Origin of the sequence: Actinacidiphila paucisporea, from assembly GCF_900142575.1 — a bacterium.
Classification (GTDB): domain Bacteria; phylum Actinomycetota; class Actinomycetes; order Streptomycetales; family Streptomycetaceae; genus Actinacidiphila; species Actinacidiphila paucisporea.
This window is the reverse complement of the sequence record NZ_FRBI01000011.1, coordinates 196,912-240,013: the sequence shown is the minus strand read 5'-3', so window position 1 is coordinate 240,013 and position 43,102 is coordinate 196,912. Positions and strand designations below refer to the sequence as shown.

Here is a 43,102-nt window from a genome sequence, read left to right as displayed (position 1 = left end):
AGTACGGGTTCTCGGTGGTGGCCGCGATCAGGGTGACCCAGCGGTTCTCCACCGCGGGCAGCAGCGAGTCCTGCTGGGCCTTGCTGAAGCGGTGGATCTCGTCCAGGAAGAGCACGGTCTCGCGCTGGAAGCCGCCGGACTGGCGCTTGGCGCTCTCGATGACCGTGCGGACCTCCTTGACGCCCGCGGTGATCGCGGACAGCTCCACGAAGCGCTTGTTGGTGGCCTTGCTGACCACGTAGGCCAGGGTGGTCTTGCCGGTGCCGGGCGGGCCCCACAGGATCACCGACGAGGGCCCGGCGGGACCGCCGCCGCTCTCCCCCACCAGCCGCCGCAGCGGCGATCCGGGCCGCAGCAGGTGCTGCTGCCCGACGACCTCCTCCAGGACGCGCGGGCGCATCCGTACGGCGAGCGGGCTGGCCCCGGGGTCGCGCTCCCTGCGCTCCTCGGCGGCGGCGGTGAAGAGGTCTGGTTCCACGTCTTGCAGCGTAGGTCACCGCTACGACAGTCGCGCCGGCCGCCCACCTGTGGGCGGCCGGCGCGGGTGGCCGGACGATCGGGTGACGGTCAGATGACCGTCTTCCAGTAGTACCAGAAGTGCACCAGGATCAGCATGGCGATCACGCCGTACCACAGCACCGGGACGACCCAGTGGAATTCCAGCACCAGGGCGCGGGCCTTGGCGGGGACCTTGATCAGGCCGTGCTTGATGTTGTGCACCGCCGTGTACCAGAACGTGGCGATGGTGACGACCCAGGCCAGGCAGCACCACAGGCAGACCGCGTTGATGTTGTAGATCGTCTGGTACTGGAGCCAGGAGATGAAGCACACGCCGAACAGGCCGCCGGCCTGCAGGCCGTACCAGAACCAGGCTTTGTAGCGGGCGCCCGCGAACATGCCCATGGCCAGGGTCATCACCACCGGGAAGGCGACCAGGCCGATGATCGGGTTCTGGAAGCCGAAGACGTGTGCCTGGTGGCTCTGCATGACGTCGCCGCAGGAGATGACCGGGTTGAGGCTGCACGACAGGTGCAGCGTCTTGCCCTCGACCTTCGCCTGGAGCAGCCGGAATTTGTCATCCGTGATGATGAACGAGGCGAGCAGGCCCAGCGCACCGCAGATCAGCAGCAGCCAGCTGAAGGGCTTGCCCGCCGCGATGCCGTCGGCCGGGCGCCGCTGCTCGCTCTCGCCGTCCGCTCGCGTCTCGTCCAGGGCGGAAGTCGTCATGATGGCCGATCTCTAGGTCCGTGGTGGGCGGGCACCCATTCATTGTGCACGAGGGCGGTCAGGTTGGAATAAGCCTGCAGCGCCCTCGTACACGGATGAGGGGTTTACCCGAGCCGCTCCTTGACGGCCGCCACGATCCCGTCGAGCGGCACCGGTGACTGGTCGCCGCTTTCCAGGTCCTTGAGCTGCACGACGCCCTCGGCCAGGTCCCGCTCGCCGGCGACCAGCGCGAGGCGGGCTCCGGAGCGGTTGGCCGACTTCATCGCGTTCTTCATGCCCTTGCCGCCGTAGGCGAAGTCCGCCGCGACGCCGGCCCTGCGCAGCCCGGTCACGGCGGTGAACAGCGCCCGCCGCGCCTCCTCGCCGAGCGGCACCGCGTAGACGTCGGTGACCGGCGGCAGTGCCAGGTCCACGCCCTCGGCCTTGAGCGCCAGCACGGTGCGGTCCACGCCGAGCGCCCAGCCGACCGACGGCAGCGACGGGCCGCCGATCATCTCCGACAGGCCGTCGTAGCGCCCGCCGCCGCCGATCGCGGACTGCGAGCCGAGCCCGCCGTGGACGAACTCGAAGGTGGTGCGGGTGTAGTAGTCCAGGCCGCGCACCAGCCGCGGGTCGTCCTCGTACGCCACCCCTGCCGCGGCCAGCAGCTCGCGCACCTGCTCGTGGTAGGCCTTGCAGGCCTCGCACAGGTGGTCCGCGATCAGCGGCGCCCCGGCGAGCTGGCGCTGGACGGACTCGCGCTTGTCGTCGAGCACCCGCAGCGGGTTGATGTCGATCCGGCGGCGGGTGTCCTCGTCCAGGTCCAGGCCGCGCAGGAAGTCCTGCAGCGCGGTCCGGTAGGCGGGGCGGCACTCCCGGTCGCCCAGCGAGTTCAGCAGCAGCCGGTAGCCGCTCAGGCCCAGCGAGCGGTACGCCTCGTCGGCCAGGATGATCAGCTCGGCGTCCAGCAGCGGGTCCTCGGCGCCGATCGCCTCGGCGCCGACCTGCGAGAAGTGCCGGTAGCGGCCGGCCTGCGGGCGCTCGTAGCGGTAGTAGGAGCCCGAGTACCAGAGCTTGACCGGCAGGTTGCCGGCCTTGTGCAGGTTGGCCTCAAGGGCCGCGCGCAGCACCGAGGCGGTGCCCTCGGGGCGCAGCGCGAGCTGCGTGCCGCCCTTGGTGGTGAGGGTGTACATCTCCTTGGTCACGATGTCGGTCGACTCACCGACCCCGCGGGAGAACAGCTCGACGGTCTCGAAACCGGGGGTCTCGACATAGCCGTAGCCCGCGCGGCGGGCGGGTGCGGCGATCGCCTCGCGCACCGCGAGATAGGTCGCGGAGTCGGGCGGCAGCAGGTCGTAGGTGCCCTTGGGGGCCTGGAACGTGCTCACGTCAGCAGTCGTCACAATCCTCGTCGCGGAGCCGCCGGGTGCGGGGCTCCTGAGCCGCGGGCCGCCTCGCCCAGGTAGGGGTTGGCGGCGCGCTCGCGGCCGATGGTCGTCTGGGGGCCGTGTCCCGGCAGCACCACGGTGGAGTCGTCGAGCGGCAGGCACACGCGGGCCAGCGACTCGTACAGCTCGGCCGTGGAGCCGCCGGGCAGGTCGGTGCGTCCGACGGAGCCGGCGAACAGCAGGTCGCCGGAGAACATCACGGACGGGATGTCCGCGGCCTCCGGCAGCCGGAAGGTCACCGACCCCCTGGTATGGCCGGGCGCGTGCGCGACGGCGAATTCCAGGCCGGCCAGCGGCAGGACGCCGCCGTCGGTCAGCTCCCGCAGGTCGTCGGGCTCGCCGACGGTCAGCTCGCCGAGCAGCTGCTGACCGATGGTCCCGCCGAGCGCCCTGTCGGGGTCGCTGAGCATGTAGCGGTCCTCGGGGTGGATCCAGGCGGGCACGTTCCGCGCGCCGCACACCGGGATCACCGAGGCGACATGGTCGATGTGGCCGTGACTGAGCACGACCGCGACGGGCTTGAGGCGGTGCTTGGCGATGATGTCCTCGACGCCCTGGGTCGCGAGGTGGCCCGGGTCGATGATCACGCACTCCTCACCGGCGGCGGGGGCGACCAGGTAGCAATTGGTCCCCCAGGCCCCGGCGGGGAACCCGGCAATGAGCACGTTCGTCCTTCTGTCGTCCGCGAGCGGTCGGTGTGGCGGTTTCCGAGCCTACCGGCGAGCACATCGCGGTCGCGAACACGTATCGGGCGGGTATCGGCGCGTTGGCGGACTGGACTGGACCGGCCGCAGGACGCCAAGATTTGCGCACACACCGTGCCGCGACTCGCGACCACATCGTGTGCGCACAGCAAACGCACAGCTCACACGGCCTGCGGCACAATACGCCACGGGGCGATGGAGACACCGCACCACGCATCTACACGGCAGACGACACGAGCGACCGGGAGACGGCGAAGTGGTCACCAAGGATCAGCGGCGGCGGCAGCTCGCCCGGGAGAAGTTCGAGCGGCAGCAGGCGCGCAGGGTGGATCACACCCGAAGGTCGCGGCGGCGCAACGCGGTGGTCGCCGCGGTCGTCGCGGTGGTGGTCGCCGCGGTCGGCACCGCGTGGGCGGCCGGCGCCTTCGACAGCAGCAAGAAGAAGGACGACGCCGCCGGCGCCACCCCCAGCGCGTCCGCTCCCACGACGCCCGCGGCGACGCACGTGGCCGACCCGTGCGAGAAGGCCGCCCCGGGCAGCCCGGGTACGGCGACGTGGAAGAAAGCGCCGGCGATGGCGATCGACCAGAGCGCGAAGTACACCTTCACGCTCAAGACGACGTGCGGCGACATCCCGATCGCGCTGGACGCGGCGAAGGCGCCGGCGACGGTGAACTCGTTCAAGTTCCTCGCCGACAAGGGCTTCTTCGACCACACGCGGTGCCACCGGCTGACCAGCAAGGGCATTTACGTGCTGCAGTGCGGCGACCCGACCGCGTCGGGCAGCGGCGGCCCCGGCTACACCCTGCCGGACGAGAACCTGACGGCCTTCGGCAAGGCCGACGCGCAGGGCTCGGTGACCTACCCGGCCGGCACCGTCGCGATGGCCAACAGCGGCCCGAAGACCGGCGGAAGCCAGTTCTTCCTGGTCTACAAGGACAGCCCGCTGCAGCCCAACTACACTCCGTTCGGCACGATGAGCGCCGACGGCCTGAAGGTGCTGGACAAGATCGCCGCCGCGGGTGAGAACAGCGGCGGGCAGGGCGACGGTGCCCCGAACGCCACCGCCGTGATCAACAAGGCGACCGTCACCAAATCCTGATTGCCCCCGCATCGGATGCGGACAGCCGGGGCGATGGTCGCCTATGTTGGCGTTGGACCGGCCAGGGCGTACAGCCCGGGCCGGAGAGACACTGTGGACGATGCCCGTCAGCCACCGGCCGGGAGGGCATCACGTGGAGGAGGCGCTGTGAGCAGCGACCCGTGGGGCCGCGTCGATGAGACGGGGACCGTGTACGTGCGTACGGCCGACGGGGAGAAGGAGGTCGGTTCGTGGCAGGCGGGCTCCCCCGCGGAGGCGTTGGCCTACTTCGAGCGCAAGTACGAGGGGCTCGTCGTGGAGATCGGCCTCCTGGAACGGCGGGTGCAGACCACCGACCTCGCCCCCAAGGAGGCGCTGGCGGCCATCGAGCACCTGCGGACCTCGGTGACCGAGGCCCACGCGGTGGGCGATCTCGCGGCGCTGGGCGTCCGGCTCGACGCGCTGGTGGCGCTGGTGGACTCCCGGCGCGAGGAGCGCCGGGTCGCCAAGGCCAAGCAGAGCGAGGAGGCCAAGGCGGCCAAGGAGCAACTGGTCGCTGAGGCTGAGCAGTTGGCTGAGAGCGAGCAGTGGCGGACCGCCGGCGAGCGGCTGCGGGCGCTGGTGGACACCTGGAAGGGCCTGCCGCGTCTGGACCGCAAGGCCGACGACGAGTTGTGGCACCGCTTCAGCCACGCCCGTTCGGTCTTCTCCAAGCGCCGCAAGGCGCACTTCGCGTCGCTCGACGCGCAGCGCGAGGAGGCGCGGCGGGCCAAGGAGAAGCTGGTCACCGAGGCGCAGGCGCTGTCGGACTCGACGGACTGGGGGCCGACCGCGGCCCGCTACCGGGAGTTGATGACGGAGTGGAAGGCGGCCGGGCGCGCGCAGCGCGAGGCCGAGGACGATCTGTGGAATCGTTTCCGCGGCGCGCAGGACGTCTTCTTCGCCGCCCGCTCCGAGGCCTTCGCCGAGCGCGACGGTGAGCAGCGCGACAACCTCGCGGCCAAGGAGCAACTGGTCGTCGAGGCTGAGAAGTTGCTGCCGGTGACGGACCTCAAGGCGGCGCGTGCCGCCTTCCGGACCATCAACGAGCGCTGGGAGGCCATCGGCCACGTGCCGCGGGACGCCCGGCCGCGTATCGAGGGCCGGATGCACACCGTGGAGCGGGCGCTGGCGGACTCCGAGGCGGCCGAGTGGCGGCGCACCAACCCAGAGGTGCGGGCCAGGGCGGCGGGCCTGACCGGTCAGCTCCAGGCCGCCGTGGACAAGCTGCGCGACCAGGTCGACGCGGCGCGCTCCGCGGGCAACACCGCGAAGGCCGACAAGCTGGCGGCCGAACTCGAAGGACGCCAGGCGCTGCTGGACCAGGCGCTCAAGGGCTTGCAGGAGTTCGGCGGCTAGACCCCTCGCACCCCCGTAAGGCGAGCGGCCCCGGCACTCACGTGCCGGGGCCGCTCGCCTTACGCGCGGCCCGACCGCGCCGGGCTGCCGCCGCCCTACCGCTGGCGGCCCGAGGTGACGCGGTAGACGTCATAGACGCCCTCGACGCCCCGGACGGCCTTCAGGACGTGGCCCAGGTGCTTGGGGTCGCCCATCTCGAAGGTGAAGCGGGAGGTGGCGACCCGGTCGCGGGAGGTCTGGACGGCCGCGGACAGGATGTTGACGTGCTGGTCGGACAGCACCCGGGTGACGTCGGACAGCAGCCGGGAGCGGTCGAGCGCCTCGACCTGGATGGCGACCAGGAAGACCGACGACTGGGTGGGCGCCCACTCGACGTCGATGATCCGCTCGGGCTGCTGGGACAGCGAGTCGACGTTGACGCAGTCCGCCCGGTGCACCGACACCCCGCTGCCCCGGGTGACGAACCCGATGATCGGGTCGCCGGGAACGGGCGTGCAGCAGCGCGACAGCTTGACCCACACGTCACTCGTGCCCTTGACCACGACCCCGGGGTCGGCGTTGGCGCGGCGCTTGCTGCGGCCCGGCGACGGGGCGGTGATCTCCTCGACGTCCTCGGTCGCGCCCTCCTCGCCGCCGAGCGCGTCGACCAGCTTCTGCACCACGGACTGCGCGGTGATGTGGCCCTCGCCGATCGCCGCGTACAGCGCGGAGATGTCGGGATAGCGCATCTCGTGCGCCAGGGTGACCAGCGAGTCGCCGGTCAGCACCCGCTGGATCGGCAGGTTCTGCTTGCGCATGGCCCGCGCGATGGCGTCCTTGCCGTGCTCGACGGCCTCCTCGCGGCGCTCCTTGGAGAACCAGGCGCGGATCTTGTTGCGGGCCCGCGGCGACTTGACGAAGCCGAGCCAGTCGCGGGACGGTCCGGCGCCGGCCGCCTTGGAGGTGAAGACCTCGACCAGGTCGCCGTTGTCCAGGGTGGACTCCAGCGGCACCAGCCGGCCGTTGACCCGGGCGCCTATGGTGCGGTGGCCGACCTCGGTGTGCACCGCGTAGGCGAAGTCCACCGGGGTCGCCCCGGCCGGCAGCGCTATGACGTCGCCCTTGGGGGTGAAGACGAAGACCTCGCTCTGCGACAGGTCGAAGCGCAGCGACTCCAGGAACTCGCCCGGGTCCTCGGTCTCCTTCTGCCAGTCGAGCAGCTGGCGCAGCCACGCCATGTCGTTGACCGCGTCGTCCTTCTTGTCGGAACGCGGGCTGTCGGTGCGCACCTTGGACGCCCCGGCGACGGCCTCCTGCTTGTACTTCCAGTGCGCGGCGATGCCGTACTCGGCGCGGCGGTGCATGTCGAACGTGCGGATCTGCAGCTCGACGGGCTTGCCGCTGGGGCCGATCACCGTGGTGTGCAGCGACTGGTACATGTTGAACTTCGGCATCGCGATGTAGTCCTTGAACCGGCCCGGGACCGGATTCCATCGCGCGTGGATCGTGCCGAGCGCCGCGTAGCAGTCCCTCACCGTGTCGACCAGCACCCGGATGCCGACCAGGTCGTAGATCTCCGCGAAGTCCCGGCCGCGGACGATCATCTTCTGGTACACGCTGTAGTAGTGCTTGGGCCGGCCGGTGACGGTGGCCTTGATACGGGCGGCGCGCAGGTCCTGCTGGACCTGGTCGGTGACGACGGCCAGATACTCGTCCCGCTTGGGGGCGCGCTCGGCGACCAGCCGGACGATCTCGTCGTACATCTTGGGGTAGAGGATGGCGAAGGCCAGGTCCTCCAGCTCCCACTTGATGGTGTTCATGCCCAGCCGATGGGCCAGCGGGGCGTAGATCTCCAGGGTCTCGCGGGCCTTCTTCTCCTGCTTGTCCCGCTTCAGGTAGCGCATCGTGCGCATGTTGTGCAGCCGGTCGGCGAGCTTGATGACCAGCACCCGGGGGTCCTTGGCCATCGCGACGACCATCTTGCGGACCGTCTCGGCCTGCGCGGCCTCGCCGAACTTGACCTTGTCCAGCTTGGTGACGCCGTCCACCAGCAGCGCGACCTGGTCGCCGAAGTCCCTCCGCAGCTGGTCGAGGCCGTACTCGGTGTCCTCGACGGTGTCGTGCAGCAGCCCGGCCATCAGGGTGGCCGGGTCCATGCCCAGCTCGGCCAGGATGGTGGTGACGGCCAGCGGGTGGGTGATGTACGGATCGCCGCTCTTGCGCTTCTGGCCGCGGTGCCAGCGCTCGGCGACCTGGTAGGCGCTCTCGATCTGCCGCAGCTGCGCGCTGTCGCCCTTGGGGTCGTTGCCCCGCACGACCCGCAGCAGCGGTTCGAGCACCGGGTTGTACGGGCTGGAGCGCTGCACGCCGAGCCGGGCCAGCCGGGCGCGGACGCGGCTGGAGGAGGCGCCGGGGCGGGTCGGCGCGACACTGCCCGGGGTGCGCACCGGCCGGACGGCGGGGGCGCCGGGTTTGGGCTCGGCCTCCGCGGTGGCGGCCTCAGCGGGCGTGTCGGTGCCGCGCGCGGCCGGTTCCGTACCGCCCGCGGCGTCGAGTGGCTGAGGCTTGTCTGGCAAGAGCGCTCCTCACGCGGGTAGAACCCCCATGGTATCGACCTGCGGCGACACCGGGGCGCGCGGAGCCCCCGGGCGCCCCCGGAGCGAGTCCGGCGGGGCCGCTGGGACGCCTGCGCCGCCCGCAGCGGCCGCGGAGGCAGGCCGGCCGCCCAGGGACGCCCGAGCGCCGCCACAGTGGCCCACACGCCCCTACGGCGCCGCGGTGGACCCGGTCAGATCGTGACGAGCGCGTCCAGCGGGGCGTTGCCCAGGGCCGGCACCAGCCGCTCGCGGCCGCCGAGGAAAGTCAGCTCCATCAGCACCGCCACTCCGGCGAGGGCGGCGCCGGTGCGGCGCACCAGTTCCAGGCTGGCCTCCGCGGTGCCGCCGGTGGCCAGCACGTCGTCGATCACCAGCACCCGGTCGTCGGGGTCGAAGGCGTCGGCGTGCACCTCGATCTCCGCGGTGCCGTACTCCAGCTGGTAGGCCTGCCCGTGGGTGTCGCCTGGCAGCTTGCCGGCCTTGCGGACCGGGACGAAGCCCAGGCCGGCGCGGGCGGCGGCCGGCGCGGCCAGGATGAAGCCGCGCGCTTCGAGGCCGACGACCTTGGTGGCGCCGCGCTCGACGCACAGCGCGGCGAGCGCGTCCACCAGGGCGCCGAAGGCCTTCGCGTCGGCCAGCAGCGGGGTGATGTCCTTGAACACCACCCCGGGCTCCGGGTAGTCCGGTACGTCCCTGATGTGGGCGAGCAGCAGCTCGCGCAGTTCGGCGGACGCGGTCTGCGTGGTGGTCATCGCGGTCTTTCCCTCGGCTTCCTGATGGACGTCTCCCCCGCATTGTCCCCCGTACGGAACGCACGAGCCGCCCGGCCGTGACGGCCGGGCGGCTCGGGTGCGTGCCCGTGGTGCTCAGCCCGTGCTCAGCGCCGCTTGCCCGAGGGGCGGTTCCGGCCGCGGGTGCCGCGGCCTGACGGCTGGGTGCGCGGGCTGCGCGTGGAGCCCTGGCCGCGGGGGGCGACCACGCCGGCCGCCGCTGACGCGGTGGCCTCGTCGCCGTCCTGCGGGCCGTCGGCTTCGTCGTCGACCGCGTCCCGCGGGTCCTCGCCGCGCGCCTCGGCCTCCTTGGCCTTCTGCGCGTCCGACGCCCGCTTGGCCAGCACCCGCTTGTGCAGGGCGCGCAACTGCGGCTCGCGCTCCTTGAGGTCCGCCACGATCGGGGTCGCGATGAAGATCGAGGAGTAGGCGCCGGCGGTGAGGCCGACGAACAGCGCGAGCGCGATGTCGTTGAGCACGCCGGCGCCGAGCAGGCCGCCGCCGATGAACAGCAGCGCGGCGACCGGCAGCAGCGCCACCACGGTGGTGTTGATCGACCGCACCAGGGTGCCGTTGAGGCTGCGGTTGGCGAGCTCGCTGTACGTCCGCTGGTTCTGCTTGGTGATCCCCCTGGTGGCTTCCTTGAGACCGTCGAAGACGACGACGGTGTCGTAGAGGGAGTAACCGAGGATGGTGAGCAGGCCGATCACCGTACCGGGGCTGACCTCGAAGCCGACGATCGCGTAGACGCCGGTGGTGATGGTGATGTCGTGCAGCAGCGCGACCAGCGCGGCCACGGCCATCCGCCACTCGAAGGCGATCGCCAGGTAGATGACCACCAGCACCAGGAAGATGATCAGGCCCTGCAGGGCCTTCTGCGAGATCTCCTTGCCCCAGCTGGGGCCGACGATCTCCGCGTCGATCTTCGACGACGGCATCTTGAGATCGTCGGCGATCTTCTGCTGGACGTTCTTCGAGGTCTCGGTGGTGATGTCGCTGACCTGGATGCGCAGGCCGCCGTTGCCCAGCTTCTGGATGGTGGCGTGGTGGCCCGCGGTGTCACCGCTGATCTTGTTCTGCGCGTCGCTGACCGAGATCGAGGTCTTGGGCGTGGTGAAGACCGCGCCGCCCGAGAACTCGATGCCGAGCTTGAGGCCGTTCACCAGCAGGCCGACGACCGCGACGACCGTGATCAGGATCGAGACCCCGTACCAGAGCTTGCGCTTGCCCACGAAGTCGTAACTGACCTCGCCCCGGTGCAGCCGGTGACCGAGAGTGCCGAGCTTGGACATCAGGCTTCCTTCGTCTCGGAGCTGTGGGTGCGGCGGACGCGGCGCAGCGGCGCCTTGACTCCGAGGCTCTTCGGGTCGAGACCGGACCACTTGTGGCCCTGGGCGAAGAACTTGCGGCGAGCCAGGATCGTCATCAGCGGCATGGTGAACAGGAAGACCACCGCGACGTCGAGCAGGGTCGTCAGGCCCAGGGTGAAGGCGAAGCCCCGGACCTTGCCGACGGTCACCACGTAGAGGACCGCGGCGGCCAGGAAGGACACGAAGTCGGACACCAGGATGGTGCGCCGGGCGCGCGGCCAGCCGCGGGCCACCGCCGGTTGCAACGACCGGCCCTCACGCAACTCGTCCCTGATCCGTTCGAAGAACACGATGAAGGAGTCGGCGGTGATACCGATGGCCACGATGGCACCGGCGACCGCCGGCAGGTTCAGCGCGAAGCCGATGGCCCGGCCGAGCAGGCACATGATCGTGTAGGTCAGCGCCGCGGACGTCACGAGGCTCGCGATGGCCACGAAGCTCAGGCCGCGGTAGTAGGCGAACATGTAGAGCACGACCAGCGCCAGGCCGACGGCGCCGGCGATCAGGCCGCCGTGCAGCTGCTCGCCGCCGAGGGCGGCCGAGACCGTGGTGATGTCGGAGGTCTGGAAGGCCAGCGGCAGCGAGCCGTACTTCAGCACGTTGGCCAGGTCCTCGGCCTCGTTCTGCTTGAAGCTGCCGGAGATCTGGGCGCTGCCGCCGGGCAGGGCCTGGTGCACCGAGGGCGCGGACTCGACGTTGCCGTCGAGGTCGATCGCGAAGCGGTTGTTCGGGTCGGTCTTGCTCGCGAGGTCACCGGTGACCTTGGTGAACTGGCCGGCGCCCTTGGAGTCGAAGGTCAGGTTCACCACCCAGCCGTTGCCCTGCTGGGTGTCGAAGGAAGCGTTGGCGCCCGAGATGCGCTTGCCGTCGATCAGGGAGGGGCCGAGCACGTACTTCTGCCAGACGCCGCCCTCCTTGCCGCACGCGACGACCTTCTGGGTGGGCTTGGCGCCCTCGGTGATCGCGGCCCGCTGCTTGGGGTCGGCGCAGTTGAGCGCGGTGAACTTGGCCTGGAGGTCGGCGGGGACCGACACGTCGGCGCCGCCCGTCGAGGTGCCGGGGTCGGTCGCGGCCGGGGTGGTGGCCGTCGGCAGCGGGGTGGGCGCCTTGTTCACACCGGAGGTCAGCGCACCGGTGACGGCGCGGCCCTGGGCGCTGGAGCTGGCGGACGGGGTGCCGGAGGCGGTGGCGGTGGACTTCGGCGTCGCCGTGCTGCTGGGCTTCGACGAGGGGGTGCCGGAGGGGGTGGCGCTGCCCGTCGGGGTCGGCTTCGGCGTGGCCACCGGCTGGCCGATGTCCGCGGCGAGGACCTGGCGGAAGAACATCTGGGCCGTGGTGCCGACCTGCTTCTCCGCCTGCTCCGCGTTGGTGCCCTTGGGGATGTTGACGATGATGTTCTTCGATCCCTCGGTCTGCACCTCCGCCTCTGAGACGCCGAGCCCGTTGACGCGGTTGTTGATGATGCTGACCGCGGTGTTCATGTTCGCCTTGGTCACCGCACTGCCCTGGTTGGGCTTGGCGGTCAGCGTGATGCTGACGCCGCCCGCCAGGTCGATGCCGAGCCGGGGTGTGGTGTCCCCGGAGAGAAACATGCCTCCGGTCATCGCCACCAGGGCGATGAGGATCACGGCCAGAGCGCGCTCGGGGTATCCCTGACTCCCCGAGGACCTGCGGCCCTTCTTGGCTGCTGCCACCTTCTTGTTTCTCCCTGTCCTACCGCACCGGAGCCTGCGCGCTCACGGGCGGTGACGAGTGTTGCGCGAACCTGACCCTTACTTGGGGGTGGAGTCGGTGCTGCCCAGCCCCGACCCGTGCTCGGTCTTCTTCAGCTCCACACGGTCCTCATCCGGCTCCTGGGCGTCGTGGTCCGTCGCCGCGGTCTCCCCGGTGACCGGGTCGGCGGTGTGCTCGTCGGCCGCGGCTGTCCCGTCCGCGGCCTCCGTGTCGTCCTCCGGCTCCTCGGGCTCGATGCCGTGCACGATGCGGTTGAACTCCTGCTCGCTGAGCACGGTGGAGATGGCGCCCTTGGTGAAGTGCGCGTGCACGCCGTCCGTGAGCTCCAGCAGCACCGTCTCGTCGTTGACCTCCTTCACCACGGCGTACATACCGCCGATGGTGCGGACGCCGGAGCCGGGCTCCATCTTGTTGCGCATCTCCAGGGCCTGGCGCTGCTTGCTCTTGGCCGACCTGGTCATGAGCAGCATGCCGCCGATGAGGACGATGAAGATGAGGATCAGGGGATTCACGGTGGGGCGTTCCTTCGCACGGCCAACGGGGCTGGCCTGGGTTTCGGGATGTGAGTGCCGATCCGGAGGAAGGGCGTCGGCGGAGTCTAAGCTCTGGTTCGCCGCTGGAACAACGCCAAGCATGGCACCGAGGTTCCTGAACCGGCGAGACCATCCGCGTCACGGACCGAACAGCCCGGTCTGTCCCGGTCCCGTACCCGGCCCCGCTCCCCCGCTGTGCTGCGGGGGTACGAGGCCCAGGTGCGTCCATGCCGCGGCGGTGGCCACCCGACCCCGCGGGGTGCGGGCCAAGAGCCCCTCCCGTACCAGGAAGGGCTCGGCCACCTCCTCAACAGTCTCACGCTCCTCCCCCACTGCGACGGCAAGTGTGGACAAACCCACAGGACCGCCGCCAAAAAGGGTCAGAAGGGCGCGCAGCACCGCCCGGTCCAGCCGGTCGAGACCGCGGGCGTCGACCTCGTAGACCTCCAGGGCCTTGGCCGCGGTCTGCCTGGTCACCACCCCGTCTGCCCTGACCTGGGCATAGTCCCTGACCCTGCGCAGCAGCCGGTTGGCGATCCGCGGGGTGCCGCGGGAGCGGCCGGCGATCTCGGCGGCGCCTGCGGTGTCGACCGCCACGTCCAGCAGGCCGGCCGAGCGATGGATCACCCTTTCCAGCTCGGCGGGGGCGTAGAACTCCATGTGGCCGGTGAAGCCGAAGCGGTCCCGCAGCGGCGGCGGCAGCAGCCCGGCCCGGGTGGTGGCGCCGACCAGGGTGAAGGGCGGCAGTTCGAGCGGGATCGCGGTGGCGCCCGGGCCCTTGCCGACGATCACGTCGACCCGGAAGTCCTCCATGGCCATGTAGAGCATCTCCTCGGCCGGGCGGGACATCCGGTGGATCTCGTCGAGGAAGAGCACCTCGCCCTCGGCGAGCGAGGACAGGATCGCGGCCAGGTCGCCGGCGTGCTGGATGGCGGGGCCCGAGGTGATCCTGATGGGGGCGCCCATCTCCGCCGCGATGATCATCGACAGGGTCGTCTTGCCCAGGCCGGGGGCGCCGGAGAGCAGGACGTGGTCGGCGGTGCCGCCGCGCTTGCGCGCGGCCTTCAGCACCAGGTCGAGCTGCTCGCGGACCCGCTCCTGGCCGACGAATTCACCCAGGTCCTTGGGCCGCAGCGCGGCCTCGACGGCCTGGTCGTCGCTGTCCGCCGCGGCGCCGAGCAGGCGGTCGGGTGCGGCTTGTGCGGCGTCGTCCCAGTTCATGGAAGGTCTCTCGGGTCAGCGGGGGTCGGTGGCGGCTCGGGCGGGTGCCGGTCAGCGGGTGCGGTTGAGGGACTGCAGGGCGCTGCGCAGCAGGGCGCCGACGTTCGGCTCGGCCGCGGCCTCCGCCTGCGGGGTGACGGCGGCGACGGCCTCGTCCGCCTCGCGGGTGGCGTAGCCCAGGCCCAGCAGCGCCGCGTGCAGCTGCTCGCTCCAGGACGGGGCGGCCCGGCCGGCGCCGCCGCTGACCGCGCCGGCGCCGCCGAGCGGAGCACCGAGCCGGTCCTTCAGTTCGAGCAGCAGCCGCTGCGCGCCCTTCTTGCCGATGCCGGGAACGGCGGTGAGCGCCTTCTCGTCGCCGGCGGCGACCGCGGCCCGCAGCGCGTCGGGCGCGTGCACGGCCAGCATCGTCTGGGCGAGCCGCGGGCCGACACCGCTGACGGTCTGCAGCAGCTCGAAGACCTGCCGCTCGTCGTCGTCGGCGAAGCCGTAGAGGGTGAGCGAGTCCTCCCTGACCACCAGGGAGGTGGACAGCCGGGCCGGCTTGCCGATCCGCAGCGCGGCCAGCGTGTTCGGCGCGCACTGCACGGCCATGCCGACGCCGCCGACCTCGATGACGGCGGTGTCGGGGGCGAGGGCGGCGACCTGGCCGCTGACGAAGGCGATCACGTGGCGGACTCCCGGTTGCGTACGGCGGCGGTGCGGGCGGCGGCGGTGCGGGCGGTAGTGGGGGCGGCGCCCCGGCTGCGGGTCGCGGCGGTCTGGGCGGCGAGGGCCTGCCGCAGCCGGTCGGTGGCGGGGCCGCGCCAGATGTGGCAGATGGCCAGCGCGAGCGCGTCGGCGGCGTCCGCGGGCTTGGGCGGCGCGTCCAGCCGCAACAGCCGGGTGACCATCGCCCCGACCTGCGCCTTGTCGGCCCGGCCGCTGCCGGTGACGGCGGCCTTGACCTCGCTGGGGGTGTGCAGGTGGACGGGCAGGCCGCGGCGGGAGGCGCACAGGATGGCGACGGCGCTGGCCTGGGCGGTGCCCATCACGGTGCGCACATTGTGCTGGCTGAAGACCCGCTCCACGGCGACCGCCTCGGGCCGGTGCTCGTCGAGCCAGGCCTCGATGCCCTGCTCGATCAGCACCAGCCGCTCGCCGATCGGCGCGTCGGCCGGGGTCCGCACGACACCGACGCCGGCCATCGTCAGCGGCCGGCCGGCGGTACCGTCCACCACGCCGATACCGCACCGGGTCAGACCCGGGTCCACGCCGAGCACCCGCACCGCGCCCCCCTTCCTCGCCACCGCCGACCGCACTGCCGTCCGGTCCCACCTGGAGGTTAGCCGGTCGCACCGACAACGAGGGCGGGCGCGGCGGGGGATGTCCCGCCGGCCCGCCCTCGTACGGCGAGTTGACCGGCCGTCAGGCGTCGACCTTCTCCATGACCTCGTCGGAGACGTCGAAGTTCGCGAAGACGTTCTGCACGTCGTCGCTGTCCTCCAGCGCGTCGATCAGCTTGAAGATCTTGCGGGCGCCGTCCTCGTCCAGCTCGACCTGCATGGTCGGCAGGAAGTTCGCGTCGGCGGAGTCGTAGTCGATGCCCGCCTCCTGCAGCGCCTTGCGCACCGGCACCAGGTCGGTGGCCTCGCTGATCACCTCGTAGGACTCGCCGAGGTCGTTGACCTCCTCGGCGCCGGCGTCCAGGACCGCGCCGAGCACGTCGTCCTCGCCCAGCTCGCCCTTGGGGACGATCACCACGCCCTTGCGGTTGAACAGGTACGACACCGAGCCCGGGTCGGCCATCGATCCGCCGTTGCGCGTCATGGCGACGCGGACGTCGGAGGCGGCGCGGTTGCGGTTGTCGGTCAGGCACTCGATGAGGACCGCGACGCCGTTGGGGCCGTAGCCCTCGTACATGATCGTCTGGTAGTCGGCGCCGCCCGCCTCAAGGCCGGCACCGCGCTTGACCGCGCTGTCGATGTTCTTGTTCGGAACCGAGCTCTTCTTCGCCTTCTGGATGGCGTCGAAGAGCGTCGGGTTGCCGTCGGGGTCGGCGCCACCGGTCCTGGCCGCGACCTCGATGTTCTTGATCAGCTTCGCGAAGAGCTTGCCGCGCTTGGCATCGATCACGGCCTTCTTGTGCTTCGTCGTAGCCCATTTAGAGTGGCCGGACATCCGACAGTCTCCTTCGCGTCACCCAGTGCTGTTCTTCGTCGCGCGCTCGATCCTACCGGGATCCGTTCAGGCCGCCGCGCGCACGGCGGCCACGAAGAGTTCATGCACCCGGTGGTCGCCGGTCAGCTCCGGGTGGAAGGACGTGGCCAGTGCGTTGCCCTGCCGGACGGCGACGACGTGGCCGCCGTGCTCGGCCAGTACCCGGACCTGTGCGCCGACCGACTCGACCCAGGGCGCCCTGATGAAGACGCCCTCGACCGGGCCGCCCTCGACGCCGGAGACCTCGACGGCCGCCTCGAAGGACTCGTTCTGCCGCCCGAAGGCGTTGCGGCGGACGATCATGTCGATGCCGCCGAAGGTCTCCTGGCCGGACCTGGGGTCGAGGATCTTGTCGGCCAGCATGATCAGCCCGGCGCAGCTGCCGTAGACCGGCAGGCCGGCCCGGATCGCCTCCCGCAGCGGCTCCATCACCCTGAAGAGCACCGCCAGCTTGGAGATGGTGGTGGACTCCCCGCCGGGTATGACCAGGCCGTCGAGGCCGGCCAGCTCCTCGGGTCGGCGGACCGGGCCGGCCGCGGCGTCCGCCGCGGCCAGCGCCGTCAGGTGTTCGCGCACGTCGCCCTGCAGGGCGAGCACGCCGATGGTGGGACGGGTCATCGGTGCTTACCAGCCGCGGTTGGCGTAGTGCTCGGACTCCGGGAGGGTGTCGATGTTGATACCGACCATGGCCTCGCCCAGGTTGCGGGAGGCGTCCGCGATGACCTTCGGGTCGTCGAAGAAGGTGGTGGCGCGGACGATGGCCGCGGCGCGCTTGGCCGGGTCGCCGGACTTGAAGATGCCGGAGCCGACGAAGACGCCCTCGGCGCCGAGCTGGCGCATCAGGGCCGCGTCCGCGGGGGTGGCCACACCGCCGGCGGAGAACAGCACGACGGGCAGCTTGCCCAGCTCGGCGACCTCCTTGACCAGCTCGTAGGGGGCGCGCAGGTCCTTCGCGGCGGCGTACAGCTCGTTGTTGTCCAGGCCCTTGAGGCGGGCGATCTCGCCCTTGATCTGGCGCAGGTGGCGGACGGCCTCCACGACGTTGCCGGTGCCGGCCTCGCCCTTGGAGCGGATCATGGCCGCGCCCTCGGCGATGCGGCGGAGCGCCTCGCCGAGGTTGGTGGCGCCGCACACGAAGGGGGTGGTGAAGGCCCACTTGTCGGAGTGGTTGACCTCGTCGGCCGGGGTGAGGACCTCGGACTCGTCGATGTAGTCCACGCCGAGCGCCTGCAGCACCTGGGCCTCGACGACGTGGCCGATCCTGGACTTGGCCATCACCGGGATGGACACGGCGGCGATGATGCCGTCGATCATGTCGGGGTCGGACATCCGGGCCACGCCGCCGTGCTTGCGGATGTCGGCGGGCACCCGCTCCAGCGCCATGACGGCGACGGCTCCGGCGTCCTCGGCGATCCTGGCCTGCTCGGGGGTGACGACGTCCATGATCACGCCGCCCTTGAGCTGCTCGGCCATGCCGCGCTTGACGCGCGCGGTGCCGGTCTCGGGGCTGCTGGCGGTGGACGGTGTGGTGGACACGGTGACCTCACTCGCTGGGGAACGGCAGTTGTCGCCCCGGCTTACCACCAGGGCCAATGCCAGTTTCCGGCGCCGGGCGGCGGCGGAAAAGGGCCAATTCGCCGCAGGTGGCTCCCGCGCGCGGGGCCCCGGACCGTTCGCCGTACGTCCTCAGCCGGTCCGCGGGCTCACGCGCGCGCGGCCCCGGACCGGTCGCCGTACGTCCTCAGCCGGTCCGCGCGCCCTCCGTGGTCAGCGGGGGCGGCGGCTCGTCGTCCATCTCGAAGGCCAGCGGGAAGGGCGCGTGCCCGGCCAGCCGCAGCCAGCGCACCACCCGGTGCTCGCGGACCGCGCGGGCGGCGCGAACCGCGTCGTTGTGGAAGCGCCTGGCCATCGGCACCCGGCGTACCGCCCGGGTCAGCTCGTCGATCGCCTCGGTCCCGCCGGGCGCACCGCTGACCTCGCCGACCGCCTCAGCGTCGGGGAAGACCGCCCGCAGTGCCTGGCTCAGCTCGCTCTCGGCCACCTCCCGCTGCTCGGGCTCGGCCTGCCGGGCGGCGTGCGCGGACTCGTAGAGGACGATGGAGGCCGCCGGGTCGAGCACGCCCGCGGTCGCCAGCTCCTGGGCGACCGAGGCCCGGCGCAGCAGTTGCGCGTCCAGCGCGGCGCGGGCCGCGTCGATACGGGCGTGCAGCCGGTCCAGGCGCCCCGCGGTCCAGCTCAGGTACAGGCCGACGGCGACGAGCGCCACCGCGACCCAGATGATGGTGGTCACGGGCGGCAAGGCTACCGGCGTGCCGGGCCGAAGAAGCCGCGCAGCCGGGTGCGTTCGTCGGTCGCGACGTGGGCGGCGCCGTCGGCGACCGTCTCGTAGACCGACAGGATGTCCGCACCGACCGACGACCAGTCGAAGCGCCGTACGTGCGCGCGGCCGCGCTCGCTGAGCGCGGTGCGGCGCTCGGGGTCGGCCAGCAGCCGCAGCGCAGCGGCGGCCAGCGCGCCGGCGTCCTCGTTGGCGAACAGCTCGCCCGCCGCGCCCTGCGCGAGCACCTGCGCGAAGGCGTCGAGGTCGCTGGCCAGCACCGCGGCGCCGGCCGACATCGCCTCGACCAGGATGATGCCGAAGGACTCGCCGCCGGTGTTGGGCGCCACGTACAGGTCGACGCTGCGCAGCAGCCGCGCCTTGTCCTCGTCGCTGACCATGCCGAGGAATTCGACCCGGCCGCGCATCTGCTCGGGCAGGGTGGCCACCGCCTCCTCGGCGTCGCCGCGGCCGGCCACCAGCAGCCGCGTCTGCGGGCGCTCGGCGAGGATCGCGGGCAGGGCCCGCATCAGCACCGGCAGGCCCTTGCGCGGCTCGTCGATGCGGCCCATGAAGCCGATGGTGTCGCCCTGCCACTGGCTGCGCGGCTCGGCGCGGGCGAAGAAGTCGACGTCGACGCCGTTGGGGATGACGACGGCGTCGCCGCCCAGGTGCTCGACCAGGGTGCGCCTGGCGTACTCGCTGACCGCGATGCGCGCCCTGATCTTCTCCAGCGCGGGCTGCAGGATCGGATAGGCGGCGATCATCGCCCGCGAGCGCGGGTTGGAGGTGTGGAAGGTGGCCACGATCGGCCCCTGCGCGGCCCAGCAGGCGAGCAGGCCCAGCGACGGCGAGGTCGGTTCGTGGATGTGGACGACGTCGAAGGCGCCGTCGTGCAGCCAGCGCCTGACCCGGGCCGCGGACAGGAAGCCGAAGTTCAGCCGGGCCACCGAGCCGTTGTAGGGGACGGGCACCGCCCGGCCGGCCGAGACGACGTAGGGCGGCAGCGGTGTCTCGTCGTCGGCGGGCGCGAGGACCGAGACGTGGTGGCCGCGCGCGATCAGGTGCTCGGCGAGGTCCCTGATGTGGAACTGGACGCCGCCGGGGACGTCCCAGGAGTACGGGCAGACGATCCCGATCCTCACGCCTTCCCCGTTCCGCCGGCGCCGGCGGCCGGCGCGGGAGCCCCGTCCGGGCGCGCGTCCAGGTCGGCCAGCCAGAGCCGTTGCAGCATGTGCCAGTCCTCCGGGTGCTCGGCGATGCCGGAGGCGTACGCGTCGGCGAGCGCCTGCGTCATCACGGCGGTGCGGTGCGACCGGTCACCGCTGTCGGGCACGGCGATCGGCGGGTGCACCCTGCCCTGCATCACGGGCGAGTCGTCGTACCACAGCGTGACCGGCAGCAGCAGCGCCCCGGTCTGCTGGGCGAGCAGCGCGGGTCCGGCCGGCATGCGGGTCTTCTCGCCGAAGAAGTCGACCTCGACGCCGGAGGCGGACAGGTCGCGGTCGGCGACCAGGCAGACCAGGCCGCCGTCGCGCAGCCGCCGGGCCAGCGTGCCGAACGCGCTGCCGCCGTCGTGCGGCAGCACCTCCATGCCCAGGCCCTCGCGGTAGGCGACGAAGCGGTCGTAGAGCGTCTCGGGCTTGAGGCGCTCGGCGACGGTGGCGAAGGGGGTCTCCAGCTTGGTGGTGACCCAGGCACCCGCGAGGTCCCAGTTGGCCATGTGCGGCAGCGCCAGGATGACCCCGCTGCCCGCGGCGAGGCCGCCGGTCAGGTAATGCACGTCCGCGGGGTCGAAGCCGCCGCGCACCCGGTCCTTGCTCCACGCGGGCAGCCGGAAGGACTCCATCCAATACCGCAGGTAGGAGCGCATGCCGGCCCTGGACAGCTCGCGCAGTCGCGCCGGGTCGGCGTCGGGCACCACCCTCGCCAGGTTGGACTCCAGCCGCAGCACCCCCTTGCCGCGCTGCCGCCAGGCCGCGTCGGCGACGGTGCGGCCGAGTGCCCTGGCGACCGGCTCCGGCAGCGTCTTGACCGCGCCCCAGCCCGCCCCGTACAGGCCGTCGACCAGGCTTCCCCTGAGAGCGGCGGCGCGGGAGGCGCCCCCGTCCCTCACGCGCCGCTCCCGTGCTCGGCCAGCGCCGCCGCGTCCGCCTCCGCGGACTCCCGGCGTACGGTCACCACCCGCTGGATCAGCGTGACCAGGCTGCCCGCGGCGACCGCCCACAGCGCGATCGGCAGCAGGTACTGGATACCGGGCACCCCGAACTTGTTCAGGCCGGAGAGGCCGCACAGGACCAGGGTGACCACCAGCCGCTCGGCCCTTTCGACCAGGCCGTTGACGTTGACCGGCAGGCCGATCGCCTCGCCGCGCGCCTTGGTGTACGACACGACCTGGCCGCTGGCCAGGCAGAAGATGGCGACCGCGCACAGCGCGAGGTTGTCGCCTTTGCCCGCGTACCACATGGCCAGGCCGCCGAAGACCCCCGCGTCGGCGACCCGGTCGAGGGTTGAGTCCAGGAAGGCGCCCCAGCGGCTGGAGACGCCCGCCTGCCGGGCCATGTTGCCGTCGACGAGGTCGGAGAAGACGAACAGGGTGATGACGACGGTGCCCCAGAAGAACTCGCCCCTGGGGTAGAAGACCAGCGCACCTGCCATCACTCCCGCGGTGCCGATCAGGGTCACCGTGTCGGGGCTGACCCCCTTGCGCAGGAGAAATGCGGCGAACGGCGTGAGAACACGCGTGAAGAACGCACGCGCGTACTTGTTCAGCATGGCCTTCCCGACGGGTCGGAGGATGTGGTCGCGGCGGCCCCAGGGCCGCCACCGGATGGCCCATCGTAGCCAGCCCCGGGGAGGGCGACGCGCGAGGCACCGCCTGGGCCGCCGCCACCGCCCGAACAGCAGCCCGAACCGGCCGGCGCCCGTTCGACATATGGACGTGGCCTGACCGGCGTGGGAAGGTCGAAAGACCGCGGGCGTCGTCGAGGCCGCCGCCTGTACGCGGTCTCCCGTGGCGTCCCTGGCGCGCGCCCCCCGACGAGGGCGCGGACCCCATGCGGGCAGGACCCGGGAGGCGAGTGCACGTGGGTGCAGCCGACAGGAGAGACGGACAACCAGGGGCCGCCGGAAGGGCACCGGCGGCCGGCCGCCCCGAGAAGGTACGCAATGTGGTGCTGGTCGGCCACAGCGGAGCAGGCAAGACGACCCTGGTGGAGGCGCTCGCGCTGACCACCGGCGCGGTGAACCGGGCAGGCCGGGTCGAGGACGGCGGCTCGCTGTCCGACCACGACGAGATCGAACAGCGCCAGCAGCGCTCGGTCCAGTTGTCGCTGGTGCCGGTCGAGTGGGACGGCATCAAGATCAATGTGCTGGACACCCCGGGATACGCCGATTTCGTCGGGGAGCTGCGGGCCGGTCTGCGCGCGGCGGACGCGGCCCTTTTCGTGGTCTCGGCCGCGCAGGACGGCGAGGGCATCGGCGGCCCGACCCGCATGGTGTGGGACGAGTGCGCCGCGGTCGGCATGCCGCGGGCGGTGGTCGTCACGCACCTGGAGTCGGCGCGGGCCGGCATCGAGGAGACCGCCGCGCAGTTCGCCCGCGAGCTGGGCGGCGACGACCCCGACGCGGTGCTGCCGCTGTACCTGCCGGTGCACGGCCCCGAGGGACCCGACGGGCACGCCCCGGTCACGGGCCTGACCGGGCTGCTGTCGCAGCGGGTGCACGACTACTCCTCGGGCGAGCGCGTCGAGCGCGACCCGGACCCCGAGCTGCTGCCGCGGCTCACCGAGGCGCGCAACCGGCTCATCGAGGGGATCATCGCCGAGAGCGAGGACGAGACGCTGATGGACCGCTACCTCGGCGGCGGCGACATCGACGTCGACACGCTGGTCGCCGACCTGGAGCGGGCGGTCGCCCGCGGCACCTTCCACCCGGTGGTGGCCGCCGCCCCCGCCGCCGACGGCGCCCGGCAGGGCATCGGCACGGTGGAGCTGCTCGAACTGGTCACCGGAGGCTTCCCCACCCCCCTGGAGCGCCCGGTGCCGCCGGTGACCACGCTGGACGGCGAGCGCACGACGCTGTCCTGCGACCCCGGCGGACCGCTGGCCGCCGAGGTCGTGAAGACCTCGTCCGACCCGTACGTGGGGCGGATCAGCCTGGTGCGGGTCTTCTCCGGCACCCTGCGCCCCGACGAGACGGTGCACGTCTCGGGGCACGGCATGGAGGACCGCGGGCACGAGGACCACGACGTCGACGAGCGGGTCGGCGCGCTGACCTCGCCGTTCGGCAAGCACCAGCGCCCGGTGCCGTCGGCGGTGGCCGGCGACCTGGTGTGCGTGGCGAAACTGGTCCGCGCCGAGACCGGCGACACCCTGTCGGGCAAGGACCGGCCGCTGCTGATGGAGCCCTGGCGGATGCCGGACCCGCTGCTGCCCATCGCCATCGAGGCGCACAGCAAGGCCGACGAGGACAAGCTGTCCCAGGGCCTGGCCCGGCTGGTCGCCGAGGATCCGACGATGCGGCTCGAACAGAACCAGGCGACCCGGCAGGTCGTCCTGTGGTGCCTGGGCGAGGCGCACGCCGATGTGGCCCTGGAGCGGTTGCGCAGCCGCTACGGCGTGCAGGTCGACGCGGTGCCCTACAAGGTGTCGCTGCGCGAGACCTTCGGCGAGGCGGCCACCGCGCGCGGCCGGCACGTCAAGCAGTCCGGCGGGCACGGGCAGTTCGCGATCTGCGACATCGAGGTGGAGCCGCTGCCGGTCGGCTCGGGCGTCGAGTTCGTGGACAAGGTCGTCGGCGGGGCGGTGCCCCGGCAGTTCATCCCGTCGGTGGAGAAGGGCGTACGCGCCCAGGCCGCCCGCGGGGTGGTGCTGGGCTTCCCCGTGGTCGACATCAGGGTGACGCTGTCCGACGGCAAGGCGCACTCGGTCGACTCCTCCGACGCGGCCTTCCAGACCGCGGGCGCGCTCGCGCTGCGCGAGGCCGCCGCCGCCTGCCGCATCCACCTGCTGGAGCCGGTCGCCGAGGTGGGGGTGATGGTGCCCGACGCCTACGTCGGCCCGGTGATGAGCGACCTGTCGGGGCGGCGCGGGAAGGTGCTCGGCACCGAACCCGCCGGGCCGGGACGCACCCTGGTGCGCGCGGACGTCCCCGAGATCGAGATCGGGCGCTACGCGGTCGACCTGCGGTCGCTGTCGCACGGCACCGGCAGGTTCAGCCGGCGCTACGCCAGGCACGAGCCGATGCCGGCGGCGCTGGCGACGCGGATGCGGCAGCAGGAGGAGGCGGAGCGGGCCGGGTAGCCGGGCGCCGGGTGTGCGGTCCGGGCCCCGGATCACCGTCGTGACACGTGCGGTGACGGACCGTCTGCGGCTCGCGGGCCCCCCGCGGGCCGCCGCGCCGCTAATCTGGTGACTGCTCCGAACGTGTGATGCCCGCCCCGGCGGGGAATGGGCCGGTCGGAGCCGCGAGGTGGCGGGCGTATCGGCGGAACTGGGGGCTTCGGTGACGGACGGGTTCGATTTCAGCCCGGGGGCGCAGATCCCGCTCACGGGCACCGACGGGGAGACGGGCGCCACCCAGGCGCTGGCCTCCGCGGCCTACCGCGACACGCCGGTCAAGGCGCTGCTCGCCATCAACGACGCCGCGTCGGTCAAGCCCCCCAGGCTGTCGCTGTTCGAGCCGAACCTCGGCGAGGCCTTCGCCCGCGCCGTACAGGTCCGCATGCTCGGCGGCGGCCGCAAGGAGCTGGTGCAGTCCTTCGGCGTCGAACCGCAGACCGTCGTCGAGCACTGCCTGGCCGCCAACCGCATCCGGCAGGAGCGCGACTCCCGGCTGACCCTCGTCATGGGTGTCTTCGGGGTGCTCTTCCTGCCCGGTCTGCTGATCTGGCTCGGCGCCTTCCAGCTGCGCAGGTCGCTGGCCGGCCTCAAGGCGGGCGGCAACCGCTACGGGACGCTGGGCGGCGCGGTCCTCGCCGTCACGATCGGGCTGGCCGCGCTGTTCGCGATCAAGCCGCCCTTCTCCGGCTTCTGGCACCAGTACTTCCGGGTGATGATGATCGCCCCCATCATCGGCTGGTATTGGGCCAAGCGGATCTGCGAGCGCACCGCGCGGGACCTGCGCGACCGCTGGAGCGGCCTGCTGGCCGGCACCGCGGTCGGCGCGAAGATCCCCGAGGCGGTCCCCCGCAACCCCAACCAGCTGCGCGCCGAGACGCTGCGGCAGTCGCTGGCGAAGCTGTCGGCCGAGCAGAGCAGCAACGTCGTCTTCTACGCGGGTCCCAAGGGAATACTGGGCATGGGCAGCCGCTGGGGCAGCTGGCACATGGCCGAAGAGCTGATTCCCGCGGAAGGCGTCACCGACATCAACCCCTTCCGCAGCTGGGACGTGATCCGCGCGATCCACGACAAGCTGCGCATGCTGGAGCGCGGCCCGCTGCACACCGGCGGCTTCACCAAGCCGTCGATACGGCACTGGGTGGTGGCCCCGATAGGGGAGGGTGCCACGAAGATCGTCCGCCCCACCGGGCCCGAGGTCGACTCCTTCTCCGTCAAGGACTTCGAGATCCAGCGGATCTGCAACACCCAGCAGTTCGGCAAGGGCAACCGCCACTACCTGGGCATCCAGTTCACCCTCTGGGAGGGCAACCTCGTCATCACCTTGATGGTCACGGTGACGGTGCTCGCCCACACCCTGCGGGTCGACGTCACCGCGCACGCGCTCGGCCCGGTCAGCTCGCTGTTCAACGACGGCCCGCCGGCCAGGGAGAAGACGGTCAGCAAGCCGGTCAAGTTCTGGGAGACCAGGACCGTGCAGCTGCCGCTGATCGACTCGGGCGAGGTCGCCAGGCTCGCCGCCCGGGCGCCGCTGACCTGGTTCCCGCCGGTCCTTGACTACTTCGGCGGCACCCTGACGCTGCCCGAGCCCTTCGGGCTGCGGCACACCTGGGTCGACAAGCCGTGGAAGCACCGCTTCATGGCCGACGACGCGCTGCGCGCGGCGACCCCGGTGCTGCGCGCGGTGCACGCCGCCGCCATCCAGGTGATGGCGGAGAACGGCGTGGACACCTCGCACTTCACCAACCGCTCGATGGTGCTCAGCGGCCTCGTCCAGGGCGTCGAGCCCAGGAAGGCCGACGCCTACGACGCGTAGCGCGGCGCCGGCCGGGCCCGGTCAGCTCGGCCAGGCGTCCGCGAGCATCTTCCGCGTGTCGGCCAGGAGTTGCGGCAGCACCTTGGTGTGGCCCACCACCGGCATGAAGTTGACGTCGCCGCCCCAGCGCGGCACCACGTGCTGGTGCAGGTGGGCGGCGATACCCGCGCCCGCCACGTCGCCCTGGTTCATCCCGATGTTGAAGCCCTGCGCGCCCGACGCGGTCCGCAGCGCCGTCATCGCGCGCTTGGTCAGCCCGGCCAGCTCGACGGTCTCCGCCGGATCCAGCTCGGTGTAGTCCGCGACATGGCGGTACGGGACCACCATCAGGTGCCCGCTGTTGTACGGGTACAGGTTGAGCACCGCGTAGACGTGCTCGCCGCGGCTGATGATCAGGCCGTCCTCGTCCGACTCGGCCGGGATCGCACAGAAGGGACACCCGTCGCCCGCACCGGGTCCGGTCGGCTTGTTCTCACCCTGGATGTACGCCATGCGGTGGGGGGTCCACAGCCGCTGGAACGCGTCCGGTACCCCCGCTCCCTGCCCCTGCTGCGGCTCACTCGTCATGCCGATCAGCATAGGACTTCGCCGGTGGCGCGCGTGTCGCCGGGCCCACCGCCGTGCACGTACCGAGATCCTGGCCGGATGGACGACGACGACGGCGGCCGGTTGGCCCGATGGGAGAACCGCACCGAGCTCCCGCTGTTCCTCATGTCGATGGTCTTCCTCGGCGCCTACGCGGCCCACGTCCTGGACCCCGGCCTGCCGCCGGCCGCGCACACCGCGCTGCTGGCCACGATCGGCTTCGCCTGGGCGACCTTCGCCGTGGACTACGCGGTGCGGGTACGCCTCAGCAACCGGCGCTTCGGCCCGCGCTACGTCAGCAGGCACCTGCTGGACACCGTCGTGCTGCTGTTGCCGCTGCTGCGCCCGCTGCGGGCGGTGCACATCTACCAGGTGATGCAGCGCCGCCACGAACAGCCGCTGCTGAGCCTCTACGGCCGGGTGATCGCCTACGCGGGCATGGCGGCGGTGCTGCTCGGCTTCTCCGGGGCGCTGGCGGTCTACCAGCAGGAGCGGCACGCCCCCGGCGCGACCATCCGCACCTTCGGCGACGCGACGTGGTGGACCTGCGAGACGCTCACCACGGTCGGCTACGGCGACGTCGTCCCGGTCACCCCGGCGGGCCGGGCGATCGCGGCCTGCCTGATGCTGATGGGCCTGGCCCTGCTGGGGGCGGTGACCGGCTCCTTCTCCTCCTGGCTCTACCAGACCTTCGCCCGCGAGGGCGAGCTGCCCCCGGGCCGCTGAGGGCCCGGGGGCAGCCGTCCGGTCAGACCTGGACCCGCCTGTCCACCACGTCGACCAGCTTGGCCAGCGCCTGGTCACGGGGGACGCCGTTCTCCTGCGAGCCGTCGCGGTAGCGGAAGGAGACCGTGCCGTTGGTCATGTCCTCGTCGCCGACGATGATCATGAAAGGCACCTTCAGCTTCTGGTGCGTGCGGATCTTCTTCTGCATGCGGTCCGAGGACGCGTCCACCTCGACCCGCAGCCCCTTGCGCTTCGCCTCGCCGGCGAACTCCTGGAGGTACGGCACGTGCGCGTCGCCGACCGGGATGCCGACCGCCTGGACCGGGGCCAGCCACGCCGGGAAGGCGCCGGCGTAGTGCTCGAGCAGCACCGCGAAGAAGCGCTCGATCGAGCCGAACAGCGCCCGGTGGATCATGACGGGCCGCTGGCGCGAGCCGTCGGGCGCCGTGTACTGCAGGTCGAAGCGCTCGGGCAGGTTGAAGTCCAGCTGCACCGTCGACATCTGCCAGCTGCGGCCGATCGCGTCCTTGGTCTGGACGGAGATCTTCGGGCCGTAGAAGGCGGCGCCGCCCGGGTCGGGCACCAGCGGGAGGCCCTGCTTCTCGGCGACCTTGCGCAGCGTCTCGGTGGCCTCCTCCCACGCCTCGTCGGAGCCGACGTACTTCTCCGGGTCCTTGGTGGACAGCTCCAGGTAGAAGTCGGTGAGGCCGTAGTCCCGCAGCAGGTTGAGCACGAAGGTCAGCGTCGAGTCCAGCTCGTCCGCCATCTGCTCCTTGGTGCAGTAGATGTGCGCGTCGTCCTGGGTGAAGCCGCGCGCCCGGGTCAGGCCGTGCACGACGCCGGACTTCTCGTAGCGGTAGACGGTGCCGAACTCGAAGAGCCGCAGCGGCAGCTCGCGGTAGGAGCGGCCGCGGGCGTCGAAGACCAAATTGTGCATCGGGCAGTTCATGGGCTTGAGGTAGTAGTCCGTGCCCTCGTCGAGCTGCATGGGCGGGTACATGCCGTCGGCGTACCAGTCCAGGTGGCCGGAGATCTCGAAGAGGGTGCCCTTGGTGGCGTGCGGGGTGTAGACGAAGTCGTACCCCTCCTCCTCGTGCCTGCGGCGCGAGTAGTCCTCCATGACCCGGCGGACGATGCCGCCCTTGGGGTGGAAGACGGCCAGGCCCGAGCCGATCTGCTCGGGGATGGAGAACAGGTCCAGCTCGGTGCCCAGCTTGCGGTGGTCGCGCTTGGCGGCCTCCTCCAGGAAGTCCAGGTGCGCCTTGAGCTCTTCCTTGGTGGGCCACGCGGTGCCGTAGATCCGCTGGAGCATCGGGTTCTTCTCGCTGCCGCGCCAGTAGGCCGCGGCATTGCGCATCAGCTTGAACGCCGGGATGTTGCGGGTGGTGGGCAGGTGCGGGCCGCGGCACAGGTCCTTCCAGCACAGCTCGCCGGTCTTCGCGTCCAGGTTGTCGTAGATGGTCAGCTCGCCGCCGCCCACCTCGACGTCGGCGCCGTCGTCGCTGGTGGCCGACGCGCCCTTGAGACCGATCAGCTCCAGTTTGTACGGCTCGCCGGCCAGTTCCTCGCGGGCCTGCTCCTCGGTGACGACCCGGCGGGAGAAGCGCTGGCCGCGCTTCTGGATCTCCTGCATCTTCTTCTCGACGGCCTTGAGGTCGTCGGGGTGGAAGGGCCGGTCGACGTCGAAGTCGTAGTAGAAGCCGTCCTTGACCGGCGGGCCGATGCCCAGCTTCGCCTCGGGGAACAGCTCCTGCACCGCCTGCGCCATGACGTGCGCGGTGGAGTGCCGCAGGATGTTCAGCCCGTCCTCGCTGGTGATGTCGACCGGCTCGACCTCCTCGCCGTCCGCCACCGCGTAGGCCAGGTCCTTCAGCTCGCCGCCGACGCGGGCGGCGACGACCGAGCGCTCGCCCTGGAACAGCTCGGCCGCGGTCGTGCCCGTCGTGACCGTCCGCTCTTCCGGTTCGGCGGAATCGCGTTTGATGATCACACGGAGGTCTGACACCGGTCTGCTCCTGACGAAGGTCGTACGAGGCCGTGCGGCAAGCTCTCACCGCACCGCTGAATCGTACCGAGCCCGAAGCGCTCCCCGCGAAGGCCGCCGCCGAACCTGTGGAAAAGCCGCTACGGGCGCCTCGGCTGCGGGACGCCGTCGCCCGCGGACCGGCCGGCGGCGCCCCAGCCCAGCAGCAGCACGGCGATGTCGTCGAGGTGGCGCCCGCCGTCCAGGCCGCGGGTGACGGCGGTCAGGTGGTCGATCAGCGCCTGGTCCCGCGGGGACGGTGCCGCCTTGATCACCCGGATCAGGCCCTCCGTCCCGAGCCGCTCGGATCCGCTGCCCGCGTGGCCCTCGACCAGGCCGTCGGTGTGCAGCAGCAGCGCGCCCGCCGGCGGCAGCTCGACCCTGGTGGTGCTCCAGTCGTCGGCGTCGGGGAGCAGGCCGAGCGCTATCCCCGGCCGGGCGTCGACGGAGGCGGCGATCCCGTTCTCGATGAGCAGCGGGGCGTCGTGCCCCGCGAGGGTGATGTCGGCGCGGCAGACCTCCCGGTCGATGGAGAGCGTCGCCACGGTGGCGAACATCGAGGAGTAGGGGCGCTCGGCGATCAGGATCCGGTCCATCAGCGCGAGCAGCTCGCCGTTCCGGTGCCCGCCCAGGATCAGCGAGCGCCAGGCGATGCGCAGGCAGACCCCGATCGCCGCCTCGTCGGGCCCGTGGCCGCTGACGTCGCCGATGACGGCGTGGACGGTGCCGTCCGCGGTTTCCACCACGTCGAGGAAGTCCCCGCCCAGCAGTGCGCCCTCGCGTCCCGGCAGGTAGCAGGACGTCGTGCTGACGGGCGCGCCCGGGGAGAGCATCGGGACGGGCAGCAGGCCGCGCTCCAGGCGCTGGTTCTCCTGCGCGCGCTGCTGGTTGACGCGCAGCTCCGCGGCGGTGTGCTCGGCCTGCTTGCGGTGCACGGCGTAGCGGACCGCCCGGTCCAGGAGTTCGCCGGTGACGGCCCCTTTGACCAGGTAGTCCTGTGCGCCGGAGGCGACGGCCTCCGGCCCTGCCCGGTCCTCGGAGAGCCCGGTCAGGACGATGACGGCCGCCGAGGGGCTCGCGGCCTGGATCCGGCTCACCGCCCCCAGGCCCATGGCGTCGGGCAGGTGCAGGTCGAGCAGGATGCAGTCGGGGGCGCTGCGGGCCGCCTCCGCCATCCCGTCGGCGAGGCGCTGCACCCAGCGCATCTCGACGTCCAGGGTGGAGTCGGCGACGTACTCCTCGACCAGCAGGGCGTCGCCCGGATCGTCCTCGATCAGCAGAATGCGGAGTCTGCCGCCGGCCGGCACGGCTTCCGTACCGGATGGTGCCTGCGTCACTCCTGACTCTCCTCGGTCATGACAGCCGCCGGGACCGGAGCGGGTCCCGGCAGGGTGAAGGCGATGCGCGTGCCGGGGCCGTGGTCGGTGTCGACCGCGATGGCCCCGCCGTGGAATTCGACGATCTTCTTGCACAGCGCCAGGCCGATGCCGTTGCCCGAGTAGGTCTCGCGGGTGTGCAGCCGCTGGAAGATGACGAACACCTGCTCCGCGAAGTCCGCTTCGATGCCGATGCCGTTGTCGGTGACCGCGAAGTGCCACATCCCGTCCTCCTGGTAGGAGGCGGTGACCGCGACGCGTGCCGGCCGGTCAGGGCTGCGGAACTTGACCGCGTTGGACAGCAGGTTCTGCAGCAGCACCCCCAGCTGCGTACGGTCGCCGACGACCTCGGGCAGCGGGTCGTGGGTCAGCTCCGTGCCCGACTCCTCGATGGCGATGCTGAGGGCGTCGGTGGTGCGGGTGAACAGCTCCTCGAGGTCGACCGGTGACATCTCGGTGTGCAGCCGGCCCACCCGGGAGAAGGCCAGCAGGTCGTGGATGAGGGTCTGCATGCGGTTGGCGCCGTCGACGGCGTAGCCGATGTACTGCCCGGCGCGGTCGTCGAGCTGGTCGGCGTAACGGCGCTGGAGCAGCTGGCAGAAGCTCGCGACCTTGCGCAGCGGCTCCTGGAGGTCGTGCGAGGCCACGTAGGCGAACTGCTCCAGCTCCTCGTTCGACCTGCGCAGGTCCGTCGCCTGCTCGTCCAGCTGCTGCCGCGCGGTGTCGGTGAAGGCCAGCTCGTCGACCAGCCGGCCGCGCATCTGCTCGACGTCGGCGGCCAGCAGGCGCAGGTCGGCGGGTCCCGTGGGGGTGACCGGGTGCTCGAAGTCACCGTCGGCGACCAGGCGTACGTCCCGCGACAGGTCCCCCAGCGGACGGGTGACACCGCGGCGCAGCCCCGCGAACACCGCGGCGGTCAGGAGCAGGATCACCGCCGCGATCAGCAGGAATATCCGGTCGCGAAGCCCCCGGGCGCTGCGCAGCTCGCCGCGGGAGTGGTCGCGGTGCCGCTGCACGGTCTGTTCGAGGCTCGTCGTCGCTGCGCGCACGCTGTCGAAGGCGCGCTTGCCCTCGTCGGCGCGCTCGGAGGCCAGGGCGACCGGGGCGCCGGGCGGCGCCGCGGCCACGGGTACGGCGATGAGCCGCTGCCACGCCTCGGCCTGCCGGGTGACCGCGTCGAGCTGCGCGGTGGCCGCAGCGTTGCCCGCCAGCAGGGTGCGCAGCTGGCCGGTGTACGCGCGCTGGTCGTCGGCACCCGCGCGGTAGGGGTCGAGGAAGCCGGTCTGCCCGGTCAGTCCGTAGCCGCGGACGCCGGTCTCCTGGTCGGTCAGGGATTTCTCCAGCCGCACCGCCGCGACCAGCGCCGGTGTGTCCACCTCGATCACCGTGTCGGAGAGCGAGGCGGTGCGCTGGAGTGCCCAGCCGCCCGCCACCCCCAGCACGAGCAGGACCGTCAGCGACACCGCGACACCGGCCGTCAGCCACTGCCGCGTGGTCCACCGTCCCGCGCCACGGGGCGTCGCCCGCGGTCTGCCCGTGCCGATGTGGAGCGCCGTCTCATGTCCGTCGGTCGCCACTGTCACCCGTCTCTCCTCTTGCGCAACGCATGCCACGTCGCGGGAGGACCCGGCGACGACCTGCAGTGGTCGGCGGCGGCGCCATCGTACCTACAGGACAACTGGTGTTGTCAGGTGATCCGACGGCTGCCTATAGTCCACTGGTGCCCGGCAAGCCGCCTGATCTTCACTTCGGCCATGACGAGTTCGTCTCACGCGCCGAGCAGGCGGTGGCCGATCTCGCCGACAAGCTTGCCACTGAGGCACTGTACGGCCAGGAAAGCCCTGCTCAGGGCGGGGATGCCGCCGCGGCACTCACCAGGCTCCAGGTACTGTCCTACATCCTGCACGCGACCGAGACCCGGGCCGCCGAGGCCGCGTCGGCCGCGGCCCTGGGCGGCGCGGGCTACCCCGAACTCGGACGTGCCTGGGGCATCACCCGCCAGGGCGCCCGCCGCCGCTGGCCAGGTCTGGTCTTCGCCGCGGAACCGCAGCCCCACCAGATTTCCGACCGGATCACCAGGAGCACCGTTGTGAATGCCCTCGCCCGCCATCGCGCCTACCACGTGCTGCTCGTCGAGGACGATCCGGCCGATGCCCTGCTGATCGAGGAGGCGCTCACCGACGGTGGCGTCGCCCGCGACATCGCCCGGGCCGACGACGGCATCGAGGCGCTGGAATACCTGCGCGACCCCGAGCACCCGCGGCCGGACCTGATCGTGCTCGACCTGAACATGCCGCGGATGAACGGCCGCGAACTCCTGGCGGTGCTGAAGGACGACGCCGACCTGCGCACGATCCCGGTCGTGGTGCTCACCACCTCGGCCACCCCCGACGACGTGAGCGCGGCCTACCAGCGGCACGCCAACGCGTACGTCACCAAGCCCGTCAACCTCGACGACTTCCTCCAGTCGGTGCGCAGCATCGACCGGTTCTTCCTGGAGACGGCGACCATCCCCCTCCAGGAGGAGTGACCCGCGGCCGCCGCCGCGGGCATGTCCCGGTCACGCGCTCCGGTCACACGCTCCTGGTCACATGCGGGCATGTCCCGCCGATCTCCGGGCAGGCCGCCGGAGTGAAGGCAGCCGAGGGCCGTTGTGCCCGCGGAAGGGCGGCACGGCGGAAGGGGCGGCGCACATGACCACGGTTTCCGGGCCTACGGAGAAGCCCGCGGGCGGGCCGTCGGAGGGTCCGCCGCGGCTGCGCAGGGACATGGGCAGGGTCAGCCTGCTCTTCGCGGGCGTCGGCTCCATCATCGGCTCCGGCTGGCTGTTCGGCGCCCTGAACGCGGCGAAGGTGGCCGGTCCCGCGTCGATCTTCTCGTGGGCGATCGCCGCCGTGATGATCCTGCTGATCGGCCTGTGCTTCGCCGAGCTGGGCACGATGTTCCCGGTGTCCGGCGGTGTGGTGCGCTTCCCGCACCTGTCCTTCGGCTCCTTCGCCAGTTACACCATGGGGTGGATCACCTGGGTCGCGGCGGCCACCGTGGCGCCCATCGAGGTGGAGGGCGCGCTGCAGTACGCCACCCGGTGGGCGCACTTCACCGACCACCACGACTCGGGCGCGTACACGCTGACCGGCCTCGGCTACGCGGTCGCGGTCGTGGCCATGGCCTTCTTCGTGGCGCTGAACTACTTCGGCATCCGCTGGTTCGCCCGCGTCAACAACGTGCTGGTGTGGTGGAAGCTGGCGATCATCCTGCTGGTGATCGCGGCCTTCCTGCTCACCGCCTTCCACGGCCACAACTTCGGCGCCCGGCAGTACGGCGGCTTCGCGCCGGGCGGCGCCAAGGGCGTCTTCACCGCCATCTCGACGGCCGGCATCACCTTCTCCTTCCTGGGCTTCAGGCAGGCGGTGGAACTGGCGGGCGAGACGGACAACCCGCGGCGCAACGTGCCGTTCGCGATCATCGGCGCGGTGCTGCTCACCGCGGTGATCTACATCCTGCTCGAAGTCGCCTTCCTCGGCGCCGTCCCCGGGCACGACCTGGCGTCCTCGGGCGGCTGGCTGCACCTGAAGTTCACCGACGACTTCGGCCCGCTGGCGGCCATCGCCAGTGCCGTCGGGCTGGGCTGGCTCGCGTACCTGCTGTACGCCGACGCGGTCATCTCCCCCGCCGACACCGGCCTTGTCTACACGACGGTCACCGCCCGCATCTCCTACGCCATGGCGCGCAACGGGAACGCGCCCGAGGCCCTGTCCAGCACGACCCGGCGCGGGGCGCCGCTGGTCAGCCTGGTGGTGACCTTCGTGCTCGGCCTAGTGGTCTTCCTGCCCTTCCCCAGCTGGCAGCAGCTCGTCGGCTTCATCACGTCCGCGACGGTGCTGTCGTTCGGCTCCGGGCCCGTGGTGCTGGCCGCGATGCGCCGGCAGATCCCCGACCACGAGCGGCCGTTCAAGGTCCCCGGCGGCGACCTGATCCCCTTCCTGGGGCTGTACTCGGCGAATCTGATCGTCTACTGGGCGGGCTGGAACACCAACTGGAAGCTGTTCGCGACCATCGGCATCGGCTTCGTCCTGCTCGCGGTCCTCGAACTGACCGCCCGGGGCACGAGCCCGCAGCTCGACTGGCGGGCGGGCGCGACCTGGGTGCTGCCCTGGCTCGGCGGCCTGGCGCTGATCAGCTGGGCGGGCGACTACGACGGCGGCCGCGGCTGGATCGGCCTCGGCTGGGGCTTCGTGGCGAACCTGGCACTGGCCGCCCTCATCCACCTGCTGGCACTGCGCTCCCGACTGCCCGAGTCCCGCGTCCGCGACCACATCGCCCAGTCGGCGGCGGAGACGGAGGTCGGGGCGTGAGAGTCGATCCCGGTGGATCGCTGAGCCAGGGCCCCGGGTCGGCGCCTTCCACGGTCTGCCACCCGGAGGCCACCATGCCCGGTTGGAGCTGCTCGACGCCCTCTCCCCGGAGTGTCACCCAGGCGGTGACGCCGGTGTCGAGTGCCTGCTCCCGATGCCCGTAGACGATGACCTGCGTCAGCGCCAGGTCGATCGCCCGGGCCGAACCGCTGACCCGGTCGAAGCGGCTCCCTGCGGGGACCGGCCCCCGCATGCAGCGCACATGGACGGTGGCCTGTTCGAGGGAGGCGACGATGACCCGTTCCACCCGCAGATCCACGCTGCTACGACCGCTGTCCGAGCCGGGGATCAAGTGTGCCTGCATCACGCCTTCCTGGAACCGATCCGCGAGTCCCGAGCCGTGCTCCCGACGAGCGGGTCGACACGATCGGGAAAACAACAGGGCCGCCCTGGCGGACGGCCCCTGGAAGGTGGTGCGTTGGCGTGCTGACGTGGTGGGCGATACTGGGATCGAACCAGTGACCCCTTCGGTGTGAACGAAGTGCTCTCCCGCTGAGCTAATCGCCCGGGACTGCGGGAAAGCCTACAGGCGAAGGGACTCGGCGTTCAAACGGCATCGCCGGGGTCCGCGGTCGCGAGGCGGGCGAGCAGGCCGGTGCGGCCGGTGCGCATCATCAGGGCGTGGTTGGCGACGAAGAACGGGCGGCCGGGGACGGCCAGCAGGCGCATCAAGGGTTTGCGGACGACGACGTCCTGCTCGAACAGCAGCCGGGTGCCGGGGCCGTCGGGGGTCGCGGTCCAGCGGACCCAGCCCTCCAGGTCGCCGGTCATGGCGACTTCGAGGATCCGGCGCTCGGGGTCCTGGCGGGTGGAGCGTGCGGTGACCACCAGGTCGTAAGGCAGGACGGAGCGGAAGCGGAGCACTCCCGTGGTCTCGCCGGTCTGCCGGACCTCGCGGATCTGCGGCCACCACTGCGGGTAGGAGTCGGGGCGCTCCAGCACCCGGTAGACGGCGTCCGGCGCCGCGTCCAGGAGCCAGGTGCTGCGGAAGCGGTAGTGGCTCCAGTCCATACGCCCAGTGTGCGCGAACCGCCGGGCGGGCGGTGGGGAAATGCCGAGGGGCCCGGAGACCGTCTGAACGGTCTCCGGGCCCCTCGGTCCGGGTGGGCGATACTGGGATCGAACCAGTGACCCCTTCGGTGTGAACGAAGTGCTCTCCCGCTGAGCTAATCGCCCCGGCGTGCGCACTACTTTACCGCACCCCGGCAGGCGTCCCGACCAGGGCTGCGGTCGGCCCGGCTCAGCCCAGCTGCCACGGCAGGGTGAAGCCGTAGCTCAGCACGTACCAGATCGCGAGGCCGGCCAGCAGGGCCACGGCCACGGTGCCGATCAGCAGGTTGCGCCGCCGGACGCGGGGGTCGGCGGCGGCCCTGGCGGCCGCGGTGACCTTCCGGCGGGTCCAGCGCAGCACTTTCTGTGCCCAGACGAATTCGGTGCCCCAGATCGCCATGCCGCCGAAGATGATCAGCCAGCCGGGCCCGGGCAGCGGCAGCAGGATCACGCCGCCGCCGATCACGGCGAGGCCGGCCAGGAAGATTCCGGCCCGCCAGACGGCGTGCAGCGGGCGTGATCGCTGCACGAAGGCAGGGGCCCGCGAGCCGAGGCGTGAATCTTTGGCCACAGCTCCGTTGACTTCGTCACTCTCCGCGATCATATATGCCAACGTACCGGACTTCGGGGCGATCACTGAAATGGCTGTTCCGCCCTTCTCGTGACTAGCCCGTACGAAGTACGAGAAGCCTCACAAACTTCTCAGAGGTGTTTACAACGCGCCCGCAGGTGGCAAGTCGATCTCGCCGACGTGCGAATCCCCGAGCGCACACTGAGCGAAAGGCCCTGGCGCTTATGAACACCACGGTCAGCTGCGAGCTGCACCTGCGCCTCGTTGTGTCGAGCGAATCCTCACTGCCCGTACCCGCGGGCTTGCGGTACGACACGGCCGATCCGTATGCCGTGCACGCCACCTTCCACACCGGAGCCGAAGAGACGGTCGAATGGGTGTTCGCCCGCGACCTGCTCGCCGAGGGCCTGCACCGGCCCACCGGCACCGGAGACGTCAGAGTCTGGCCGTCCCGCAGCCACGGCCAGGGCGTCGTGTGCATCGCCCTCAGCTCCCCCGAGGGCGAAGCCCTGCTCGAAGCCCCGGCGCGGGCCCTGGAGTCCTTCCTCAAGCGGACGGACGCCGCCGTTCCGCCAGGCACCGAACATCGTCACTTCGACCTCGACACCGAGCTCTCCCACATCCTCGCGGAGAGCTGAGCCCGGCCACCGATCGTCCGCGGCCGTCCTACTCGGGGGGACAGTCCGGACACCCAAGGCAGCGCGGGGCAGTGCCCGGCCGCCTGACACCGCAGGAACGGGAGCCGCCGCCCGTGGGGCCCACAGCCCCACGGCGGCGGCTCCCGCGCGCTAGAGTCACCGGAACGCAGCCGCTCGACGACGCCGGCAGGGAGCGTTCCGTGCTGATCAACCATGACACCAGGTGCGCGCTCGACAGTGTGGTCGACCTGATCAACACCGCGCCCGCGATCGCGGGGCGCGAGGCACTGGCCGAGGTCGCCGACCTGCGCGCCTTCGTGGAGCGCAACAAGGTCAGCGAGATCGGCCGGCTCGACCGCAACGACATCACCGCGGTGCAGGCGGTGCGCACCCGCTTCGCCGAGGTCTTCGCCACCACGGACGACGCGACCGCGGCGACCATGCTCAACGCGATGATCGCCGAGGCGGGCACCACGCCCCGGCTCACCGACCACGACGGCTACGACTGGCACGTGCACTACTTCGCGCCGGGCGCGTCGCTGTCGGACCACCTCGCGGCGGACTGCGGGATGGCGCTGGCCTTCCTGATCGTGGCCGGCGAGCGCGAGCGGCTCCGGCGCTGCGACGCGCCGGACTGCCGGCACGCCTTCGTCGACCTGTCCCGCAACCGGTCCCGCCGCTACTGCGACAGCCGCACCTGCGGCAACCGGCTGCACGTGGCCGCCTACCGGGCCAGGCGCCGGGAGGCGGGCGAGGCGGGCGAGGCGGGCGCCGACGAGGCCGTCGCCGCCTCCTGACCCGCCCGGCGGGCGGCGGCGGTCAGAGGAACAGCAGGTCGTACGCCGCCCCCAGCCCCAGCAGGCCGCCGATCACCAGCAGGAAGAGCATCAGCGGCGGCTGGGACAGGGCGTACAGACAGCCCTGCGGCTCAGCCACCGGATCCGCGGGCAGGGCCTTCAGCGGCACCGCGGTGCCAGTGGCGCGTGGCGCCCCGGTGACCACGGCACGGGCGGCCGGCGCGGAGCGGGGGGCGGGGAGGACGTCGGAGGCGGTCGGTCCGGCACGGTCCGGCCGCTCAGCGGCGACGCGGTCGCCGGTGGTGGGCAGCACGGGATGATCTTCGCGCAGCGAGGGGGGTGCCCGTGGCCCAACACGCGGACTCGCCAGGGATCTTCCATGATGCGGGCATTGCGCGTCCGAGTGCTGGACAATGCCCCCGGCCCCCCGCCGCCTCGCCCACCGGTCGCCTCGCGACCGCCCTACGGCGACCGCGGTGTCCGTATCGCGGACACCGCGGTGGACGTCATCAGATGCCGCGGCGCTTGAGGATCTCCTCGACGTCGGCGAAGTCGGACAGGCCGCTGTCCGCGCCGCCCCTGCGCCGGCCGGCCGCCGGGCGGCCCGCCGGTATCGCCGGGGTGGACGCGCCGGGCACCGCCGCCGGGGCGCGGCCGCCGCCCTCCGGCAGCCGGGCCGAGATCAGCCGGGTGACGCCGTAGAGCAGCGCGGCCACGGCGAGCACGCCGAAGCCCATCCACACGGTGGGTTTGAGGACCAGGTCGGCGGCCCAGTGGCCGGTCGCGGTGCCCACCTTGCGGCCCAGCGTGACCAGGCCGGCCATCGCCAGCCCCACCGGCACCAGCGACACCGCGGCGATCCGGGTGGCCGCGAGGAAGCGCCGCCGGTAGGCGGTCAGCATCGCGATGGCCAGGCCGCCCGCGGACAGCGCGGCACATAGCGTCGTGGTCAGCATCCTGCGGCTCCCGTCGGTCGGTCCTCCCCATCGTGCCCGGGACCTCCGGCGGAAGGCCATGGTGGCAGCGCAGGTTCAGGGGGATCTCGGGGGTGCCTCCTCCCCGAGTGGGAGACTGGGCCCATGGATCTTCCTCCTCCCCCGGCCGGCCGCCGTGCCGTCCTCGACGTCTGGTGCGAACTGCAGTGTCCCGACTGCCGGACCGCCCTCGATGACCTCAAGGCGCTGCGCGAGCGGTACGGCGACGCGCTCGACATCCAGCTGCGGCACTTCCCGCTGCCCAAGCACGCGCACGCCTTCGCGGCGGCCCAGGCGTACGAGGAGGCCTACGCCCAGGGCCGCGGCTGGGAATATGCCGAGGCCGTCCTCGCCCGCGCCGAGGACCTCGACGCCGCCGGTGAGCCGCTGCTCGTCGACATCGCCCGCGAACTCGGCCTCGACGCGGAGGAGTTCGACACCGCCCTTATCGACGGGCGGCACCTGCTCGTCGTCGACGCGGACCTCGCCGAGGGCAAGGCGATCGGCGTGACCGGCACGCCCACGTACGTCATCGCCGGCGAGCGCCTGGACGGCGGCCAGTCCCAGTCCGGCCTGCGCGCCCGCATCGAGTCCCTGGCGGACCAGATCCTCGCCTAGCGCGCCCGAAGGGGACATCGCGCACGGCCGTGACGGCGCCGCAGGCACAACTCAAGCCGCCGCCAAGGCCACTCGCGGCACGAGGCCGCTGCTAGGGCCTGTCCGGCGGATCTTGGCGGGCCTGCGACGCCCGGCACCGCACCTCTCCCCCTGCCTTCGGCGGGAGGTGCCCCCAGCGTTGTCGAATCATCCTTGTACGACCCGGTACGAAAACGATTCTCCGCCTTGCGATGTACGGCACCGGACGCCGCAGGCTGATCCGGCAAGATCCGCCGGACAGGCCCTAGCCGAGCGGCTTCCAGAGCTGGCGCAGCGTCGTGCGGTAGCCGAGGGAGGTGTAGAGGCGGATCGCCACCTCGTTGGCGGTGAAGACGTTGAGTGCCAGCGCGGTGGTGCCCGCCGCGCGGCAGGCGGACTCGGCGGCCAGCATCAGCGTGCGGCCGTGCCCGCGGCCGCGGTGGGACGCGGTGACCTCGACGGCCTGGACCCAGCCGGGGCCCGGCGCGGTGTGTAGCCACAGGCGGCCGACGGTGGTGCCGTCGTGGTCGAGGGCGAGCAGGGCGCTGCCGGGGGCGGGGGTGCCGCCGGGGAAGGCCAGCGCGTAGGAGGCCGCCGCGTGGGCCTCGGCCTGCTCGGCGGGGACCCCGGCGGCGGTGAGCGCGGCGACGAAGCCGGCCCGCTGGCGCGCCAGCCAGTCCGCGCTGTCCTGGAGGGTCAGTTCGCGCAGCACGCTGCCGGGCGGCAGGTCGTGGGACGCGGCGGCCGGCGGGGCCGAGGGGGCGGTGTCCGCCGGGAGGTCCTTGTGGAGGGTGCGGTTGGTCTCGGTGTAGCCGAGCGCGGCTGCCAGCCGCAGCGCGTACGGGGCCCCGTCGGGCACCGACACCAGCACCCGGGTGCAGCCCCACTGCCGTAGTACCTCCTCCGCGGCGAGGGCCGCGACGGCGCCCCGGCCGCGACGCCGGTCGGGCTCGTCGATGGCCAGCGCGTCGATCCGCCCGGGGCCGCCCCGCGGGTCCGCGCCGATCCGCACGCTGCCGACCGGCCGGCCGTTGACGCAGACCGTGAACTGCCGCGACCGCGCCCCGTCCTGCTCGCGCCGTTCGGGTCCCGCGGGTCTCAGGGTCGTCGTCATGCGTCGCGCTCCCGGTTCGCCACCCGCGGTGCCCCCGGCGGGGTGCGGTCGAGTGTACGGTCCCGCGGCCGCCCGCCAGGGCCGGTCCGGGCGGTCGCGGGTCTGCGGCCCGGCGGGGTGGCACACCGCCCGGAGCGGGCCTACGGGTTCGGGTGGTCGGCGGAGCGCTCCGCGAAGACCTCCATGGCCTTGGCGGTCACCGGGCCCGGGGCGCGGGGCAGTTCGCGGGCGTCGACACGGTTGACGGCCTGCACGTCCCGCAGCGAGGAGGTGAGAAAGACCTCCTCGGCCTCGGCCAGCGCCTCGTAGGGCAGGTCCTCCTCCTGCGCGCCGGCCCATTCGACGACCAGTTCGCGGGTGATGCCGGCGAGGCAGCCGGAGGACAGCGGCGGGGTGAGCAGCCGGCCGTCGAGGACGACGAAGACGTTGGAGCCGGTGCCCTCGCACAGCCGGCCCGTGGTGTTGGCGAAGACCGCCTCGCTGGCGCCCTGTTCGCGGGCGCGGGCGAGCGCGACGACGTTCTCGCCGTAGGAGGTGGTCTTCAGGCCGGTGAGAGCGCCGCGCTCGTTGCGGGTCCAGGGCACCGTGACGATCGCGCTGGGCCCGGGGTGCGGGACGGCCGTGCCGATCGCGACCACCAGGGTGGCGGCGGCCTCGCCGCGGTCGGAGCCGAGCGGGGAGATGCCGCCGGTGTAGGTGATCCTGAGCCGGCCGTGCGGCATCGGGTTGGCGGCGAGCACCGCCTCGCAGGCGCGGGCGACCTCGTCCTGGTCGGGCTCGGGCAGGCCGAGGCCGCGCGCCGAGCGGGCCAGCCGCCTGAGGTGCCGGGTCAGGGCGAAGGCCTGCCCCTGCGTCGTCTTGAGCGTCTCGAAGACGCCGTCGCCGACGGTCAGCCCGTGGTCGAGCACCGACACCGTGGCGTCCGCGGCGTCCCGCAGCCCGCCGTCCACCCAGATCCTCGTCACCGCAGTGTCCTTCCGCTCGCCTCGTGTACGTCCGACGCTACCGCCAGCAGCCGCTCGGCCTTCAGTTCCGTCTCCGCCCATTCACCCGCCGGGTCGGAACCCCAGGTGATGCCGGCGCCGGTGCCGAACCGCAGTTCGGGGCACCCCGCGGTGCCCCGGTCGATCCAGAAGGTGCGGATGCCCACCGCGAGCGCGGCGGTTCCGCGGTCGGCGTCGACCCACCCGATCGCGCCGCAGTAGGGGCCGCGCGGGGCGGTCTCCAGCTCGCCGATGATGCGCAGGGCGCTGGATTTCGGTGCGCCGGTGACCGATCCGGGCGGGAAGGCGGCCGCCAGCAGATCGGGCCAGCCCGCGTCGGGGCGCAACTCGCCGCGGACGGTGGAGACCAGGTGGACCAGGCCGGGGTGCGGTTCGACCGCGCACAGCGCGGGCACGGTGACCGAGCCGGTGGCGCACACCCGGCCGAGGTCGTTGCGCACCAGGTCGACGATCATCACGTTCTCCGCCTCGTCCTTGGGCAGGAAGCCGTCGGCGGTCCGCGCGGTGCCCTTGATCGGGCGGGACTCGACGGTGCGGCCGTGCCGGCTCAGGAACAGTTCGGGCGAGGCGGTGGCGATCTCGACGCCGTGCGCGGGCAGCCGGATCGTCCCCGCGTAGGGCGCGGGATTGCCGAGCGCGAGGGCCGCGCCGAGCGCGTCGATGTCGGCGCCCGCCCCGTCGCCCGGCAGCGGCGCGGCCAGGACCCGGCAGAGGTTGACCTGGTAGACCTCGCCGGCGGCGATGTGCCGCCTGATCGTACGGACGCCGTCCTCGTACGCCCGCCGGTCCATGGAGCCGGTCCAGGCGGCCGGTTCAGGGCCGCGCCACCCGGCCGCCCTGGCGGCGGTGTCCAGCGCGCTTCCGGCGGCGGCCCGGGGCGTACGGCGTACGTCGCCGAAGCGGGCGCAGACCGTGCGGCCGTCGAAGTCCACCGCGACCGCCCAGAAGCCCGCGGAGTCGAGCGCACCGGCGTCCGCGGTGACATCCCGCAGGTCGGAGGCGACGAGACCGCCGAAACGGGCCATGGGGGCGAGATCGTGCACGATGCTTCCCTCGGGGACTGGAGCGGGCCGCAGCCGAGTCTAGGCCGGGCAGGTCACAAGGGGTGAGGCGGCGCCCGGCGCGTCAACTGCTCGCCATTGGCCCGGCACGCTGCGGAAACCGGTTTTTGAGCTGGCCCCGCGATCCGCTAGAGTTCAACTCGTCGCCCCGCTTGTTACCAGGGCGGCCTGCGGACGTGGCTCAGTTGGTAGAGCATCACCTTGCCAAGGTGAGGGTCGCGAGTTCGAATCTCGTCGTCCGCTCGATGTGGGGATCCCCCCAGGGGACCCCTGCTGTGTTGGTGGAGTGGCCGAGAGGCGAGGCAACGGCCTGCAAAGCCGTCTACACGGGTTCAAATCCCGTCTCCACCTCCAAGGACGATTAGCTCAGCGGGAGAGCGCTTCCCTGACACGGAAGAGGTCACTGGTTCAATCCCAGTATCG

General features: G+C 72.0%; 40 protein-coding genes and 4 tRNA genes. 12 read left to right on the top strand and 32 right to left on the bottom strand.

What is annotated here, in order from left to right; all coding sequences use genetic code 11:
* The 4 genes from BUE44_RS18780 to BUE44_RS18765 form a co-directional block, all read right to left on the bottom strand.
* Positions 1-478 (bottom strand): AAA family ATPase (locus tag BUE44_RS18780; RefSeq protein WP_143172527.1); only part of this gene is annotated, 478 nt, incomplete at its 3' end.
* Positions 479-567: 89 nt separating this feature from the next.
* On the bottom strand, positions 568-1,227 hold the full coding sequence (locus BUE44_RS18775) for a vitamin K epoxide reductase family protein (protein WP_073499896.1): 660 nt from the start codon (positions 1,225-1,227) through the stop codon (positions 568-570).
* Positions 1,228-1,331: 104 nt separating this feature from the next.
* Positions 1,332-2,594, bottom strand: coding sequence for a histidine--tRNA ligase (hisS, locus tag BUE44_RS18770; RefSeq protein WP_073499894.1), 1,263 nt, complete (start codon positions 2,592-2,594; stop codon positions 1,332-1,334).
* An 11-nt stretch (positions 2,595-2,605) separates the two neighbouring features.
* Positions 2,606-3,319, bottom strand: coding sequence for an MBL fold metallo-hydrolase (locus tag BUE44_RS18765; RefSeq protein ID WP_073499892.1), 714 nt, complete (start codon positions 3,317-3,319; stop codon positions 2,606-2,608).
* 295 nt (positions 3,320-3,614) lie between these two features.
* Here BUE44_RS18765 and BUE44_RS18760 point away from each other — a divergent pair, with 295 nt between their 5' ends.
* Both BUE44_RS18760 and BUE44_RS18755 read left to right on the top strand, forming a co-directional pair.
* Positions 3,615-4,460 carry a peptidylprolyl isomerase gene (locus BUE44_RS18760; protein WP_073499890.1) on the top strand — a complete coding sequence of 282 codons (846 nt, stop codon included), beginning with the start codon at positions 3,615-3,617 and terminating at the stop codon, positions 4,458-4,460.
* Positions 4,461-4,607: 147 nt separating this feature from the next.
* A complete protein-coding gene (locus BUE44_RS18755; RefSeq protein WP_073499887.1) occupies positions 4,608-5,837 on the top strand; it encodes a DUF349 domain-containing protein in 1,230 nt (409 codons plus the stop codon).
* A 95-nt stretch (positions 5,838-5,932) separates the two neighbouring features.
* Here BUE44_RS18755 and BUE44_RS18750 read toward each other — a convergent pair whose 3' ends face one another.
* From BUE44_RS18750 to pgsA, 15 genes are all read right to left on the bottom strand, one after another.
* Positions 5,933-8,392, bottom strand: coding sequence for a RelA/SpoT family protein (locus BUE44_RS18750; RefSeq protein ID WP_073499885.1), 2,460 nt, complete (start codon positions 8,390-8,392; stop codon positions 5,933-5,935).
* A gap of 212 nt (positions 8,393-8,604) precedes the next feature.
* Positions 8,605-9,165 carry an adenine phosphoribosyltransferase gene (locus tag BUE44_RS18745; RefSeq protein ID WP_073499883.1) on the bottom strand — a complete coding sequence of 187 codons (561 nt, stop codon included), beginning with the start codon at positions 9,163-9,165 and terminating at the stop codon, positions 8,605-8,607.
* Between the two features lie 125 nt (positions 9,166-9,290).
* On the bottom strand, positions 9,291-10,475 hold the full coding sequence (secF, locus tag BUE44_RS18740) for a protein translocase subunit SecF (protein ID WP_073499880.1): 1,185 nt from the start codon (positions 10,473-10,475) through the stop codon (positions 9,291-9,293).
* On the bottom strand, positions 10,475-12,247 hold the full coding sequence (secD, locus tag BUE44_RS18735) for a protein translocase subunit SecD (RefSeq protein WP_073499877.1): 1,773 nt from the start codon (positions 12,245-12,247) through the stop codon (positions 10,475-10,477). Before secD ends, secF begins: the two co-directional genes overlap by 1 nt.
* Before the next feature lie 78 nt (positions 12,248-12,325).
* Positions 12,326-12,799, bottom strand: coding sequence for a preprotein translocase subunit YajC (gene yajC, locus BUE44_RS18730; protein ID WP_073499875.1), 474 nt, complete (start codon positions 12,797-12,799; stop codon positions 12,326-12,328).
* A 159-nt stretch (positions 12,800-12,958) separates the two neighbouring features.
* Positions 12,959-14,041, bottom strand: a complete 1,083-nt coding sequence (gene ruvB / locus BUE44_RS18725) for a Holliday junction branch migration DNA helicase RuvB (protein ID WP_073499873.1) — start codon at positions 14,039-14,041, stop codon at positions 12,959-12,961.
* Between the two features lie 51 nt (positions 14,042-14,092).
* Entirely contained in the window at positions 14,093-14,707 is a 615-nt protein-coding gene (ruvA, locus tag BUE44_RS18720) for a Holliday junction branch migration protein RuvA (protein ID WP_073499870.1), read from the bottom strand.
* Positions 14,704-15,306 (bottom strand): crossover junction endodeoxyribonuclease RuvC, encoded by a 603-nt coding sequence (gene ruvC / locus BUE44_RS18715; RefSeq protein ID WP_073499868.1) that lies wholly within the window; start codon positions 15,304-15,306, stop codon positions 14,704-14,706. The genes ruvA and ruvC overlap by 4 nt, the downstream gene beginning before the upstream one ends.
* A gap of 139 nt (positions 15,307-15,445) precedes the next feature.
* A complete protein-coding gene (locus BUE44_RS18710; RefSeq protein WP_073499865.1) occupies positions 15,446-16,198 on the bottom strand; it encodes a YebC/PmpR family DNA-binding transcriptional regulator in 753 nt (250 codons plus the stop codon).
* A gap of 66 nt (positions 16,199-16,264) precedes the next feature.
* Complete coding sequence (gene pdxT / locus BUE44_RS18705) at positions 16,265-16,855, bottom strand: pyridoxal 5'-phosphate synthase glutaminase subunit PdxT (RefSeq protein WP_073499862.1); 591 nt, start codon at positions 16,853-16,855, stop codon at positions 16,265-16,267.
* Positions 16,856-16,861: 6 nt separating this feature from the next.
* A complete protein-coding gene (gene pdxS / locus BUE44_RS18700; RefSeq protein WP_073499859.1) occupies positions 16,862-17,773 on the bottom strand; it encodes a pyridoxal 5'-phosphate synthase lyase subunit PdxS in 912 nt (303 codons plus the stop codon).
* A 205-nt stretch (positions 17,774-17,978) separates the two neighbouring features.
* A complete protein-coding gene (locus tag BUE44_RS18695; RefSeq protein WP_073499856.1) occupies positions 17,979-18,536 on the bottom strand; it encodes a LemA family protein in 558 nt (185 codons plus the stop codon).
* A gap of 2 nt (positions 18,537-18,538) precedes the next feature.
* Positions 18,539-19,699 carry a glycosyltransferase family 4 protein gene (locus BUE44_RS18690; RefSeq protein WP_073499853.1) on the bottom strand — a complete coding sequence of 387 codons (1,161 nt, stop codon included), beginning with the start codon at positions 19,697-19,699 and terminating at the stop codon, positions 18,539-18,541.
* Positions 19,696-20,670: a phosphatidylinositol mannoside acyltransferase gene (locus BUE44_RS18685; protein ID WP_073499850.1), complete on the bottom strand. Its 975-nt coding sequence runs from the start codon at positions 20,668-20,670 to the stop codon at positions 19,696-19,698. Before BUE44_RS18685 ends, BUE44_RS18690 begins: the two co-directional genes overlap by 4 nt.
* Positions 20,667-21,329 (bottom strand): phosphatidylinositol phosphate synthase, encoded by a 663-nt coding sequence (pgsA, locus tag BUE44_RS18680; protein WP_073499848.1) that lies wholly within the window; start codon positions 21,327-21,329, stop codon positions 20,667-20,669. Before pgsA ends, BUE44_RS18685 begins: the two co-directional genes overlap by 4 nt.
* A 281-nt stretch (positions 21,330-21,610) precedes the next feature.
* Between pgsA and BUE44_RS18675 the strand changes: the two genes are divergently transcribed.
* Together BUE44_RS18675 and BUE44_RS18670 are read left to right on the top strand one after the other, a co-directional pair.
* Entirely contained in the window at positions 21,611-23,857 is a 2,247-nt protein-coding gene (locus BUE44_RS18675) for an elongation factor G-like protein EF-G2 (protein WP_073499845.1), read from the top strand.
* Between the two features lie 202 nt (positions 23,858-24,059).
* Positions 24,060-25,709, top strand: coding sequence for a hypothetical protein (locus BUE44_RS18670; RefSeq protein WP_073499842.1), 1,650 nt, complete (start codon positions 24,060-24,062; stop codon positions 25,707-25,709).
* 21 nt (positions 25,710-25,730) lie between these two features.
* On the opposite strand, the gene BUE44_RS18665 is transcribed toward BUE44_RS18670, so the two are convergent.
* On the bottom strand, positions 25,731-26,288 hold the full coding sequence (locus BUE44_RS18665; RefSeq protein WP_200804457.1) for an HIT family protein: 558 nt from the start codon (positions 26,286-26,288) through the stop codon (positions 25,731-25,733).
* Positions 26,289-26,354: 66 nt separating this feature from the next.
* Here BUE44_RS18665 and BUE44_RS18660 point away from each other — a divergent pair, with 66 nt between their 5' ends.
* Complete coding sequence (locus BUE44_RS18660; RefSeq protein WP_073499839.1) at positions 26,355-27,020, top strand: potassium channel family protein; 666 nt, start codon at positions 26,355-26,357, stop codon at positions 27,018-27,020.
* 22 nt (positions 27,021-27,042) lie between these two features.
* On the opposite strand, the gene thrS is transcribed toward BUE44_RS18660, so the two are convergent.
* The 3 genes from thrS to BUE44_RS18645 form a co-directional block, all read right to left on the bottom strand.
* On the bottom strand, positions 27,043-29,025 hold the full coding sequence (gene thrS / locus BUE44_RS18655) for a threonine--tRNA ligase (RefSeq protein WP_073499836.1): 1,983 nt from the start codon (positions 29,023-29,025) through the stop codon (positions 27,043-27,045).
* Positions 29,026-29,144: 119 nt separating this feature from the next.
* On the bottom strand, positions 29,145-30,380 hold the full coding sequence (locus BUE44_RS18650) for a PP2C family protein-serine/threonine phosphatase (protein ID WP_073499833.1): 1,236 nt from the start codon (positions 30,378-30,380) through the stop codon (positions 29,145-29,147).
* Complete coding sequence (locus tag BUE44_RS18645; RefSeq protein ID WP_407640034.1) at positions 30,377-31,996, bottom strand: sensor histidine kinase; 1,620 nt, start codon at positions 31,994-31,996, stop codon at positions 30,377-30,379. Before BUE44_RS18645 ends, BUE44_RS18650 begins: the two co-directional genes overlap by 4 nt.
* 143 nt (positions 31,997-32,139) lie before the next feature.
* Here BUE44_RS18645 and BUE44_RS18640 point away from each other — a divergent pair, with 143 nt between their 5' ends.
* Together BUE44_RS18640 and BUE44_RS18635 are read left to right on the top strand one after the other, a co-directional pair.
* Positions 32,140-32,949, top strand: coding sequence for a response regulator (locus BUE44_RS18640; protein WP_235002237.1), 810 nt, complete (start codon positions 32,140-32,142; stop codon positions 32,947-32,949).
* A 163-nt stretch (positions 32,950-33,112) separates the two neighbouring features.
* Complete coding sequence (locus BUE44_RS18635; protein WP_073499830.1) at positions 33,113-34,774, top strand: APC family permease; 1,662 nt, start codon at positions 33,113-33,115, stop codon at positions 34,772-34,774.
* Positions 34,775-35,266: 492 nt separating this feature from the next.
* On the opposite strand, the gene BUE44_RS18630 is transcribed toward BUE44_RS18635, so the two are convergent.
* The 4 genes from BUE44_RS18630 to BUE44_RS18615 form a co-directional block, all read right to left on the bottom strand.
* Positions 35,267-35,341 (bottom strand) — tRNA-Val (locus BUE44_RS18630).
* Between the two features lie 39 nt (positions 35,342-35,380).
* Entirely contained in the window at positions 35,381-35,845 is a 465-nt protein-coding gene (locus BUE44_RS18625; RefSeq protein ID WP_073499828.1) for an SRPBCC family protein, read from the bottom strand.
* 93 nt (positions 35,846-35,938) lie between these two features.
* Positions 35,939-36,010 (bottom strand) — tRNA-Val (locus BUE44_RS18620).
* Between the two features lie 64 nt (positions 36,011-36,074).
* Complete coding sequence (locus BUE44_RS18615) at positions 36,075-36,488, bottom strand: TIGR02611 family protein (protein WP_073499825.1); 414 nt, start codon at positions 36,486-36,488, stop codon at positions 36,075-36,077.
* 191 nt (positions 36,489-36,679) lie between these two features.
* Between BUE44_RS18615 and BUE44_RS18610 the strand changes: the two genes are divergently transcribed.
* Both BUE44_RS18610 and BUE44_RS18605 read left to right on the top strand, forming a co-directional pair.
* On the top strand, positions 36,680-37,093 hold the full coding sequence (locus BUE44_RS18610; RefSeq protein ID WP_003959770.1) for an SsgA family sporulation/cell division regulator: 414 nt from the start codon (positions 36,680-36,682) through the stop codon (positions 37,091-37,093).
* Between the two features lie 200 nt (positions 37,094-37,293).
* Positions 37,294-37,890 (top strand): CGNR zinc finger domain-containing protein, encoded by a 597-nt coding sequence (locus BUE44_RS18605; RefSeq protein WP_073499823.1) that lies wholly within the window; start codon positions 37,294-37,296, stop codon positions 37,888-37,890.
* Positions 37,891-37,912: 22 nt separating this feature from the next.
* Here BUE44_RS18605 and BUE44_RS18600 read toward each other — a convergent pair whose 3' ends face one another.
* Positions 37,913-38,203, bottom strand: coding sequence for a hypothetical protein (locus BUE44_RS18600; RefSeq protein ID WP_073499821.1), 291 nt, complete (start codon positions 38,201-38,203; stop codon positions 37,913-37,915).
* Positions 38,204-38,399: 196 nt separating this feature from the next.
* The gene (locus BUE44_RS18595; RefSeq protein ID WP_073499819.1) at positions 38,400-38,846 is read right to left on the bottom strand and encodes a hypothetical protein; all 447 of its coding nucleotides are present in this window, start codon (positions 38,844-38,846) and stop codon (positions 38,400-38,402) included.
* A gap of 123 nt (positions 38,847-38,969) precedes the next feature.
* Here BUE44_RS18595 and BUE44_RS18590 point away from each other — a divergent pair, with 123 nt between their 5' ends.
* Positions 38,970-39,482, top strand: a complete 513-nt coding sequence (locus BUE44_RS18590; RefSeq protein ID WP_073499816.1) for a DsbA family protein — start codon at positions 38,970-38,972, stop codon at positions 39,480-39,482.
* Between the two features lie 283 nt (positions 39,483-39,765).
* Here BUE44_RS18590 and BUE44_RS18585 read toward each other — a convergent pair whose 3' ends face one another.
* The 3 genes from BUE44_RS18585 to BUE44_RS18575 form a co-directional block, all read right to left on the bottom strand.
* Complete coding sequence (locus BUE44_RS18585; protein ID WP_073499814.1) at positions 39,766-40,614, bottom strand: GNAT family N-acetyltransferase; 849 nt, start codon at positions 40,612-40,614, stop codon at positions 39,766-39,768.
* A 140-nt stretch (positions 40,615-40,754) separates the two neighbouring features.
* On the bottom strand, positions 40,755-41,579 hold the full coding sequence (locus tag BUE44_RS18580) for an aminotransferase class IV (RefSeq protein ID WP_073499812.1): 825 nt from the start codon (positions 41,577-41,579) through the stop codon (positions 40,755-40,757).
* On the bottom strand, positions 41,576-42,661 hold the full coding sequence (locus BUE44_RS18575) for a chorismate-binding protein (protein WP_073499810.1): 1,086 nt from the start codon (positions 42,659-42,661) through the stop codon (positions 41,576-41,578). The genes BUE44_RS18580 and BUE44_RS18575 overlap by 4 nt, the downstream gene beginning before the upstream one ends.
* 188 nt (positions 42,662-42,849) lie before the next feature.
* Between BUE44_RS18575 and BUE44_RS18570 the strand changes: the two genes are divergently transcribed.
* Positions 42,850-42,922: transfer RNA gene (locus BUE44_RS18570), tRNA-Gly, on the top strand.
* A gap of 37 nt (positions 42,923-42,959) precedes the next feature.
* Positions 42,960-43,033, top strand: a tRNA-Cys gene (locus BUE44_RS18565).
* The last annotated feature ends 69 nt before the right edge of the window (positions 43,034-43,102 follow it).

Coding starts and splice junctions, on each gene's coding strand:
- BUE44_RS18775 (WP_073499896.1), bottom strand. CDS start 1,227: ATGACGACTTCCGCCCTGGACGAGACGCGAGCGGACGGCGAGAGCGAG.
- BUE44_RS18745 (WP_073499883.1), bottom strand. CDS start 9,165: ATGACCACCACGCAGACCGCGTCCGCCGAACTGCGCGAGCTGCTGCTC.
- secF (WP_073499880.1), bottom strand. CDS start 10,475: ATGTCCAAGCTCGGCACTCTCGGTCACCGGCTGCACCGGGGCGAGGTC.
- ruvB (WP_073499873.1), bottom strand. CDS start 14,041: ATGAACTGGGACGACGCCGCACAAGCCGCACCCGACCGCCTGCTCGGC.
- BUE44_RS18710 (WP_073499865.1), bottom strand. CDS start 16,198: ATGTCCGGCCACTCTAAATGGGCTACGACGAAGCACAAGAAGGCCGTG.
- pdxT (WP_073499862.1), bottom strand. CDS start 16,855: ATGACCCGTCCCACCATCGGCGTGCTCGCCCTGCAGGGCGACGTGCGC.
- pgsA (WP_073499848.1), bottom strand. CDS start 21,329: ATGCTGAACAAGTACGCGCGTGCGTTCTTCACGCGTGTTCTCACGCCG.
- BUE44_RS18675 (WP_073499845.1), top strand. CDS start 21,611: ATGCGGGCAGGACCCGGGAGGCGAGTGCACGTGGGTGCAGCCGACAGG.
- BUE44_RS18665 (WP_200804457.1), bottom strand. CDS start 26,288: ATGCTGATCGGCATGACGAGTGAGCCGCAGCAGGGGCAGGGAGCGGGG.
- BUE44_RS18660 (WP_073499839.1), top strand. CDS start 26,355: ATGGACGACGACGACGGCGGCCGGTTGGCCCGATGGGAGAACCGCACC.
- BUE44_RS18635 (WP_073499830.1), top strand. CDS start 33,113: ATGACCACGGTTTCCGGGCCTACGGAGAAGCCCGCGGGCGGGCCGTCG.
- BUE44_RS18625 (WP_073499828.1), bottom strand. CDS start 35,845: ATGGACTGGAGCCACTACCGCTTCCGCAGCACCTGGCTCCTGGACGCG.
- BUE44_RS18615 (WP_073499825.1), bottom strand. CDS start 36,488: ATGATCGCGGAGAGTGACGAAGTCAACGGAGCTGTGGCCAAAGATTCA.
- BUE44_RS18610 (WP_003959770.1), top strand. CDS start 36,680: ATGAACACCACGGTCAGCTGCGAGCTGCACCTGCGCCTCGTTGTGTCG.
- BUE44_RS18595 (WP_073499819.1), bottom strand. CDS start 38,846: ATGCTGACCACGACGCTATGTGCCGCGCTGTCCGCGGGCGGCCTGGCC.
- BUE44_RS18590 (WP_073499816.1), top strand. CDS start 38,970: ATGGATCTTCCTCCTCCCCCGGCCGGCCGCCGTGCCGTCCTCGACGTC.
- BUE44_RS18585 (WP_073499814.1), bottom strand. CDS start 40,614: ATGACGACGACCCTGAGACCCGCGGGACCCGAACGGCGCGAGCAGGAC.